Source organism: Ensifer sp. ENS09 (genome assembly GCF_014852425.1).
Lineage (GTDB): Bacteria > Pseudomonadota > Alphaproteobacteria > Rhizobiales > Rhizobiaceae > Ensifer.
On sequence record NZ_JACVBP010000002.1, the window covers coordinates 678,310 to 734,064 of the forward strand.

The window sequence follows — 55,755 nt, forward strand, 5'->3', positions numbered from 1 at the left end:
GGCGGCGATATCGAACAGCGAGCCGACGACCACGGAGGTGACGACCAGCGTCGCATCCCAGCGGATGCTGCCCGGCACGTCGAGCGCCGCCATGCCGAGGAAATGCATGCAGGCGACGCCGCCGCCGAGAACGAAGCCGCCGGCAATCCAGCCGAGCCGGTCCTGAACATGGGTGACGATCAACAGCGCCGTCGTGGTCAGGATAATCGCGACGGCCAGCGACAGGCCGGTGAGATCCATCTGGTAGCCGAGGACGACGCCAGGATCGTAAGCCAGCATGGCGATGAAGTGGGTCGCCCAGATACCGAAGCCGCTGGCGATGCCAGCCGCCGTCGCCCAGATCGCTTTTGCCTTGCCCGAGGAGCCGCGAGCACGCTGCAACAGCGTGACTGCTCCGTAGCTCGCGAGGAAGCAGACAAGTGCGGCCAAAACGACCAGTCTGGGATTATGCTCTACCACCAGGCATGTAAGAACCTTGAACATCGCCAATCGCCTAAATCAACAACCACGGGGAAACGAGACCTCTCGCCTCCAGTTAATCGACCTGTGTTGCCGGTAGGTGATTTAAGGAAATGATAAATCGTCGCTTTGCCGCCCGGTTGCGCGGCAAAACAATAGCGGCGTCGTTAATGAAAATTGAAACCAAGCCGCCTTGAAGTTGCACTTTGCAAAAGGCGCTGCCTGGCGTGGTTTCGCCGCCTATGCTTGCGACAGCAGCGCCTTGAGGTCGGATTGCGGATCGGCGATGACGGCCCGGTCGGGGTTGACGCCGGTCTCCAGCATCTTCTTGCCCGTCACATAGGCCTTGGCGTCGTTGATCGCGTCGACGGCCACCAGGCGCCCCTGCCGGAAATACCAGACCGACACGCTGCCTTCGCGCTGGCCGGGCCTGACGATCGTTTCGTCGTGGCCGAGCCCGAAGCCGGCGATCTGCAGCTTGACGTCATACTGGTCGGACCAGAACCAGGGCTTGGGCTCGTAAGGGGCGTCGCTGCCGGCAAGGATCGCGGCGACCGCTTCGGCCTGATCCACGGCATTCTGTACCGACTCCAGCCGGATGCGCAGGTCCTCGAAGGGCAGAACGGCGCAATCGCCCATCGCGAAGATCGCCGGATCTAAGGTGCGGCCGTGTGCGTCGACGACGATGCCGTTTGCGGTTTCGAGCCCGGCATCATGCGCCAGGCGATCATTGGCGGTCACGCCGATGCCGACGATGACGACGTCGACCGGCAACGCGGAGCCGTCGGAGAGTTCCGCTGCGGTGACACGGCCATTGTCGCCGACGAGGCGGTTGAGACCGGTACCCTCGCGGATATCGACGCCGCGACCCCGATGAATGTCGCGCACGAGCCCCGACGTCGCCGAGGAGGCAACACGCTGCAGGATGCGGTCGGCCATTTCGATGACCGTGACGTCGAGGCCGCAGGTGCGCGCGACGGCCGCCGCCTCGAGACCGATGTAACCGCCGCCGATGACGAGCGCGCGGCGGCCGGGCTTCATCTCCTCGGCGAGGCGATCGGCGTCCGTGAAGTCACGAACGACGAAGACACCCTCGAGATCGCCACCGACAGAGGCGGGCAGCCGGCGCGGCGTGGCGCCGGTGGCAAAGGCCAGCACCTCATAGTCGAGCGACGTGCCGTCGCTGAGCGACACGCGCTTGCCGGCCCGGTCGAGCCCGGTCACGGTCGTTTCGAGGCGCACGTCGACAGCGTGCTCGCCGTACCAGGCTTCCGGCCGGTAGAGCAGCCGGTCGAGGCTCATCTCGCGCAGGAGATACTTTTTGGAGAGCGGCGGGCGCTGGTAAGGCAGGCTTGCTTCGGAGGCGACGATGGTAATCGGCCGCTCGTCCTTCAGTGCACGGAGCTTCGCAACCAGAGCAAAGGCGGCCTGACCGCCACCGACAACAACAAGCCTTCCGGACACGCTTCCCACCTGTCTTTATTCAACTGTACAACAAGGCCTAGCCTTCCGCCCGAGCTTCGTCAACTCTGGCACAGGCCACGCCGTTTGCTATTCCTTGCGCGGCACATCCATGCCCTTTTGAGCCGCCGGGCGCGACAGGCCGCGCTCGACCCAGGCCATCACCTTCGGGAAGCTCTTGTAATCCAGAACCTCGGCGCCGCCATAGAATCTGCGCGCGCCTTCGACCCAGGGGTAGGTGGCAATATCGGCGATCGTGTAGTCGTCGCCCATCAGCCATTGCCGTCCTTCAAGGTGGGTTTCGAGCACGCCGAGCAGCCGCTTGGCTTCGTCACGGTAGCGCTCGACGGGGTAGGAATTGTTGGCGACCTTGTCGGCGGCGAACTTGAAGAAGTGACCGAACTGACCGAACATCGGGCCGACGCCGCCCATCTGGAACATCACCCAGGCGATCGTTTCGTAACGGCCGGCCGCGTCGGCAGGCAGCAGCTTGCCGGTCTTTTCCGCGAGATAGATGAGGATCGCGCCGGACTCGAACAGCCCGATCGGCTTTCCATCCGGGCCGTTGGGATCGATGATCGCCGGGATGCGGCCGTTGGGGTTGAGCGAGACGAACTCGGGCGACTTCTGGTCGTTGGTATCGAAGGTGATGCGGTGCGGCTCGTAGGGCAGGCCCAACTCTTCGAGCGCGATCGAAACCTTCACGCCGTTCGGCGTCGGCAGCGAATAGAGCTGGATGATGTCAGGGTTTTTCGCCGGCCAGCGCTTGGTGATCGGAAAGGCGGACAGATCGGCCATGAAGGTCTCCTGGAACGGAACAGCGGGAAACGGCAGGAACGCCGCGCGCAGGACTTACATAGGAGTGGAGGGCGCGCCTTTTGAGGGCCCTACTTTATTTTTGTAACCGGCGGGTTCGTGAGATCCCGCCCTGCCCCGTTTGCAGCGTCAAAGCACGCTACGAACGGCCGCGATAATTCGTGCCACGACCGGATCACCGTCGTGGGCGGCCTTGCGCGCCCGAACGAGGCAAGCCTCTGAACGCAGGATCACGCCGTCCGTCAGGATCTTCAGGTGGTTTGCCTTCAGCGTCGAACCGGTCGAGGTGATGTCGACGATGATGTCGGCCGAACCGGAGGCCGGCGCGCCTTCGGTGGCGCCAAGGCTTTCGACGATGCGGTAGAGCTGGATGCCGTGGCTGCCGGAGAAATGGTTTTGCGTCAGCCGCCAGTACTTGGTGGCGATCGCCAGACGCCGGCCGTGGCGGGCGCGGAAATCGGCGGCCACGTCACCGAGATCGGCCATGGTGTCGACGTCGTACCAGATCTCCGGAACAGCGACGACGACATCGGCATGGCCGAAGCCGAGGCGGGCGCAGAATTCGACGCGGGCGTCGGCATTGGCAAGGCCCTCGCGCACTAGGTCTTCGCCGGTGACGCCGAAATCGATCGAGCCGTTGCCGAGTTCGCGCGAGATTTCCGACGCCGAAAGGAACGCGATCTCAACGTCGTCTGCGCCTTCGACGCGGCCGCGATAGGAGCGGTCGTTACCGACGGCAACGATCTTCAGGCCGGCGCGTTCGAAGATCGCCGAGGCGTCATCCTTCATCCGCCCCTTGGACGGCAGCGCGATGGTGATGGTCATTGAGCGCCTCCTTCAGAGGCAATCGCCTTTTCGATGCGGTCGAGCCAGAGCGAGAAGCCAACGGCCGGGATATGCTCGCGGGCGCCAAGCAGGGTCAGCAGCCGGTCGAAGCGGCCACCGCCGGCAAGAACGGCATGCGTGCCGGCAAGCTCGACCTCGAAAACAAGGCCAGTGTAATAGTCGAGCGGGCGACCGAAGGCCGCGCGATAGCGAATGGCGCCGATGTCGGCACCGGTCTTGGAAAGTGCGGACACACGGGCATCGAAGCGGGTGAGCGCATCATCGATCTTGAGGCCGGATTTCTGCGCGAAAGCGAAGAGTGCGGCCGGCGCATCGGCAAGCGGCACGTCGAGCGCCAGGAACGCAGCGACATGGTCCAGCGTCTTTCGGTCGAGCCGCGTGTTCGCCAGCTCCATCTTTTCCTTCAGCCGGCGCGCGATGTCCTCAGGCGAGCGGCTGGCATTGGTCGAATAGCCGGTCGCTTCCATCGTTGCGGCAACATGCGCGACGAGACGCTCCTCGTCCTCGAGCAGGCCGTCCATCGACAGCCGCACCACTTCGGGGCCGAAGACGCCGACGGTCCGCGGATGGGCAAGCTCGGTCAGAAGCTTCTGCAGGTGCTTCTGGTCGCCGAAGGCGTGGATCAACCGCTTCTGCCATCCGGCCGGCAGGCCACAGGCGCCGACGACGGCTTCAAACACGGCCTGGTCGCCGAGCGTCACGCTGAGGGACCGGCCCGGCACCCGGTTGGAGACGATGCGCATTGCGTCAGAGACGGCGCGCGCATCGGCTGCCGCGGTGTCGGTATCGCCCAGATCCTCGATGCCGGCCTGGTAGAATTCGTTGCCGCCTTCGCGGCGCTGGCGGAAGACCTCGCCGAGATAGGCATAGCGCTTCGGCGTTCCGGTGACCGCCTCGATATGGCGGAGACAGACGGGGATGGTGAATTCCGGCCGCAGGCACAGGCTCTCGCCGGTCTCGCTCTCGGTCATGAAGATACGACGGCGCAGATCCTCCCCGGCCATGGCGAGGAAAGGCTCGGCCGGCTGGATCACTGGGGTGTCGACGCGCAGCGCGCCGAGGCTTTCGAAGTCGGCAAGGAGCGCATCGGCAAAAGCAGGCAGATTGATGAGGGCCATGACCGTCAGCCCCTTGCCCGATCCTCGGCCTGCGCCGCCAGCATCTCGCGCACCTTCTCGACCAGTTCGGCCGTCGGTACGGAAACCTGAGCCACGCGCGCCTCGCGCCAGGCCGCATTGTCCTCGATCTCACCGGACAGGCGCTTGCCCTCGATCAGATCCTTGATCTGCACGACACCGGCGGCGCGCTCGTCGCCGCCCTGGATGATGGCAAGCGGCGAGCCACGGCGGTCGGCATATTTCAGCTGGTCGCCAAAGTTCTTCTTGTTGCCCTGGTACATTTCGGCGCGGATGCCGGCATGGCGCAGCTGCTGCACGAAGCGCTGATAGTGGCCCATCGCCTCGATGTCGCGGTCCATCACACAGACGACAACAGGCGCGAGCACGTCCGAGGCACCGAGCTTGCCGAGGTTCTTCAGCGCGGTCATCAGGCGGGAAACACCGATCGAGAAGCCGGTTGCCGGTACGGGCTGACCCATGAAGCGCGACACGAGGCCGTCGTAACGACCGCCACCGCCGACCGAGCCAAAGACGACCTTCTCACCCTTCTCATTGGTGACGGCAAACTGCAGCTCGGCCTCGAAGACCGGGCCGGTGTAATATTCGAGACCACGCACGACCGAGGGGTCGATCTTGATACGGTCGGCCTCATAGCCGGCACTAACGACTAGGCTGCGGATCGTGTTGAGTTCCTGGACGCCCTCGCCACCCCTGGCAGTGCCTGAAACGAGCGCTGCCAATTCGTCTGCGCTTTCGGCATAATTCTGGATACCGACGAAGAACAGGACCTTGTCGATCTGCTCGCCGTTAAGCCCGGCACCCTTGGTGAAGTCGCCGCTTTCGTCCCTGCGGCCTTCGCCGAGCAACAAACGCACGCCTTCGGGGCCGAACTTGTCGAGCTTGTCGATGGCGCGCAGCACCGTCAGGCGGGCATTGACCTTGTCGTCGCCGCCAAGACCGATCGCCTCCATGACGCCGTCGAGCACCTTGCGGTTGTTGACGCGGATCACGTAGTCGCCGCGCGCAATGCCAAGGGCTTCCATGGTGTCGGCCATCATCATGCACATTTCGGCGTCCGCCTGGACGCCGGCGGCACCGACGGTGTCGGCATCGAACTGCATGAACTGGCGGAAGCGGCCCGGGCCAGGCTTCTCGTTGCGGAAGACGTAGCCGGCGCGATAGGTGCGGAACGGCAGCTGGATCTCGTTGAAGTTCTCGGCGACGTGACGGGCGAGCGGCGCCGTCAGGTCGTAGCGCAGCGACAGCCACTGGTCGTCGTCGTCCGTCAGCGAGAAGACGCCCTCGTTCGGCCGGTCGCTGTCAGGCAGGAACTTGCCGAGCGCATCGGTGTATTCGAACAGCGGCGTTTCGACCGGATCGAAACCATAATGCTCGTAGACCGACCTGATCTTGCCGATCATTTCGTCGGTCGCGCGGATATCGGCAGCGGAGCGATCGACGAAGCCGCGCGGAAGACGCGCCTTGAGCTTCTGCGGTTTCTTCTGTTTCTCGGTCATGGGAGCATTCCGGACTGTCACGTGTTGGCTGCTTTCCCTATCGGATCAGTCGAGGTGCGGCAAGGGTTTGGACCGCGCAAAGCGTTCGCCCGGACCATACGCCGGCGCTTTGCGCCCGAGCCAGGCAACGGTCGGCTTCGCATCATCGGGATCGACAAGCACCATCGCGACGCGCCGGGGAGGACTTGACCTCAACCACAAGGCGCATTAGACAGCATGCAATCACTAAAAGTTTATCGCCCGACCGATCGACGACGTTCCGACCGCACCGGTGATCGGCTATCTTCGCGGCCAAGGGCCGAGTACCCACAAACGACTTCTCGCTGCAATGACTGCATCGGGGAAACACTTCAATGGCAAACAACGCATCGAAGCGCCTTGCGGCATGGCGGTCTCTGGCACGAGCCATCACGTCCACGCGGCGAGAGGAAGGGCATCATGTTGAGGTTCATGACACCTGGCTCGGGAGCCATCCAACCCGGGCATCTCGGGCCGCACTTGGCCTGGATCGACCACCTCGATGAAAGCGACTATTTCGTCGAGACATGGCGCTGCGATCTGGCCAGCGGCGTCTTTCACCTCGGCCAGCGAACCGCCGCCCTGCTCGGCGCTTCCACCCGCTCCTGCGGCATCGTCGACCTGGTGCGCGCCTATGGCGACCGGGATCGCGCGACCGTGCTCAATATTCTCGAACAGGCAACCGCATCGCCGTCTTCATTCTGCTTCACGGCACTCGTGCGCTTGCCAAACTTGAAGGCGGCACAGCTCTTCTGCGTCGGTCGGTCGTCGCTCGACGCGTCCACCGGTGAAAACACACTGCAGGGCATTTTCGCCTTTCCACGCGAGCGCCCGGCGCTTGACGCCTGAACGGACGGGTTGAAACCGCAGACACCCCTTCCCTAGATTGATGGAGTGCCAGGATGCCGGCCACGGCCGGTCTCTTGGCGCGGGACATCAGATAAGGAAGGAAACACCATGTCGCTGAAACCGCTGATCGCCGCCTTCGCGCTTTCCGCCTGCCTCGGCTTTCCCGCGCTGGCCGAGGAGTCCGGACACGGCAACATGCACCATGGCGCGACCGAAGCCGCGGTGCCGAAGGGCGACAGTTCGCCTTCGAGCAAGGCCTTCGCCGAAGCCAATGCCCGCATGCACAAGGACATGGACATCACCTATACCGGCAAGGCGGATGTCGACTTCGTGCGCGGCATGATCGCCCATCACCAAGGCGCGATCGACATGGCGAAGGTCGAACTCGAATACGGCAAGGACGAAACGCTGCGCAAGCTCGCCGAAGAGGTCATCAAGGCGCAGGAAGGCGAGATCAAGACGATGAAGGCGTGGCTCGCCAAAAACGACGGCTGATCCCGCAATCCCACTGCCATCGGCAAAAACCAGTCGCCAAACGGACGACGGGCGCACGCGTCAGGCGACGCGAGCCCGGGGCCTTGCAAGCTTGCCGCGCAGCTCCTCGACGACCGTGCGGCAATGACAGCCTTCGATGTGGTCGTTGACGAGGCCCATGGCCTGCATGAAAGCGTAGATCGTCGTCGGGCCGACGAAGGTCCAGCCGCGCTTTTTCAGATCCTTGGAGATGCGGGTCGAGGTCGGGGTCGTCGGATTGGCGACGATCGCCTCATAGGTCACCACCTGCGGACGCTCGGCCGCCTGCGGCTCAAACGACCAGAAATAGGCGGCCAACGACCCGAACTCGTGCCTCAGCTCCTGAGCGCGGCGCGCATTGTTGATGGTCGAGACAATCTTGCCGCGATGACGCACGATGCCGGTATCGGCAAGGCAACGCTCGATTTCCGCATCGCCGAAATTCGCGACCGCGTCGAAATCGAAACCGGCAAAGGCGGCGCGGAACGCCTCGCGCTTGCGCAGGATCGTCAGCCACGACAGGCCGGACTGGAAACCTTCCAGACAGATTTTCTCGAACAGGCGGCGGTCATCGGTGACCGGGCGCCCCCATTCCTCGTCATGGTAGCGACGATAATCGTCGAGATTACCCTGCCAGGCACAGCGCAGAAATCCGTCCTCACCGATCACAATGCCCTTGGCCGTCATCGCCCTCTTTGCTCCATCCTGCTCATTTTTATGCCTTTACCATTTGCAAACCAGATTCCTAAAGCCGCGGATAACCCTACCCAAAGCTTTATCGGCGCCTTCGCCTTTTAACGAGGTACCGTTTACCATTCGGTCGCCCTCCAAATGACACGATCGCCCCCATTGCCAAGGCGCAACCCGTCCGTTCGAGCATTCCGCTCTCGGGCAGACTGCGCCCCCTTCAGTGATTTTCGGCGAAAGGTAGCGAGTCCGTCCGATGTTGAAAAAGTCTCTTCTTATAGCCGCCTCTCTTCTGACACTGGTCGCCGGCCCGGCCGCGGCACAGGACCGGTATCAGAACAGGCCGCCTGTCGTCGTCAGCCCTGATCTTACCGCCCCCTGGGTGATGCAGCTCGGCGGGCAGCAGCCCCGGGCGCGGCAGGTGATCTACCGGCAGCAGATTCCGCAGGCCACCCGAAAACAATACTATCAGCAGGGACAGGCCGCGCAGCCTCAGGTCAAGCGCCGCGTCGTCAATCCGCTGCTTCAGCCGGCCAACGCCACTCGCGCCCAGCGGCCGGTGAAATCGAAGTTCGACCCGCAATACCTGCCGCAGACGGTTGCCTTTGAGAGCAAGGAAAAGCCGGGCACAATCGTCATCGATACCAACAACCGCTTCCTCTATCTGGTGACCGGCAACGGCGAGGCACGGCGCTATGGCGTCGGTGTCGGCAAGCCCGGCTTCGAATGGGCGGGCGCCCACAAGGTCACCCGCAAGGCGGAATGGCCGAGCTGGACGCCGCCGCAGGAGATGATTTCCCGCGAGGCGGCCAAGGGTCACTACCTGCCGGCGCGCATGGATGGCGGTCCGGAAAACCCGCTCGGCGCCCGCGCCATGTATCTCGGCTCGACGCTCTACCGCATTCACGGCACCAACGCGCCCTGGACGATCGGCTATGCTGTTTCCTCCGGCTGCATCCGCATGCGTAACGAAGACGTCGTCGACCTTTACGAGCGCGTCAAAGTCGGCACGAAGGTTATCGTCATTTAATTGCAGCACAGCATAGAATATTCCCCTCTCCTCACCCGTGTTGCTGTTGCCGATGCGTGATATTCAGGCAACAGCGGCATGAGGACAGGCAAGTTTTGTGATCACGTTTGACCTACCGGATGTATCGCGCGCTTGAACTTCGATGCATTTTGCATAGCCTGCCTGCAACGAGGGTTTAGAGGGAATCGTAAATGAAGCGTCATGCCAGCAAAGTGGTCGCAATCGCGATTGCGACCAGCACTATTCTTGTGGCCGCCAGCGCCTCGGCTTTCACGCCGGCGCCCGTAGCAGGCCCCAAGGTCAAGTCGTCAGACGTTGTACTCGTGGCCACTCCGAAGAAGCCGGCAAAACAATACTGGCGCACCAAGGTTCGCTTCCGCACCGATGAAGCCCCCGGCACCATCATCGTCGATACCAACAACAAGTTTCTCTATTACATCGACGGCCCGAACCGCGCGACGCGCTATGGCATCGGCGTCGGCCGTGACGGCTTCGGCTGGTCGGGTGTGGTGAAGGTTGGCCGCAAGGCCGAATGGCCGACCTGGACGCCGCCGGCGGAAATGCGCCGCCGCGAAGCCGCCAAGGGCCGCATTCTGCCGATCACCCAGGAGGGCGGCATCGACAACCCGCTCGGCGCCCGCGCCATGTATCTCTACAAGGGCGGCCGCGACACGATCTTCCGTATCCACGGCACCAACCAGCCCTGGACCATCGGCCAGAACATGTCGTCCGGCTGCATCCGCATGATGAACGAGGACGTGGAACATCTCTACGACCGCGCCGACGTCGGCACCAAGGTCATCGTCATCGGCCCCGGCAGCAAGGCCGGCGACACCTATTTCGACGATCGCGGCGTCGATATCTTCCGCCAGATCTTTGGCGGCTGAGAACGCCGAGACATCCACCAAAAAAAGGCCGGCTCCCGAAAGGTGCCGGCCTTTTTCTTTGTCTCAGAGCCCTTGAGGCTTCGCCCCGCCATAGGCCCAGTCGAGCAATTCGACCGTATGCAGGATGGGGATTTTCGTGCCGCTGGCAATCTGGGTGATGCAACCGATGTTGCCGGTCGCAATCGCGTCCGGCTTCGTCGCCTCGATATTCTTGACCTTGCGCGCCTTCAGCTTCGCCGAGATTTCCGGCTGCAGGATGTTGTAGGTGCCGGCCGAACCGCAACAGAGATGGCCCTCGGCCGGATCGCGCACGGCGAACCCAGCGCGCTTCAGAAGCTGCTTCGGCGCAAGCGTGATCTTCTGCCCGTGCTGCATCGAGCAGGCGGAATGATAGGCGAGCGTCATGCCGCGCGCCTCCTGCTCCGGCAGGTCGAGGGTCGCCAGGTATTCAGTGATGTCTTTCGCCAGTGCCGAGACCCGGGCGGCCTTCTCAGCATAGACAGAATCGAGCCGCAGCATGTGGCCGTAGTCCTTGATCGTCGTTCCGCAGCCCGAAGCGGTTATGACGATGGCATCGAGCCCGCCCTCGTCGGCGACCTTGAGCCAGGTATCGACGTTGCGGCGCGCGGCGTCGAGCGCCTGGTTTTCCCGGCCCATGTGATGCACCAGCGCGCCGCAGCAACCTTCGCCGGCCGAAACGACCACCTCGACGCCGAACCGCGTCAGCAGCCGGATCGTCGCCTCGTTGATCTCCGGTTTCAGCACCGGCTGGGCGCAGCCGGACAGAAGCGCCACGCGGCCGACACGCTTGTCCTTGGGCGCATGAACGCCGGGCGTCGCCGATGCCGAGGGCTCCGGCACCGCCGCCGGCGCCAGGTCGAGCATCACCCCGAAGGTCTTCAAGAAGGCGACGCGCTTCATCAGGCCGGCGAGCGGCCGGGCGAGGCAGGCTGCCTTCAGCGACAGCCGGAAGCGCTGGGGATAGGGCAGGACGGCCGCAAGCACGGTACGCGCCAGCCGATCCTTGAACGGGCGCCGATAGGTGTTTTCGATATGCACGCGCGCATGGTCGACGAGGTGCATGTAGTCGACGCCCGAGGGACAGGTGGTGGTGCAGGCGAGGCAAGACAGACAGCGGTCGATATGGGTGACCGTTTCCTTGTCGGCCGCCCGGCCGTTTTCCAGCATGTCCTTAATGAGATAGATGCGCCCACGCGGGCTATCGAGCTCGTCGCCGAGCGTCACATAGGTCGGACAGGTCGCGGTGCAGAAACCGCAATGCACGCACTTGCGCAGAATGGCCTCGGATTCGGCCACGTGCGGATCGGCGAGCTGCGCGGCGGTAAAATTGGTCTGCAAGTGCGAACTCCACTCTTCGTCCTGCGGAACCGGGCGCTTGGCGCCGCGGTCGATTGCAACATTCTGATTTCAGCTTCCGTCGACTTGGCCGGTCCCCGGTTGCATGCCGGCCTAAACCATCCAGCCCTCGGGATTGGTAATCGGCTCTTCGCGCGCGGCCCTTTGCAAGCCGACGACGCAGCGCACGACGATCCAGACGGCGGTGGCGATGAAGCCGAGGATGCCGACAAGCACCACTGTCAGCAACAACGAGATCAACAGGAACAGCAGCGATATCCAGAAGGTCCGGATTGCCCAGACATAGTGCGTCTGGACCCAGGGCGCGCCCTTGCCGCGGTTGAGATAGGCCATGACGACGCCGATGATCGGCGTGATGCCCACCGCAAACCCGACGAGATAGAGGACATAGATCACCTGGACATTGATCTTGCCCGGCTCCAGCCAGCGATCGGTCTCCCGGGAGAACGGTGTCTGCGGACCATTATCGCTCATTCTTGTCTCTCCTGTTCCCTTGCGAAAGCGCTCAGGAAATCGCGGCCATGCGGCCGGGATTGAAGATCCGGTGCGGGTCGAACTTCGCGCGCACGCGCTCGCTCAACTGTGCCACGGGCAAGGGTTGCGGTTCAAACGATGAAACGGCCTGACGGTAGCTGTCATCGGCCCTGACGAGGGTCGCGTGGCCGCCACCGAGAACCTTGATGTAACGGCGCACCAGTTCCGCCTCGGGATCGGCCTCCATGCGCAACCATACGAGACCGCCCTGCCAGTCGTAGAAAGCGTCGACGCCGGTCTGCAGCCGCAGTGCTGCTACCAGTTGATGGCCGAGCGACGGGGCGACGGACACGCGCCAGAGCGGCCTCCTGGTACCGTCGGCATAGGGTTTGACGTCGCGGATCTCGACCCAGAGCTTTGCTGTCTGCGATGAATCGAGCCGCGTCACTGCGCCGAAGCGAGCAACCGCCTTCGTCAACTTTTCGGCCCTGATCGCGACAGATGCCTCCAGCCCTTCGAGCCTGAGCACGGTGGCCGCACCATCCGGAAGGCTGCCATCCAGGAACCGTCCGCGCACGCTCTCCGGCAGATGCGCCGCGCCGGAAACCTCTGTCGTCTGCGCCATCGCCTCGGCCATGACCGCCGCGGCCTCCGCATCGTTCAGCCCGGAGACGACGATGGTCTGCGACGCCGGCGGCAGCGGCAGGACGCGGAAGGTGACTTCGGTGAGGATGCCGAGCGTGCCGTGCGAGCCGGCCAGAAGCTTGACCAGATCGAGGCCGGTGACGTTCTTCATCACCCGTCCGCCGGCCTTGATCGCCTCACCCTCGCCGTTAACGAAGCGAATGCCGAGCAGGCTGTCGCGGGCCGCACCGGCGACATAGCGCCTGGGACCGGACGCATTGGCGGCAAAGACCCCACCGATCGTCGGCTCCCCCGAGGAGGCAAAGATCGGCCGGTGATCCATCGGTTCGAAAGCGAGCATCTGCCGGTTTTCGGCGAGCGCCTCGTTGATCTCGCGCGACGGCGTTCCGGCAAGCGCGGTGATCGTCATTTCGGCCGGGTTGTAGCTGACGATGCCGGACAAACGGCGGGTCGACAGCACCCGGTCGGCGCGCACCGGATTGCCGAGGCCGGAGCGCGTGTTGCCGCCGATTACCGCGAGCGACGCCTTGTCCGCCGCCATGGCGCGAACGACCGTCGCAATTCCCTCTTCGCTGGCCGGTTCGAAATGCACGATCATGCGGCGGGACGTCCTTTAAGCGGGAAGACCTTAGACGGGTTCAGGATCCATTGCGGATCGAAGGCGGCGCGCGCCGCCATCTGCTGATCGAGGTCAATCTGGTTATACTGGTGCAGCATGAGATCCCGCTTTTCGATACCGACGCCGTGCTCGCCCGTCAGGCAGCCGCCCGCATCGACGCAAAGCTTCAGGATATCGTTACCGGCGGCTTCGGCGCGCGCCGCATCCTCCGGATCGTTGATGTTGTAGAGGATCAGCGGATGCATGTTGCCGTCGCCGGCGTGGAAGACATTGGCGACGCGCAGGCCATAGCTTGCAACGATCTCGCCGGTGCGGGCGAGCACATGCGACAGCTGGCTGAGCGGCACGGTGCCATCCATGCAGATATAGTCGGCGATGCGGCCGGTGGCGCCGAAGGCGGATTTCCGGCCCTTCCAGATCGCGGCCGCTTCCATGGCCGACTGGCATTCCTTGATGGTCGCAACCCCGTGGCGGCGCGCAACGGCGACGATGCTTGCGAGCACGGCATCCATCTCCGGCTCGGAGCCTTCCACCTCGACGATTAAAAGCGCCTCGACATCGAGCGGGTAGCCGGCATGGGCGAAGGCTTCGCAGATCTCGATCGCCGGCTTGTCCATGAACTCGATGGCGACCGGGATGATGCCGGAACCGATGACGTCGGCGACGCAGGCACCGGCCGCTTCCGAAGACGAGAAGCCGAAGAGCACCGGGCGGGCTCCCTCCGGCTTGGCGATCAGCCGCACCGTCGCCTCGGTGACGATGCCGAGCTGGCCTTCCGAGCCGCAGACGAGGCCGAGCAGATCGTAGCCCGCCGCATCCAGCGCCTTGCCGCCGAGTTCGACGACGGTGCCATCGAACAGCACCATCTTCACGCCGAGCAGATTGTTGGTGGTGACGCCATATTTCAGGCAATGGGCGCCGCCGGAGTTCATGCCGATATTGCCGCCGATCGTGCAGGCGAGCTGCGAGCTCGGATCGGGCGCATAGAAGAAGCCGTCAGCGGAAACCGCCTCGGAAATGTTGAGGTTGGTGACGCCCGCCTGAACGGTCGCCGTGCGGTTGAAGAGATCGACATCGAGGATGCGCGACATCTTCGAGAGGCCGATGACGACCGCATCCTCCTGCGGGATGGCGCCGCCCGAAAGCGAGGTGCCGGCACCGCGCGGCACGACCGGAACGCCGTAGCGGCTGCAATATTTCAGAAGAGCCGCCACCTGTTCGGTGGTTTCCGGCAAGGCGACCGCCAGCGGCATGCGGCGATAGGCGATGAAGGCATCGGTCTCGAACGGCTTCAGTCCGCGCTCGTCGCTGATCAGACAGCCCTCGGGCAAGAGGTCCGAGAGGTCGGCGACAATCTCGCGACGCCGGGCGATAACCTCTGGTTTCGGCTGCAGAAAACCGATTGTCTCCGCCATCAGCTCCTCCCGCCGCGTATCGATTGGTTCATTTTCTTTACCACTAGGACAGAGGCCTCGCAAATGCTATTGAGCTTTTCCGTTTTGGAAACAATGGCAACGATTGATGACGAATTTAGGCGATCTTGAGATTTTTGCACGGGTCGTTTCCACCGGCAGTATGTCGGCAGCGGGGCGGGCGCTGGGGTTTTCCCCAGCTGTGATCTCCAAGCGCATCAAGAGACTCGAAGACCGGCTCGGAACGCGCCTGCTGCAGCGCACGACACGCCAGATTTCGCTGACGGAAGCCGGCCAGGGGTTTTACGACCGGGTGCTCGGCATCCTGACCGGCATCGAGGAGGCTGAAGCCTACGCCTCGGGCCGCTCGTCGCATGCGCTCGGGGTGCTGCGGATATCGGCGCCCACTTCCTTCGGCCGCATGCACATCGCGCCGCATCTGACGACGTTCATGAAGGACCACCCGGATCTGAAGCTGCATATCGTGCTGACGGACGAATTCACCGACATCGTCGCGGAAGGCTTCGACATGGCGGTTCGGATCGGCGAACTGGTGGATTCGTCGCTGGTCGCCCGCAAGCTTGCCCCCGTGCGCCGCCTGCTCTGCGCCTCGCCGGACTACATCGCCCGCAATGGCGCACCGAAAGAGATCGGCGACCTCGCCAGCCATCTCTGCCTGCCGGCGCACAACAACGACAACTGGAAACTCGAAGGGCCCGAGGGCGCGCTGGTCTGGCACCCGGAAGGGCCGCTCGTCACCAACTCCTCGGAGATCGTGCGCGCCGCCGTCATCGCCGGCGCCGGCATTGCACTGCGCTCGACCTGGGATATCGGCCCGGAATTGCGCAGCGGCCAGCTGGTGCAGGTATTGCCGCAATGGGAAGGCTCGAAGCAGCTGACGCTCTCGGCAGTCTACCCGAGCCGGCAGTTCCTGCCGGCCAAGGTGCGCCTGTTCATCGACTATCTCGCCGAACTCTACGGACCGATCCCCTACTGGGAACAGTAGCCGGACCGGGCTGGCTTTTTTTGTTTTCCGCAATTCCGGACGCAAAACCGCTGCGCACTTTTGCTGGAATTGCCTGCCTCTCGCAATTCCGGACGCAAAACCGCTGCGCACTTTTGCTGGAATTGCTTACTTGTGCTCGCTGTCCTCGTGGTGCCGCCGGATGCGGCGCACGATCAACCAGACGCCGGCGACAGCGAAGGGCACGGCAAGCCCGGTCAGCAGACCGGGATCGATCGGCAGTTCGTGGCTGACCGCCTTGGCGAGATAGCCGAACAGCCCGACGACGTAATAGGAAATGGCGGCAACCGACAGACCTTCGACCGTCTGCTGCAGGCGCAACTGCAGTCTGGCGCGCCGGTCCATCGAGTTCAAAAGCGCGCTGTTCTGCCGCTCCAGCTCGACATCGACCCAGCTTCGAAGCAGCGCTGTCGCGCGGGCGAGCTTGCGCGACAGGTTGGCCTGACGCTCCTCGACCGACTGGCAGGTGCGCATCGCCGGCGCGAGCCGGCGCTCGAGGAAGGTGCCGACGGTCTCGTAGCCCGGCACGGGTGTTTCGGCGAGCGTGCGGATGCGCTCCTGAACGATGCCGTAATAGGCGCGGCTGGCGCCGAAGCGATAGAGGCTGAGCGCGGCACCGGCCTCGAGATCGGCCGCGAGCCGGGTGATCTCGGCCAGCATGTCGTCGGCCTCTTCGCGCACGTTTTCCTTCATGCGCTGCGTTATCGCCGTCAATCCGTCCTCGGTCCGGCGGATTTCCGGCGAGAGCGCCTGCGCAAGCGGCAGGCCCATCATCGCCAGCGTGCGGTAGGTCTCGATATCGAGCAGGCGTTGGACGAGCGCGCCGGTGCCGGCTTCGGTCATGCCGCAATCGATCACCAGGATCTGCGTCAGGCCGTCGCCGTTCTGGCGGAAGTCGGTCACGATCACCGCCTGGCCGTTCTTGGTCTCGCTAAAACAGAGGCTCGTCGGATCGAAGAGCTTGATCGCCTCGCGGGTTTCGGGCGTATCCGGCCGGATCTCCAGGCGGATTCCGGAGATCAGCGAGCCTGGCGGCGAAAAGCCGTCGCCGAAGGGATGGATCGGCACCTCGCCGCCGAACTGCTCCGGCGCCGGCGCATCCCAGAAATAGGTCGAAAACTCCGTATGCCGCTCCCAGCGCAACGTGCCCTGCCCCCACGGCATGGCATGGTGGTTGGCGTCACGTCCCGGCGGCGCGATACCGCGCGCTCGCGTCAGCTCCGACAGAACGGCATGATCGACGATCGAGCCGCCATCCGTCAGGAAGGCGAGCTGAAAGATCACCCGTGGCGTGGTCACCAGCGCGTAGGGGCGCGAATGAACCTCGCCCAAGGCGACGGCGCGCATCGGCGCCACTGGAAATGCAAAACTACCCTTTGCCATGAAGCGCCTTGTCCCCCTCACGCATTCATCACGACTTCCTTATCAACGGAAAGAGCAAAAGAACAAAGGACGCATTGCCGCAGTTTGACTTTTGTCAGTCGCATCCCATCGGACACAGCCAAGTGGACAATCAAATTGACCACTTTGCGCGACCTGCCTAGATTGCGGCGCTGATGGGAGGAGCGCCGAGCATCGACGCTCGTTCCACGGCCCTTGCCGCATTGCAAACCGACCATCCGCGATTTCGGACGATACCCGGCCGAAATCGTCGTGGTCTGGAGACCAGACGTGACCGAAGACCAGAGCGACCTTTTCGCCCGTATCAGCCACAGCCGCACGGCGGACGAGGTCGTGCAGCAAATCGAACTTCTGATCCTCGAGGGTGTATTGCGCGACGGCGACCGCTTGCCCGGCGAGCGGGAGCTCTCCAAGCGCTTCGACGTCTCGCGGCCGATCTTGCGCGAGGCGCTGAAGGAACTGGAGGGGCGCGGCCTCGTTGAAAGCCGCCACGGCGGCGGCACCTTCGTCGCCGACGTCGTCGGGCAGATCTTTTCCAGGCCGCTGATCGATCTCATCGCGCGCCATCACAAGGCGACCCAGGACTACCTCGAATACCGGCGCGAGCTCGAGGGCCTGACCGCGGAACTGGCGGCGACCCGCGCGACCGATTACGACCGGGACATCCTGACACGGATCATCGAGCGCATGCGCAAGGCGCACGCCGCCGGCGATTTCGATGCCGAACTCGAAGCCGACATCGAACTGCATCAGGCGATCGGCGAAAGCGCCCACAATATCATCCTCCTGCACACGCTGCGCGCCTGCTACCGCCTGCTGCAGCAGGGCATATTCTTCCATCGCAATTCGGTGTTCAATGCGCCGGGCGCACGCGACCGGCTTCTCGTCCAGCACGAAGCGATCTACGAGGCGATCATGGCAAGGGATCCGGTGAAGGCGAAAGCCGCTTCGCAGAACCATATCGACTTCGTCGCCGCCGCCACCCGCGAGGCGGAACGCACCGGAGAATGGAACCGCATCGCCCGGCTGCGCATGCAGCAGCGCGACCGCGCGAACTGATGGATCGGCCCTACGCCACCCTCGGCTCCGCCTCCGCAGCTGCCTCCCCGGGGCGGAACCGATCGCCCTTGTGATCTCGGACCGTTCCAGCCCGCAACCAATCGTGATCGGAAGACAACGTATGGCTGTCGGTCGGTTTGTAAACTTGCCGCGAAAACACCATATCCTGTCGTATCCGGACCACAGTTCTGCGGAAAGCAAGCGGCATATCCGGCTGCCGAATGACCGCGACATTTACACGCTACAGGACGCTGCCATACTGGCCGGCAAAGCAACTGAGATCACTGATTCGCCGAGAGGAGCACAGACGACCTTGAACTTCTTGAACAGGCTCGCATCCGATGTCCAATTGATGCTGCGTCGACCGGCGCGCATGCAGTACGCCGCGCTCTGCTATCGGATCCGCAAGAAGACCAAGGCCCTCGAAATCCTCCTGATCACCAGCCGCGATACGGGCCGCTGGGTCATCCCCAAGGGATGGCCGATGCAGGGCAAGCGCGCCCACGAAGTGGCCGAGCGCGAAGCCTACGAGGAGGCCGGCGTCAAGGGGCATGTGCAGAAGGCGACCGCGGGGTACTATCTCTATCAGAAACGCATGGACCACGGCCTGAAGATTTCGGTCAAGGTGCAGGTCCACGCGCTGGAAGTCGACGACCTCTGCAAGCACTTCCCCGAGGAAGGGCGCCGGCAGCTCGAATGGGTCGACTACAAGGAAGCAGCCTCACGGGTTGCCGAACCGTCGTTGAAAGATCTCATCCTCGCCTTCGGCGAGCGCATGGAGAGCGCGTCAACGCCGATGCCGAAGGCCGTGAACGGCTAATCTCTCCGTCCGTCCCCCGAGGACATTCAAAGCCTCCCGACGCGGGTTCCCGGCCTGCGCCACACGGATGTCCATCAAATCCACTTGAATGCGTGTCGCAGTGGCCTTAGTGGCCGTTGTGACAATGGAGTTTCCGGCAGTGGCCAAGCCGCGCACGCACCTCGCAAAACAGACGATCGATAAAGACCTCGACAAGTTCAGCCTTGCCGAAGAAGCCTCGCAGCATGTCAAGCGCAGCCTGGCGGCGCCCGCGCTCGCCGGGCTATTCCTGCTGTTGAGCATGGCCTTTGCCGCGAGCTTCGTGACGAGTTCAGCAACCGCGCCGATCATCATCGCGGCTGCCGCCATCGCCGGCTATATGGCCATGAACATCGGCGCCAACGACGTGACCAACAACGTCGGTGCGGCCGTCGGCGCCAAGGCGATGTCGATGGCAACGGCACTCACCATCGCCGCCATCTTCGAAATCGCCGGGGCTCTGCTTGCCGGGCGGCAGGTCTCGCTGACGATCGAGGCCGGCATCGTCTACGGCGAAGACGTGCTCGGCGCGCAGACGATCGTCTGGATCATGATGGCGGCCCTCGCCTCCTCGGCGGCGTGGATCAACATCGCCACCTATTCCGGAGCGCCGGTTTCGACCACGCATTCGGTCATCGGCGGCATCGTCGGCGCCGGCATCGCGGCCGCCGGCTTCTCCAGCGTGCAATGGTGGTCGCTTGCCGGCATTACGCTCAGCTGGTCGGTCTCACCGCTACTCGGCGGCGCAATCGCCGCCGCCTTCCTCGCCTTCCTCAAGGAATTCATCATCTACCGCGAGGACAAGATCGCCGCGGCCAGGCAATGGATGCCGGTCATCCTCGGCGTGACCGCCGGCTGCTTCACGGCCTATCTCGCGGTGATCGCCCTGGTTCAGGTGGCAGCGATCAGCATGCCCGTGGGCCTTGCCGCCGGCGTCGTTGCGGGTTTCGCGGTCTATCTGCAGGCAAAGCCGTGGATCGTCAGGCAATCGGAAGGGCTCGACAACCGCAACCAGTCGCTGCGCCGGCTCTTCCGCCTGCCATTGATCGTGGCCGCTGCGCTGCTCTCCTTCGCCCACGGCGCCAACGACGTCTCCAACGCCATCGGGCCGTTGTCAGCGATCGTCTCGGCGCTCGACGGCGTCGTCACCACGGACAAGTCGCCTGCCCCCTTATGGGAACTGGCGATCGGCGCGCTCGGCATTTCGATCGGTCTTTTGCTCTACGGCCCGAAGCTCATCCGCGTCGTCGGCCAGGAGATCACCAAGCTCAACCCGATGCGCGCCTTCTGCGTCGCGCTTGCCACCGCCGTCACCGTGCTTCTGGCATCGGCGCTCGGCCTGCCGATCAGCTCGACCCACACGGCCGTCGGCGCTGTTTTCGGCGTCGGCTTCTTCCGCGAATGGTACATCCGCAATTCCAAGCGGCGCCTGGAATATGTCCGGCAGAAAACGGGACAGGCCGACTTCATGGAATCGGCCGAAACGAACTTCGCCGAAGTTCGGCGCCGGCGGCTCGTGCGCCGCTCGCATTTCCTCACCATTATCGGCGCCTGGGTCATCACCGTCCCGGCATCGGCGGCCCTGTCGGCCGTGCTTTATTTCATCCTCTCCGGCATTTTCACCTGAAGGTCCTCTCGATGCGCGCCAATTTTCGCATGCAGCGACTGTTCGTCGAACACTCCTTGAGCGCCGGCTCGGCGCACGAGGCGACCAAGGAGCAGTTCAACTACCTGGTGAACGTGCTGCGCTACGAAGAGGGCACCTCGATCCTGGTCTTCAACGGGCGCGATGGCGAATGGCGGGCCGAGCTTTCCTTCGCAGCCAAGAAGCGGCTGGTGCTCACCCCCGTCGAGCAGACGCGCCCGCAGCCTAAGCCTTGCGACCTCGTCTACCTCTTTGCCCCGCTCAAGGTCGGGCGGCTCGACTATCTCGTGCAGAAGGCTGTCGAAATGGGCAGCGGCACCTTGCAGCCGGTCATGACGCAGCACGTGCAGGGCAAGCTCGGCAACATCGAGCGCGTTCGCGCCAATGTCATCGAAGCCGCCGAGCAATGCGGCGTGCTCGGCATTCCCGATGTCGCGGAGCCGCGCCGGCTCGAAGACCTGCTCGCCACCTGGCCGGGCGACCGGCGCATCATCTTCTGCGACGAAGGCAGCGACAGCCAGAATCCGCTGCCGATCCTCTCCAGCATCAAGGAAGAGAAGCTCGCACTTCTGATTGGCCCGGAAGGCGGTTTCTCGGAAACAGAGCGCACACTGTTGCACAGCCTCGATTTCGTGACCGCCATTCCGCTTGGGCCCCGCATCCTCAGGGCCGACACGGCAGCGGTCGCCGCCATGGCGGTCATCCAGGCCACTGTCGGCGACTGGCGATAGCCGGTCGCTGCCAAACAAATCGGACGCCGCTCGCTCCCCTAGAAGAAGGCGATCACTGCGACAAGGCAGAGTTGGGTCAACAAACCCCATTTCCGCGGTGCTTGCTCCAGAGCAAGCAAATGTCCTAGTTTTTTTGATGAGATCTTGAAAGAAATTGACTTGCACCGCACCTGATAACGGTTCAAGCAGCCTCCATCATCTCCCGCTAACCTGCGGGAGCCGCCCAAACAAAAGAAGACGCTCATGGCCCGAGATACCACCGACCAGACGCCGGTAACCTCTGTCGCTGACCTGACCGCCTACCTGGCCGAAGGTTCGAAACCGGAGGAGCGGTTCCGGATCGGCACGGAGCACGAAAAGTTCGCCTTCTTTAAGGCGGACAACAGCCCTGTCCCCTATTTCGGCGAGGCCAGCATCCAGGCGCTTCTGAACGGCATGGCGGCGAAGAGCGGCTGGGAACCGATCATCGACGAAGGCAACATCATCGGCCTTGCCGAGCAATCGGGCAACGGCGCGATCTCGCTGGAACCGGGTGGACAGTTCGAGCTTTCCGGCGCGCCGCTCGAAAACCTGCACCAAACCTGCAAGGAATCGAACCAGCATCTGGCGGTCCTGCGCGAAGTCGCCGAGCCGCTCGGCATCCGTTTCCTCGGCATCGGCGGCAGCCCCAAGTGGACCTTCGAAGAAACGCCGCGCATGCCGAAATCGCGCTACGGCATCATGAGCCGCTACATGCCCAAGGTCGGCACCAAGGGCCTCGACATGATGTACCGCACCTGCACCATCCAGGTGAACCTCGACTTCTCCTCGGAAGAGGACATGCGCCGCAAGATGCAGGTGTCCCTGAAGCTGCAGCCGCTCTCGACGGCGCTGTTTGCCAGCTCGCCCTTTACCGATGGCAAGCCGAACGGGCTGCTCTCCTGGCGCGGCGACATCTGGCGCGACACCGACAACCAGCGCGCCGGCCTGCTTCCGTCTGCCTTCCGCCCGGATTTCGGCTTTGCCGACTACGTTGAGTGGGCGCTGGACGTGCCGATGTACTTCGTCGTGCGCGACGGCCACTACCACGATTGCACCCATATCACCTTCCGCCAGTTCATGGGCGGCGCGCTCAAGGGCGAGGTCGCCGACTGGCAGCCGAACATGGGCGACTGGACCAACCATCTGTCGACGCTGTTCCCCGACGTGCGCCTGAAGCGCTTCCTCGAAATGCGCGGCGCCGATGGCGGCCCGTGGCGGCGGATCTGCGCGCTGCCGGCCTTCTGGGTCGGCCTGCTCTACGACGGCGAAGCACTCGACGCCGCCGAGGCACTGACGCGTGACTGGACGCTCGAAGAGGTGAGCGCCATGCGCAACGCCGTGCCGGCGCAGGCGCTTGCCGCCAAATTCCGTACCGGCACGCTCTACGACGTCGCGCGCGAGGTCATCGCCATTTCGCGTGGCGGCCTGAAGCGCCGCAACCGGCTGAACGGCGACGGTATCGACGAAAGCCAGTTCCTGGCGCCGCTCGACGAGGTGCTGGCCAAGAAGGCGACGCTCGCGGAAGACCTTTTGGCGCTCTACAATGGTCGCTGGAACGGCTCCGTCGATCCGGTCTTCGCCGAGTACCAGTACTAAGGCCCACACGGGCGCGCGACGCCTGTCGCGCCCCTTCAAAAAGCGGTTCCCAGGCCCCGATTTCCCGTTATAGTGCAAGGATATGCGTCGCTTAAAGCGCCGCGCGTCCATAAAGGGGAACTGGGATGGCACCGCTTTTCGACATGTTCGCGCAGGCACAGAACGGCAAGGCCATCGAGCTGATGGCGCAACAGTTCGGCATCGCCCAGGAGCAGATGACGAAGGCGACGGCGGCACTGCTGCCGGCCTTCTCCGCCGCCTTCAAGCGCAACACCGCCAACCCCTATGACTTCGGCGCCCTGCTGACCGCGCTTGGCAGCGGCAACTACGCCAAATACTTCGAAGACATGAGCCAGGCCTTTACGCCGCAGGGCATGGCCGACGGCAACGGCGTTCTCGGACAACTGTTCGGCTCGAAGGAAATGTCGCGCGCGATCGCCGCGCAGGCGGCCCAGGTCACCGGCATCAGCCAGGAAATCTACAAGCAGATGCTGCCTGTCATGGCCGATACGCTGATGGGCGGGCTGTTCAAGCAGACGACCGGCCAGTTTGCTGCCGCAAGCGATGCCTTTGCCAACAATCCGATGGCAACCGCGATGCGGCAATGGATGGAAGCGGCCGGTTTCGCCAAGAAGCCGGAACCGCAGCCGAACCCGTTCGACAATCCCTTCACCCAGGCAATGCAGGGTTTCTTCGGCATGGCTCCGAAAAAGGAAGAGAAGCCGAAGACAGCTGACGTCTTTGCCGACAACCCCTTCGTCAAGGCATTTCAGGACATGATGCAGGCGGGTGCCGCCGGCGCGCAGAAGCCGGCACTCGACAATCCGGCGCTGGCCCAATTCTCCCAGGTGATGAACAGCATGTTCGACACCGGGCTGGAGATGCAGAAGGAATACCAGAAGAACGTCGAGGCGCTGTTCGACCTCTACAAGGCCGGCCCCGGCACAAAGGGCTGAGGCCACCCCTCCCCGACGAACGACATCCCGCGCCTCCATCGGAGGCGATCGCCTGCGCGGCGTCAGCGCGCTGCTTCGAATAGCTTCGGAAAGAAAAAGGCCCGGTACATGTCTTGGTCATGCACCGGGCCAAGCGGCAGGGTCTATTGGCTCTACCCTGCGGGGAACGTTTGGGCACGCGACCCTTGAGGTCAGCAGCGCCGAAACTCTGAAATTCGCAGCATGACCCGCGGCGGCGGCAGGCTTTCGCGGATCATGCTCGACTGGCACATCTCAAGCGGCGGGATGCGCCATTGGGGTACGTTCAGTCGTGGCGGGCCCCTTTGTAGAAGAGGCTCGCCCGGTTTCGCGACGCGCGGGTCAGGTAGCTGGCCGGATTGTCGAAGAAGGGCGAGGTGGTCGCCTCGCGCACATCTTCGCGTTTCAGCCCCATGTCGAGGAGCTGACGGTCATCCAGGTCATTCAGACGGCCGATCGCATAGCGGTTTCGGAGTTGCTGCCATACGGACGTGAGCATGCCTGTCACGCCGACGGCGCGGGAGGCATAGGAATGCTTTCCGGCAACGAGGTCGAGATCGAGGGCGTGCTGTGTCGTGCGCATGACAATTTCTCCTTTCAGGCACGAAGAAGCCCATCCCCTGCGCGGAGGTCGAACGCAGGGGCGGGCCAAAGAGTTTGGGATTCGCCGGCGAAATTGCCGGCCGGGGATCGATGAATTTGCTTCCGATAGATCGCAAATCCTTATTGATCAGTCCAACGAATGTTTTTAATGATATTCATCAAACAATCTTATGGATGCATCACGGCCATGTCCGCACCCCTTGATATCGATCAGCTCCAGACCTTTGTCGCGATCGCCGATACGGGCAGCTTCACCAAGGCGGCCGACCGGGTCTTCAAGACTCAATCCGCCGTTTCCATGCAGATGCGCCGCCTGGAAGAGCGCATCGGCAAGGCACTGTTCATGAAGGACGGCCGCGGCAACAGGCTGACGGTCGAAGGCGACCGGCTGCTCAATTTCGCACGCCGGATGATCCGCCTCAACAACGAGGCGATCGCCTCCTTCGACGACAACCGCCTCGAAGGCACGCTCCGGATCGGCACGCCCGACGACTATGCCGACCGCTACATGCCCGAGATCATCATGCGGTTTGCCAAGACGCATCCGAATGTCGAGCTGTACATCGTCTGCGAGCCCTCCGTGGACCTCGCCGAAAAGATGGCCAAGGGCGACCTCGACATCGCGCTCGTCACCCACAATCCGCGCGCCCGCGCGTCGGACGTGGTGCGAACCGAGCCGCTCTGCTGGGTGAGCTCGATCAACCATCCGCTGCCCGAGAACGCGCCGATCCCGCTAGCTGTCGGCCGGCGCGACTGTCTGTGGCGCCAGGCGGCCTGCGCCGCACTCGACGCAACGGGGCGGGAGTACCAGATCCTGTTCACCAGCTGGTCGTCGACGGTCGTCGCCGCCGCGGTGCTTGCGGGCATGGCCGTCTCCGTCCTGCCGGAATCGGCGCTGCGGCCGGGCATGAAGGTCCTGACGCTTGCCGACGGGTTCCCGGCGCTCGCGCCGGTCCAGATCGGCATCATGAAGCGGCCGGGCCTGTCGCCCTCGCTTTCGAACGCGATCAGCAACCACATCACTGCCTGCCTCGACAACATCACGCCGATCAGCGCCAACGACGACCTCGAGGCCGATATCAAGGGCTTCCCGCGTTATCCGCGTCTCCGGCAGAGCCATATGCTGCCGGGCTGGTAAGAGCGGAACGCAGAGACAGGAAAAGCCACGCACCAAGCCGGTGCGTGGCTTTTTTCTTATCCGGAGATCGGCACGCGGCCGACCCCGCCACCGGTCTATTCGGCTGCCGTGCCGACAGCCTCCGCTTCGTAGCCATAAGCCGCGTGAAGCGCCGCGCGCACGCCGGCTTCATAGTCCGGATGGACGCGCTTGAAATGCGCAAGCTGGCGCTCGACGATCAGCCCCGGCACGCCGCGCATCGCCCCGGCGATGTTGGAGAACAGGCGTGCTTTCTGGCCGGCATCGAACAGGTTGAACAGCGCGCGCGGCTGGCTGTAGTCGTCGTTGCCTTCGCGGTGGTCAAAGCGAGCCATGTCGCCGCTGATGCGCAGCGGCGGCTCCATCGCAGAGGGCTGCTCCACTGGGCCGTTGAACGAGTTCGGCTCGTAGTAGGCATTGGAATTTCCGGTCTGGATGCCGCCGAACGTGTTCATCTGGCCATCGCGGTGATAATGATGCACCGGGCATTTCGGCCGGTTGACCGGAATGTGCTCGTAGTGCGTGCCGAGCCGGTAACGGTGGGCGTCGGCATAGGAGAACAGCCGCGCCTGCAGCATCTTGTCCGGCGAGAAGCCGATGCCGGGCACGATGTTGGACGGCGAGAAGGCGGCGTTCTCGACCTCGGCAAAATAGTTCTCCGGATTGCGGTTAAGCTCCAGCACGCCGACCTCGATCGGCGGATAGTCCGCATGCGGCCAGACCTTGGTGACGTCGAAGGGATTGTAAGGGGTCTTTTCCGCCTCGAGCTCGGGCATGACCTGCACCTGAAGCGTCCAGCGCGGATAATTGCCCTCCTCGATCGCGCCATAGAGCGCTTCCTGGTAGCTTTCGCGCGTCCGACCGATCACATCAGCCGCCTCGGCATTGGTGTAGTGCTTGTGGCCGTGCTGGGTCTTGAAGTGGAACTTGACCCAGTAGCGCTCGCCGGCATCGTTCCAGAGCGAGAAGGTGTGCGAGCCGTAGCCGTTCATGTGCAGCGGCGAGACCGGACATCCGCGGTCGGACATCAGGATCGTGACCTGGTGCAGGCTTTCCGGCGACAACGACCAGAAGTCCCACATGGCGGTGGCCGAGCGCAGGTTGGTCTTCGGATGACGCTTCTGGGTGTGGATGAAATCCGGGAATTTGTAGGCATCGCGGACGAAGAAGATCGGCGTGTTGTTGCCGACGAGGTCCCAATTGCCCTCGGGCGTATAGAATTTCAGCGCAAAGCCGCGCACGTCGCGTTCGGCATCGGCGGCGCCAAGCTCACCGGCAACGGTGGAGAAGCGCGCCAGCATCGGCGTCTCGGCGCCCGGCTGCAGAACCTTGGCCTTGGTGTATTTCGAGATGTCGCCAGTGATCTTCAGCGTGCCATAGGCGCCCCAGCCCTTGGCATGCACGGCGCGCTCGGGGATGCGCTCGCGGTTTTGATGCGACAGCTTCTCGACAAGCTGATAGTCCTGCATCATGACGCCGCCGCGCGGGCCGGCCGTCAGCGAATTCTGGTTGTCCGGCACCGGGGCTCCGGCACTCGTCGTCAATATGGGTCGATCAGACATCGCGTCCTCCTGTCAAAGGGTTTCGCGTCCGGGCGGTCACACAGGACCGACGGCAGTCACGGCGGCTGCCAGCCGCAGGTTGCGGCGACGATCAAAGCCCGAACGCTCTGGCAAGAGGGTTTTCCCACAGCGCTTCGATAATCTCCAATTGCATAAAAATTAAAAATCGATAAGATTTTCCTATCATGCTTACACTCAGACAGATGCGCTATTTCGAGGCGCTTGCCTCTGCTCGCCACTTCGGCAAGGCCGCCGAACTCGTCCATGTCAGCCAGCCGGCGCTCTCCGCCCAGATCATGGAAATGGAAAACCACCTGGGGGTGAAGCTGGTGGAACGCAGCCGCAGCGGCGTCTTCCTCACGCGCAAGGGCGAAGAGGTGCTGGCCCGCACCCGCGCCATCCTCGCCGAAGTGGATCAGCTGGAACTGAGCGCGCGCACCAGTTCCGGCACACTCGAAGGGCGGATCCGCATCGGCGTCATCCCGACGCTTGCGCCCTATCTCGTGCCGCGGCTGGTGCCGCACCTGCGCCAGGTCTACCCGGCCATCGAGATCGAACTGAAGGAATCGGTGACATCAAAACTGGTGGCCGATCTCGGAGAGGGTCTGCTCGATGCCGTCGTCGCCGCCTTGCCGATCGAGACCGACGGGCTTTCGACGAAGCCGCTCTTTTCCGACCGCTTCTTCATGGCGATGGCGGACGACGAGCGAAACATCCTGATGTCACCGCTGACCGAAGACCAGGTGGATGTCGAACAGCTGCTGCTGCTCGAAGAGGGCCATTGCCTGCGAGACCAGGCGCTCGCCGTCTGCAGCACGGCGGGCAAGCGACGCCTCGTCTCGTTCGGTGCGACCTCGATGACGACGCTCCTGCAGATGGTCGCCAACGGCATGGGCATGACGCTCATCCCCGAGATCGCGATCGCGACCGAGGCAGCCCGCAATTCCATCCGCATCGTGCCCTTCGCCGCCCCTGAACCGGCGCGCGAGATCGGGCTTATCTGGCGGCGCAGCAGCCCGCGCGAGCGCGACATGGAAGCGCTCGCAGCGGCGATCAGCGGCTGCGCCGACCACATTCTCCAGGCGGCAGCCGCCTGACCTAACGACGCTCAGGCCAGCTTGGTCTTCAGGAACTCGACCGTCCGGCTCCAGGCGAGATCGGCTGCGGCCTTGTCATACCTCGCGGCAGAAGTGTCGTTGTTGAAGGCGTGGTTGACGCCGTCATAGACATAGATCGTCGCGTCCTTGCCGTTGTCTTTGAGCGCTTTCTGGTAGGCCTCGATGCCGGCGTTGATGCGCTCGTCGAGGCCTGCATAGTGCAACAACAGTGCCGCCTTGATCTTCGGCACGTCCTCGGCCTTGGGCTGCGCGCCGTAATAAGCAACGCCTGCCTTCAGATCCGGGGAGCCGACCGCAAGCCGGTTGACCAGACCGCCGCCCCAGCAGAAGCCGATGGCGCCGACCTTGCCGGTCGATTGCGCATGTCCTTCCAGAAACGCCACGGTCGCCGCCGCATTCGCGGTCGTTGCCGCCGCATCGAGTGCGCCGATCATCTCGCGCGCCTTGTCCTCGTCCGTCGGCGTGCCGCCCGCAGGCGACAGGAAGTCGGGCGCCAGCGCCAGGAAGCCTTCGAGCGCCATCCGCCGCGCGACATCGCGGATATGCGGGTTCAGGCCGCGGTTCTCATGGATGACGATGACCGCCGGCAGCTTGCCGCTCACCTCTGCCGGGCGAACGAGGTAACCCTTCATGTCGCCGCCAGCGCCGGGATAGGTGATGTCCTCGCCGGTCACCCGGGTATCGTTTGCAGCCACGATCTCCGCCTTGGCGCCATTGGCCGCCAGCAGCGGCGCGATCGCCGCCGCCGCGGCCGCGGAACCGGCAAGGCCGGTGAGTTTTTCCATGAAACGACGGCGATCGAGGGTCAGGTGCGTGTACTCGTCATAGGCGTCGATCATCGCCTGCGTGATCTTCGGTTCCTGCATGCCAGCCTCCTCCGGTTCATATCTCCCGCGGCGGCAGACAGAACCGCCCGCGACAGAATAGGTCGGCGGGCGGTCTGGAACATACAAACTTGCGTTACTGCCGCGTGTTTCCTCGCCCTTAAAGGCCGAAGGCCCCACGCAGGTCGATCAGCCGTTGAGGTCGAGTACGATGCGGCCGTCGATCTTGCCTTCCTCCATGCGCTTGAAGATGTCGTTGATGTTCTCAATCTTGTCCCAGGTGAAGTGCGACGCGACCTTGCCTTCGCCGGCAAACTCGAGCGATTCCTCCAGGTCCTGCCGCGTGCCGACGATCGAGCCGCGGATGGTGATGCGCTTCAGCACCGTGTCGAAGATCGGCAGGCACATCTGCCCGGGCGGCAGGCCGACCAGCGCCATCGTTCCCTTGGAGCGCAGCATGTTGAAAGCCTGCTCCATCGCTTTCGGCGCCACGGCCGTCACCAGGGCGCCATGCACGCCGCCGGTCGCATCTCGCACCTGCTCGACCGCATCCTTGTCGCGCGCGTCGACGACGAGGTCGGCACCGAGCTTTCGCGCAAGTTCCAGCTTATCCGGGAAGATATCGACGGCGGCGACATGCATGCCCATGGCCTTGGCATATTGCACCGCCATGTGCCCGAGCCCGCCGATGCCGGAGATCAGCGCCCATTCGCCCGGACGGACCTCGGTTTCCTTCAGGCCCTTGTAGACGGTAACGCCCGCGCAAAGGATGGGGGCCGCCGGTCCGAATTCGAGCTTTGCCGGCAGGCGGCCGACGAAGTCAGGATCGGCGAGGCCGTATTGCGCAAACGTGCCGTTGACGGAATAGCCGGTGTTCTGCTGGCTGCCGCAGAGCGTTTCCCAACCGGTGCGGCACGGCGTGCAGCCGCCGCAGGCGGTATGCAGCCATGGCACGCCGACGCGGTCGCCTTCCTTCAGGCGCTTGACGCCGCTGCCGAGCTTGGCGACGTAGCCGACGCCTTCGTGTCCGGGAATGAAGGGCGGCTTCGGCTTGACCGGCCAATCGCCGTTGGCGGCGTGCAGGTCCGTGTGGCAGACGCCGGTCGCCTCGTATTTGATCAGCACCTGGCCGGGACCCGGCTCCGGGATCGGCACATTCTCGATTACCAGCGGCTTGCCGAATTCGCGCACCACGGCGGCTTTCATCGTTGCGGTCATCTCGTCCTCCGATGCGTTGTTGCCCAACGGCAGAGAGATTACGCGCGAAAGCGGTGCCGGGTAATTGATACGCATCAAGGCGGGAAGATGAAGGCGCAGACTGATCTGCGCCAGAATGCCGGTTGGTCTATCCGGATCAGCTCATCGCCATCCAGACGGCGAGCCACACCCACATCGCAAACAGCGTTGCGCAGCCGCCCATGAACAGCGGGCGGCGATAGCGCAGGCGGTTGCTGGTGACATGCACGAAGGCGTGCACATAACGCAGGGCGACGAAGAGCCAGGCAAGCGCGAGCGAGACGATGTTGTCGGCCTCGGTGATGTAGAGCAGTACGCAGCAGACGTAGAAGAGAACCGGCAGCTCGAACTGGTTGGCGATGCTGTTCTTGACCACCAGGCTTTCGCCCGGCTCGTCGCGGTTCTCGCGAAACTGACCGGCATTCGCCTTGCCGGCACGCACCAGACCCATGCGGCGGACGGAGAGAAGAGCGTAGAGGCAGAAGACGAGGAAGACATGCGCCACGATCGGCCAGAAAATCTCGAAACCCGTCATTACGTTACTCCCTCAAACACGCTTACTCTGGAAAAGCGAAGGGCGCCGCACGATGCCGCGGCTCCCTTCGAATGCAATCGCAATCAGTGCGCGCCCGGATAGTTCGGGCTTTCGCGGGTGATCGTCACGTCATGGGCGTGGCTTTCGCGAAGGCCAGCACCGGAGATGCGCACGAACTGGGCGCGCTCCTGGTATTCCTTGATCGTCGGGCCGCCGACATAACCCATGGAGGCCTTGAGGCCGCCGGCGAGCTGGTGCAGGACGCCTGCGACCGGACCCTTGTAGGGGACCTGGCCCTCGATGCCTTCCGGAACCAGCTTCAGCGTGTCGCGTACTTCCGCCTGGAAGTAGCGGTCTGCCGAGCCGCGCGCCATGGCGCCGACGGAGCCCATGCCGCGGTAGGCCTTGAAGGAACGGCCCTGGTAGAGGAACACTTCGCCCGGGCTTTCATCGGTGCCGGCAAGCAGCGAGCCGATCATGACGGCCGAAGCACCGGCAGCGATCGCCTTGGCGAGGTCGCCGGAGAACTTGATGCCGCCATCGGCGATAACGGGAATGCCGGCCGCCTGAGCGGCTTCGACGGCGCCCATGATCGCGGCGAGCTGCGGCACGCCGACACCGGCGACGATGCGCGTGGTGCAGATCGAGCCCGGGCCGATACCGACCTTGACAGCATCCGCACCGGCATCGATCAGCGCCTTGGTGCCGGAGGCCGTCGCGACGTTGCCAGCCATGATGCGAACCGAGTTCGAGAGCTTCTTGACGCGGGCGACCGCGTCGAGAACGCGCTGCGAGTGACCATGGGCGGTGTCGACGACGATGAGATCAACGCCGGCATCGATCAGTCGCTCGGCACGCTCGAAGCCGTCATCGCCGACGGAGATGGCAGCGGCGGCGCGAAGGCGGCCCTGCGCATCCTTGGAGGCGTTCGGGTTCAGCTGCGCCTTCTCGATGTCCTTGACGGTGATGAGACCGACGCAACGGCCGTCGCCATCGACGACAAGCAGCTTTTCGATGCGATGGGCGTGCAGCAGGCGCTTGGCTTCCTGCTGGTCGACGCTTTCCTTGACCGTGACCAGGTTCTCATGGGTCATGAGTTCGTGGATCTTCTGGTTCGGATCAGAAGCGAAGCGGACGTCGCGGTTGGTGAGGATACCGACGAGGCGACCCTGCTTCTGGCCACCGGCACCGCCATTTTCGACGACCGGAATGCCGGAAATGCCATGCTGCTTCATCAGGCCGAGCGCATCGGCGAGCTTGGCATCGGGGCCGATGGTCACCGGGTTGACGACCATGCCGCTTTCGAACTTCTTGACCTGGCGGACCTCTTCGGCCTGCTCGACCGGTGTCAGGTTGCGATGGATGACACCGATGCCGCCGGCCTGCGCCATGGCGATGGCGAGACGACCTTCGGTCACCGTGTCCATGGCCGACGACAGGATCGGCAGGTTCAGGTCGATGTCCTGGGCAATGGTGGTCGCGATGTTGGTCTGACCGGGCATGACTTCGGAATGTCCCGGCAGGAGCAGGACGTCGTCGAAGGTCAAAGCCTCCAGACCAGTTGCCGTTTCGATGATGCGCGCCATGGCCAATTCCCTTCAAATAGCGAAAATCCCCGGGGACGGGCTGCGATTTGTCCACCGGGCGACTTCAAAGCGTGTCTTGGAAGTTGGCGAGGGCTCGTAACACGGATATCTCAGGATGAAAATAGCCAAAGCCGGGAAATGTCCCGCCTTCGGCCGATATTTGTTGCAGAGCAGCAATTTCGCGCGAAGAGACGTGAAATCGATCAGATATCGAGCTGATAGCTTGCGGGCACGAAACGGTAGCCTTCGCCCTGTTTCTCGACGAAACCGACCGCCGGAAACGGCATGTGGTAACCGATGAAGGGCAGCCGTTCGCTGGCGATCATGTCGAACACCCGGCGGCGCGTTTCTGCCGCCTTCGGCTTGTCCATGTCGAAGCGCACTTCCCAATCCGGCCGCTGCAGCGACAGCACATAATGGTTGGCGGAATCGGCCGTCAGCATCATCGCCTTGCCGTCGGAATCGACCCGGAACACCATGTGACCCGGCGAATGGCCAAAGGCGGCCATCGCCGAGATACCCGGAACGACTTCGGCGCCGTCTCCGATGAACGTCGTCTTCTCGGCAAGCGGCACGACCTTTTCCAGCACCGCCTTGTGGCCGTTTTCTGCCGGTGTTCCGGCGCGCGCCGGATCCTTCCAGAAGGCGTATTCGACCTCGCCCATCACATAGCGGGCATTGGCGAAGGCCGGTTTTCCGGTCTCCAGCAGGCCGCCGATGTGGTCGCCATGCATATGGGTGACCACGACGACCGAGACCTGTTCGGGCGCATAGCCGGCAGCGCGGATCCCGTCGAGCAGACGGCCCGCCCCGGCGTCCCGACCGCCCTCGCCCATGCCGGTATCGAAGAGCACGAGGTCAGACCCGGTATCGACCAGGACCGGCGAATAGCTGTTGAGCAGTGCATCCGTCGGCAGGAAGTTCTGTTGCAGCAGTTCGGCCACGGCCTCTTGCGGCTGGTTGGTGCCGTAGGTCTCGTGCGGCTTGTCGCTGATGCGCGTGCCGTCGTTGACGACAACGATCTTGAACGCGCCAAGCTTGAGCATTCTTGTTGGAGGGCTGGCTTTCATTCCGGTGTTTTCCGATTTTTCCTGAGCGACTGCAATGCCCGTCATCAGCGAGGGCGCTGCGATCACGCCAAACGTTCCCGCTCTCATCAAAGTCCTGCGCTTCATCGACATTTCCCTCATGGTCCGTTTTCGCTTTCTGTTGGATCCGCTGCCATCGGCAGCAACCCGGCCAGAACTAGCGTCTTGACAGCAAAGGCCAGTCGGGATCACAGGCTTTTGATCCGCAATCACCGGTTTTGCCCCGACAAAAGCCATGACCGGTATTATTAGCTTCTGCTTATCGCTGACCGTCCGAAGCATCGTTTCATGAACCGTATCGTCCCGATGATCCTCGCCGTCGCTCTTTTCATGGAGCAGATGGACTCGACCGTGATTTCCACGTCGTTGCCGGCAATCGCCCGCGACATCGGCGTCGGGCCGATTACGCTGAAGCTGGCGCTGACCGCCTATATGGTGGCGCTGGCGATCTTCATCCCCTTGAGCGGCTGGATGGCCGACCGCTTCGGCGCCAAGAAGATCTTTCGCGCGGCGATCCTGGTCTTCATTGCCGGATCGATCTTCTGCGCCATTTCGAACAGCCTGCTCGCCTTCGTCTTCTCCCGCTTCCTGCAGGGCATGGGCGGCGCGATGATGACGCCGGTCGCCCGCCTGGTGCTGGTGCGCGGCACGCCGCGCAGCGAACTGGTGTCTGCGATGGCGCTGCTGACGATCCCGGCGCTTGTGGGTCCGCTTGCGGGGCCGCCGCTCGGCGGCTTCATCACCACGTATTTCTCCTGGCATTGGATCTTCCTGATCAACGTGCCGGTCGGCATCGCCGGCTACATCCTGTCGGGCATCTACCTGCCGAAGATGGAGCCGTTCGGTCCGCCGCCGGTCGACGTGCTCGGCTTCCTGCTCGGCGGCGTCGCTGCCTCCGGCATCGTCTTCGGCCTGTCGGTGATCAGCCTGCCGGCCCTGCCCCCGGTCATCGGCATCGCCTCGGTATTGATCGGCCTCGTTTCGGCGCTGCTCTACATCCGCCACGCGCGACGCCATCCGGCCCCGGTCCTCGATCTCAAGCTCTTCAAGGACAGCGCCTTTCGCGCCGCCTCGATCGGCGGCACGATTTTTCGCATCTCGGTCGGCGCCGTTCCCTTCCTGATGCCGCTGATGCTGCAGGTCGGCTTCGGCCTCAACCCGTTCCAGTCCGGCCTCATCACCTTCATCGGCGCGGTCGGCGCGATCACCACGAAGTTCTATGCGCGCCGGGTCCTGGCCTTTGCCGGCTTCCGTACGACGCTGATCATTGCGGCGATCATTGCGGCGATCACCACCTTCGCCAACGGCTTCTTCACGCCGGAGACGCCCTATCTGGTGCTGATCACGATCCTCCTGATCGCCGGCTTCGCGCGTTCGTTCTTCTTCACCAGCGTCAACGCGCTGTCCTTTGCCGATATCGACGATTCGGACGCCAGCAAGGCGACCTCGATGAGCGCCGTGCTGCAGCAGATCAGCCTGGCACTCGGCGTCGCCGTCGCCGGTGCGATCCTCGAAGTCGAGACGAAGCTCAGCGGCGGCCCGCTGCAACTCGACGATTTCCATACCGCCTTCATGATCATCGCCGCCGCCAATCTGATCGCGGCGATCCCGTTCCTCACCATGGCGAAGAACGCCGGTTCCTCCGTATCGGGCCACCGGCTACCGGCGCGCGAGATCGAAACGGCTGCGGGGAAATAAGCCGCCCGACAACTGTGCCGGCGGCGAACAAGGCGGCGGCTTCTCGAACGGCTGCTGCATGTCGCCTTAAACCGTCCTCGTTAAGGACGGCGGCATGCAGAAAATCAAAGGGTTACAGGGTCCGTTGCGTATCTGATCACGGCACGGGGGAGCCCAGCTGCCTCAAGCGGTTCTCGCGTCGCCTAATAGTCGGCCAGCACCTGCTCGGCACCCACGTCGCCAAAGCGGGGCTTCACGCCCAGAAGCGGTGCCGCGCGGCCGATGATGGCCTTGACCATGGGGGCGGCATTGGCCGCAGCCGTTCGCCCGCCGTTTTCGCCAGTTCGTGGCGCATCGATGATCGAAAGAACGATGTATTTGGGCTTGTCCATCGGGAACGCCGCCAGGAACCCGTTGAAATTCAGGTCCTTGGCATATCGCCCGTTGATGACCTTGTCGGCTGTGCCGGTCTTGCCGCCGACATGGAAGCCTTCCACCTGCGCCCGCCGGCCGGACCCCTTCACGCCGTTCCAGTTGTAGAGGAAGCGCATGTCGGCGCTGGTCGTTTCCTTGATCACCCTCTGGGCAACGAGCTTCGTTTCCTCCTGCGAGCGCGGCAGGAACGTCGGCGGGATAAGATGTCCGCCGTTCATCAGGGCAGCAGCCGCTACCGCCGTCTGCAACGGGGTGGTCGCCACGCCATGACCGAAGGAAATCGTCACCGAGTTGATCTTCTTCCAGGTGCGCGGCTGGGTGGGCGTTGCCACGCCCGGCATTTCGGTTTCCATCTTCGACAGCAGGCCGAGCTTCGTCAGGAACTGCTGGTGTGCTTCGATCCCGACCATGTCGGCGACAGCGGCCGTGCCGATGTTAGACGAGTACTGGAACACTTCCGGGATCGAGAGCGGGCGGTTCTTGCCCTTGAAATCCTTGATGGTGAAGCCGCCCATGCGGATCGGCCGCGACGCGTCGACGACCGAATTCAGATTGACCTTGCCCGCATCCAGACCCATCGCCAGCGTGAAGCTCTTGAAGGTCGAGCCCATCTCGAAGGTGGCGTTGCTCATCCGGTTGAACCAGCCCTTTTCGTACTCCTTGTCGACGCCGCCGCCGGGCAAGGTTCGCGAGGGTTCGTTCGGATCGTAATCGGGCACCGACGCCATGGCGAGCACTTCGCCGGTGTCGGCGTCGAGCACCACCGCGCCCGCGGCTTCGGCCTCATAGGCCGTCATGGCGTCTGCCACCACCTCGCGCACGATATTCTGCACGCGCAGATCGATCGACAGCCGTACGGGCTCCAGCGACGCATTGCTGGTGAGGCCAGCCGCCCGCAGATCGGCAAAGCCCTGCTGATCGAGGTAACGCTCTATGCCCGCCAGTCCCTGGTTGTCGACATTGACGTGGCCGAGGATGTGCGAAGCGGTGACGCCGCCGGGATAGAAGCGGCGCTTTTCCGGGCGGAAACCGATGCCGGGAATGCCGAGCGCCAGAATGTCAGACTGCTGCTTCGGAGTGAGTTGGCGCCGCAGCCACTGGAAGGCCGAACCGGACTGGAGCTTGCGGTGCGTATCGCGCCAATCGAGATTGGGGATGACCGTCGCGAGCTTCTCGACGACCTCGTCGGCATCGACGATCTTGCGCGGCTCCGCATAGAGCGACATCGTATTAAGATCGGTCGCCAGCAGATGTCCGTTGCGGTCGACGATATCCGGGCGAGAGGCAATGACATGGCCACTGCCACCGATCGATGCGGTGTCAGCCGGCGCCGACAGGCCATACTGAACCAGCCTTCCGCCGACCACGAGGAAGACCACGGCAAAGCCGGCGATCAGGATCCCCACGCGCTGCCGCGCCTGGTTCCTGCGGCCGGCGCTGGTGCCGATGATGACCCCCGGCTTGCCGGCACCATTCCTCTTTACAGAAAAATGCGCGCGGCTTCTGAGCCGAACGGCAAGCGAAATCATCGACATACAGGTACTTCCAACATGCAGGCCAACCGAGCACGTGCTCGACCCGTCGCCAATCGTCGATCGGCAGCCAGCGCTCGGTGGAACTAAAACCTTAGGAGGTCCTAATGGACCAGAGAGTAACACCAGAGTTGCACTCAACTGGTTAATGGCCGATTAACCACGATGCACCGTCTTTAGGGGGAACCGGGTTTTACAGGGCGATCAGGGGTGCGGCCGATCGGCACAAGCCAGCCCGGGCCATCGCACGGCCCTGCCTTCATGATCAGGAGATTTCTGGAAAGTCGGCGTCCCGCGAGGCGGTTACTCCGGCCGCTCGCAGACCGCGGCAATCTTGTTGCCGTCGTGATCGCGCACCCAGGCGCCGTAAAAATTTGCGTGAAACGGGCGCAGGCCCGGTGCGCCCTCGTCCGTACCGCCATTGGCAAGGGCTGCCGCATGAAAAGCATCGACGGCGGCGCGCGTCCCGGCTTCAAGCGCGATGCTCACGCCATTGCCATAGGTGGCGGGCGCGCGGTCGAAGGGCGTCACCACCCAGAAGCGGATGCGGTCACCCTCAGCACCATAGCCGATCTCGGTCTCGTCCTGGCGTTGCCTGTGAAACCCAAGCGCCGGCAACACCGCATCGTAGAACGTGCCGGCGCGTGTCAGATCGTTGCTGCCGACGGTGACGTAGAGCAGCATGCTATTCGGCCGCTTCGTCTTCGGCTTCGGTTTCGCTGGCGGTCTGCTGACGTCCCTTGAAGTCCTTGGCCAACAGGAACATCTCGACCGATTCGGCGCGCGAGGAGGCCGGCTTTACATGGATGACCTGCCGGAAATTCTGCTTGAGCATGTTGAGCAGCTCGCGCTCGGTGCCGCCCTGGAAGGTCTTCGCCAGGAAATGTCCACCCTTGCCCAGCACGTCGACGGCGAAATAGGCGGCGACCTCGCACAGATACATGGTGCGCAAGTGGTCGGTCTGGCGGTGGCCGGTCGTCGGCGCCGCCATGTCGGAGATCACCAGGTCCGGCGTTCCGCCGATCGCTTCCTTCAGTTTCGCCGGCGCCTCAGGATCGAGGAAATCCATCTGCAGGATGCGCACGCCCGGGATCGGGTCCACCTCTAGGAAGTCGATCGCGGCGACGCGCGGATCGGCATCGGTCGAATTGGTGACCTTGGCGGCGATCTGCGACCAGCTACCGGGCGCAGCGCCCAAGTCGATGATGCGGCGCGCGCCGTTCAGGATCTTGTGCTTCTCATCGATTTCCAGCAGCTTGAAGGCCGCACGGGCGCGATAGCCCTCGAGCTGCGCCCGCTGCACATAGGGGTCGTTGATGTGGCGCTCGATCCAGCGGCGGGAGGATGCCTTGAGCTTGCCCTTCTTGACCTTCTGGCCAAGCTTGCGGCCGCTGCGGTTGCCGCCGACAGGAGGTTTCGTCATTGTTTGTTTCCTTCGTGGCTGCCGGAGGCATTGGAGCCGCGCTGGTGGCGGCGCGGCCGAGAGCGGCGCCAGGCGCCGTCGTCCGCCATCATATCGGTGAGCAGGCCTTCGCGCAGGCCACGATCGGCGACGCGCATGCGGGTCGACGGCCAGCGCCGGCGGATCGCTTCGAGGATGGCGCAGCCGGCAAGCACCAGATCGGCGCGATCCGGGCCGATGCAGGGATTGGCGGCGCGTGCGTCGAAATCCCAGGACAGAAGCCGCGCCTGCATGGCCGAGACTTCATCGTCCGTCAGCCACAGGCCATCGACGCGACGGCGATCATAGCGCGGCAGATCGAGATGCACGCCGGCAAGCGTCGTCACCGTGCCCGACGTGCCGATCAGGTGGAAACCGCTGCCTGACGTGCCGTTCGCCAGAGCTTCGACGGGCGGGCTGTCGAAGCGGGAAAGCATGCCTTCCACTTCTTGCACCATCGCCTCGAAGCTTGCCGGCGTCACATGCTGGCCGCCATGGCGCTCCGAAAGCGTGACGACGCCGACCGGCAGCGAGGTCCAGTGGGTGATGTGGTTGGCGAGCCGGTTCGAGCGCGAATCACCGATGCGGATGACGGCGATCTCGGACGAGCCGCCGCCGATATCGAAGAGCACGACCGAGCGCGTCTCGCGGTCAACCAACGACGAGCAGCCGGAAACGGCAAGCCGTGCCTCTGTTTCACGGTTGATGATTTCGAGATCGAGACCGGTTTCGCTCGCAACCCGCTGAAGGAAGCTTTCACCGTTTTCAGCGGCGCGGGCAGCTTCCGTCGCAATCAGGCGGCTGCGGCGGATGGTACGGGCGCCGAGCTTCGACGCGCAGATCTTCAGGGCCTCGACGGCGCGCTCCATCGCCTCGTCCGACAGCCGGCCGCTGGCACCGAGCCCTTCGCCCAAGCGAACGATGCGCGAGAAGGCATCGACCACCCGGAACTGGCCGGGACGGGTCGGCTGCGCGATCAGCAGGCGGCAATTGTTTGTGCCGAGATCAAGCGCGGCATAGAGCGGCGCGGGAGGTTCGCCGGCGACAACATAGGGTGCACGCGGTTGTTCACCGCGATTGCCCGGCCGCGACTGCGCGCCCGCATGACTGCCGCCGGAAGGAGAAGCCTGCCGCGCATTGCCGCCACCATCGGCGCCACGCTGCGGCGCTGGCTGGCGCTCGCCGCTCGTCAGCGGGCGACCCTGCAGCCCACGGCGATGCTTGGCCTTCTTGCTGCGCTTGTGGCCCTTGCGTTCGCCAAGCGACGCATCGACGACCTGGACGCCGCTGTTTTGCGAGGCGGATCCGGCCTGAGCCTGCTGTTTCGCTGATTTCGAACGACGCCGCCGCTTGCGCTTGCGCGCCGGCTCCGTTTCGTTCTCTCCTGCGGGACGCCCTGACAAGCCGGCTGGGCCGGACTGGCTGGCAATTGCAGACGGCGAAGCAGACGACTTACGTCGTTTGCGCTTGCCCTTGCCGTTGCGCGGACCGAGCTTCGATCCATCACCCCGGCCTGCTGCCGACGCCCCGGATTCGGACGGCTTATCGCCGTGATCGGGGTCTTTCACTTGTTTCAACCATGGCGCCGCGCAAGGCCTTACGGCCGCTCAAGGCGCTCTCTCGATTTTTCGTTGGCGCGACTGTACCAGCGCAACCCCCATTCGCCAAACTTTTTTTGAGAACCGGCTTGTGCACAACAAAGGCGCCGGGCGCCCGAACCCAGCAAACACAACGGGTTGAGCATAAGGCCGCTTGTTCCGGTCACCCCTGATGGCTGCGATCTTCACTTCATGCGCGATTTTTTTTGCAAAAGGTATTTGCATCAGCCGCCGATTTGTTTATAAGCCCGCCAACCACACCGACGGGCTTCGCTCCGACGGCGGCTTTGGGGAATAGGTTAACGGTAGACCCACGGACTCTGACTCCGTTAGTCCTGGTTCGAATCCAGGTTCCCCAGCCAACTTTCACCGAGAATTCAATAAGACATCAATGACATGCGAAACGCTCACGCGTGACGGACGCTCGCTAATGCAATGTTTCGCCCGACGAACCAGACGGCCGAACTCGGCGAGCGACTCGTCTGGGCATGGCTGCCGTTACCCAACGGCAACGGCGCGCTTCCCGCGGCGAAATCAGCTGTAATACGCCCCCAAAACACTGCAGTTTCCGAGTTTGCGGATATTCAGACCTCTTAGAGAGGCGCATAATCTTCGCCGCCCACAATCGATCAGGCGGAGACAGGCCGATGCTCGAGACAAAAGCGGATGCGGCATATGCGATCGAGTACTTCCAGGAACACCCGGAAGCCGGGCTGTGCCGGGAAGGACGGCGCTGGTGGATAACACCGAACGCAAACGAGACCGATCGGCGGGTCCTCCGTATCGACAGCGCCGAAGCAGAGCGACTGAAGGAAGACGCCCGCCTTCAGGCCGTCGCTGACATCGCGCATGCGGGCCGGTCGCTCTGGATCATGCGCAACATGACATAGCTATCCGGCCGAGCGGGCGCGCTCGATCGTGGGCTTTCTGCTTACAGCAGCCCCCGTCCCGCAAGATTGCGCATCAGCGCCGCGGATCCAAAGCTCCAGGGCGCGCACTCCGTCGATAGCTTGACCGTATTGCTCAGCGATCCGAGTTCGGCGTTGGCGATCGTCACCACGTCGCCGCGCTTGTGGGTGAAGCCCTGGCCGGGATCGTCGCGATCCTCGACAGGGGCGAAGAGCGTGCCCATGAACAGCGCCAGGCCATCGGGATACTGGTGATGCGAACCGATCGTCTGGGCGACGAGGTCGCACGGATCGCGGCTGATCTCGGCCATCGAACTGCGGCCGGTCAGGCGGTAGCCGTCCTCGCCTTCGACCAGGAGGCTGAGTTCCGCCCGGCGGACATCGTCGATGGCGTAGCTTTCGTCGAAGAGCCGGATGAAGGGGCCGATGGCGCAGGAGGCGTTGTTGTCCTTGGCTTTGCCGAGAAGCAGCGCCGAGCGCCCCTCTATGTCGCGCAGGTTGACGTCATTGCCAAGGGTGGCACCCCTCACCTGGCCGCTTGAGGAAACCGCAAGCACGATCTCCGGCTCTGGGTTGTTCCAGCGCGAGGCCGGGTGCAGGCCGACATCGGCGCCCGGGCCGACCGCCGAGAGGACCTGCGCCTTGGTGAAGACCTCCGCGTCCGGGCCGATGCCGACCTCCAGATATTGCGACCAGACGCCCTCTTCGATGAGGGCTGCCTTGACGCGGGCCGCCTCGGGCGAACCAGGCTTCAGGTTTCGCAGACTGTCGCCGATGACGGCGGTGACGCGGGCTCGGATCGCTTCGGCGCGCGACGCATCGCCCGCCGCCCGCTCCTCGATGACGCGCTCGATCATCGAGCGCGCGAAGGTGACACCGCAGGCCTTTACCGCCTGGAGGTCCGAGGGCGCGATCAGGTGGGCATGCGCCGGGTCCGGTTTTCGCGCGAGGAATTCCTCGAGCGCGCCCAGGCGCTCACCCGGTGCGGTGCGGGCATGGTGAACCGGATCCGAAAGCTCGAGCAGGTCGCGCATGGTCGGCGTCGCCTTACTGGTGATGTCGCAGAGCGCTCCGTCGCGCAGAACGACAAGCGACGGCCCGGCCAAATCCGGCCGCCAGACCCGGCCGACAAAGGTGCCAGTGCGAAATGCCGGATCCATCATGTCTTCCATCCTCCCGTGAACACCTATTTCTTGCAGCGGAAGACGGGGCTGTAAAGCCGGCAGCGGCGCTCAGGCCTCCCTCCGGTTGCAGCATCCGGAACATTGCAAATCCTCATACGTTTATGCCTATGCCACGCGCCCTCCGGGCGCCCTTGTCGCGCAATCGCGACGGCGCGAAATCCGATGCCACGACTGCCGGGAAGGTTCAGGAGCAGTCGCATCAAGGCCAGGAGGACGCCAAGAAAAGGATGCACACAATGAACCAGCACGAGGAATTCAAGGACAAGCCCGTGATCGATCCGGTGACCGGACAGCCGCTGCCGCAGACTCAGATGAATGACGCGCCCCCGCCCCGCTCCGGCCGCAGCAACTGGCCGATTGTCATCATCCTTCTCGCCGGCCTGGTATTGGCGCTGATCGCCTGGCTGCCGGCCGAACTCAGCCGCGACACTGCCAACACGGCAGCGCCGCCGGCGACCACCGACCAGCCGGCAACCGGGACGACTGGCCAGGCCACACCGCCGGCCGATACGGCCACGCCCCCCGCCGGTGGAACAACGACCCAGCCGGCACCGGAAACGACGCCGCAACAGGGAACGCAGGCCCCTGAAACACAGGGCGCCACCCCGAACTCGACCCCTGGCACGACACCCGACATGACGCAGCCGGCGCCGTAAGCGAACGAGCTAGCGGAAAGTGGTGGGCCGGAGGTTTTGATCTCCGGCCTTCGCGTTGTCGTTCACTGAAACGAAAGCGCTGAGGCCGAATGACGGATCGGGTGTGTCCGTCCAACGTTGTCGGTCAGTGCGGCCGGGTGTTTGCGGAAATCATCGCGTCCCAGCCTGCTGCGGCGCAGTCGGCGATCGCAAGCAGGGTTTCCCGCGTAGCGCCATCGCGTGCCTGGATCGACATGCCGTGCTGCAGCGAGGCGACGTAGGCGGCAATCGCGGCGCAATCGACACCGGCAGGTAGGTCGCCCTCTTCGACTGCGCGCTCGAAACGCTGCTCCAGAGCCACCTGCTTCTCCAGTCGACGCAGCTTCAGAGCGTCGCAAACCTCCGCATCTCCACCTGCCATCTGCGGCGCGGAAAGAACCACCATGCAGCCTCTCGGCTCGCCCCGCTGGGTAAAGTTCGCAGCCGTGCGTCTCAGCAGGTCGTGCACCGCCGCCTTTGCGGTCGGAACCGCCTCCAGTTCATCCCAGATGCCGGCACCGTCGGTGCGGCCGTAAAGATCCACAGCCTCGATGAAGAGCTGCGCCTTGCTGCCGAAGGCCGCGTATAGGCTCGGTGGGTTCAATCCCATGACCCGGGTCAGGTCCGAAAGCGAGGTATTGTCATAACCCTTGTCCCAGAAGAGCTGCATGGCGCTTGCAAGCGCCTCGTCCCTCGAAAAACTGCGTGGCCGCCCGCGCCTCATCCTGGCTGATCCTTTTTGTATCGATCAATACATAAATCGCTTGACAGCGGATGGCAAGTCGCTTCCCTTTATATGTATCGATCACTACAGATTTGGAGAAGCCAGTGACGAGTTTGAAAGACAAGGTGGCCCTGGTAACGGGCGGCAGCCGCGGCATCGGTGCTGCGATCGCAAATCGCTTGGCGAGCGACGGCGCAACGGTGGCGGTGACCTACAGCCAGTCGAAAGAAAAGGCCGACGCGCTCGTGGCGGAGATCAAGCGGAATGGCGGCAGCGCGCTGGCAATCCGGGCGGACAACCGCGATCCGGGCGCGGTCGAGGCTGCCGTCAAGTCGGTTGCGGAGAAGCACGGTCGCATCGACATTCTCGTCAACAATGCCGGCATCTTCGATGCCGGGACAGTAGACGAGGTAACCGCGGCGGATTTCGACCGGACGATCGACGTCAATGTGAAGGCGGTGTTCCTTGCCACGCGCGCCGCGGCAGCGCACATGCCGGATGGCGGGCGCGTCATCACGATCGGCAGCAACCTTGCCGCCCGCGTCCCTTGGCCGGGCATGAGCCTGTATGTGCTGAGCAAAAGCGCGCTGATCGGCTTCACCAAGGCGGTGGCACGCGATCTCGGGCCGAACGGCATCACCGTCAACATCGTCCATCCGGGCTCGACCGACACGGACATGAACCCGGCCAATGGCGACCATGCCGGCCCGCAGCGCGGACTGATGGCGATCCCCCGCTTCAACGAGGCAAGCGACGTGGCAGGCGTCGTCGCCTGGCTGGCGGGGCCTGACGGCCGCAGCGTCACGGGCGCCGAATTCACCATCGACGGCGGCACCAACGCCTGATCAGCCAAAGAAAAGGCCGGAAACGCAGCTTCCGGCCCCCACTGCGTGATGCTGTGGCTTCGGACCTCGTCAGGCCAGGAAGCGCTCCGGCCGGTAGGGCGCGATGTCGATGACCGTCTTTTCACCGGTCATGGCTTCCGCCAGCGCCCGGCCGGTGACCGGCCCGAGCGTCATGCCGTGATGGGCGTGACCGAAGGCAAACCACAGACCCTCGTGACGCGGCGCCTTGCCGATCAGCGGCATCATGTCCGGCGTGCAGGGACGCGCGCCCATCCACGGTTCTTCGTCACGGCGTTCGGCTAGCGGGAAGAACTCGCGCGCCACCCGCTCGGCTCGCGTCAGTTGCACCGGCGTCTTCGGCGCGTCGCGCCAGGCAAATTCCGCGCCGGTCGTCAAACGGATGCCGCGCAGCATCGGCGCCAGGAAATAGCCCTTCTCGGCATCGAGCACCCAGTTGTTGAGTTGCGCGCCCTCCTGCGTGCCATAGTGCATGTGGTAGCCGCGCTTCACGGCCAGCGGGAAATGGTAACCGAGCTTGCGGGTAACCGTATCGGCCCAGGGGCCGAGCGCCACGACGACTTCGCGCGTCTCCAGCGGCCCTTCCGGGGTGGCGACACGCCAGCCGGGACCTTCGAGCACATGTTCGGTCGTCGCCGCATCGCCGGAAATGAGCCGGCCGCCGAGCGACTGGAAGTAAGCGAGATAGGCCTTGTTGAGGCTGTGCGGATCGCGGATCGACCAGGGATCGCTCCAGCGCAGGCCACCAACGAGATCCGCCTTGATCGACGGTTCCAGCGTCTTCAACTCGCTGGTCGAAAGCTTCTGGTGGTTGACGCCGAAGCCGGCCGAGAGCTTTTCCGCTTCCTTGTACGCGGCGTCGCGCTCCTTCTCGGTGCGAAACACCTTCATCCAGCCATCCTTGCGGATGAGCTCGCCGGCACCGGACGCCTCGATCAGATCCTGGTGTTCGCTGATCGAATGCTCGATCAGCGGTGCATAGAGCTGGGCGATGCGCCGGTGCTGGGTGAAACCGGAGTGCCACCAGTAGCGCGCCAGGAACGGCACCAGGCCCGGCAGGGCGCGGAAATGGTAATGGGCGTCGATGGTGTTGTTGAGCGCGTAGCGAAAGAGCGCCCCGAAATCATGCGGGAAACCGTAGGGAAAGACGCCCTCGCGCTGGATCAGGCCGGCATTGCCATAGGAGGTTTCCTCGCCGGGGCCGCGACGGTCGAGCAGCACCACCGACTTGCCGCGGCGGGCGAGATGGATGGCGGTGGAGATGCCGACGATGCCGGCGCCCAGGACCACTACGTCAGTCTTCATCTAAAGGCTGCCCCGTTGCACGATCAAGACAAGCCGCGGCTTTGCGTCGGGCCGCGGCACCAATATCACTTCTTCTTCAGCGCAGTCATGATCTGCTCGAGATAGCCGAGCAACACGGCCGATACGACGAAGGCAAGATGTATGATCGTCGCCCACATCAGCTGTTCGCTCGAATATTGCTGCGCGTTCAAGAAGATCTGCAGCAGGTGGATCGAGGAAATGGCCACGATCGACGACGCGACCTTGATCTTCAGGCTGCCGGAATCGAGTTTACCGAGGAAGGAGACCTCCGCGTCGCCTTCGTCGAAGCGGCTGACGAAGTTCTCGTACCCTGAAATCATCACCATCACGATCAGGCTGGCAACCAGCGCGGCATCGATCAGGGCGAGCATCGCCAGGATCATCTCCGCATCGTCATAGACGAAGACCATGCTGGCGATCTTGAACAGCTTGAAGGCGAACGAGATGCCGTAAAGGGCGAGCGCGGCTACCAGGCCAAGATAGAAGATGACGAGGAGCCAGCGGCTGGAGAGGATGATCCGCTCGACGAGCAGTTCCAGCGATTTCATGGTGTTCGGTTCCTCAAGGCTATTGCGACGGTTTCGGCATCAATAGCCAAGCAGGCAGGCAAGGGCAAGCAAGACGATCCAGCCCCAAACGCACCAAGGGCGGCCGTAACGCCGCCCATTTTCATCCATTCGTATCCGCTCAAATTCGGGCTCCGGTCAGCCGCGGCGGACGAGGCCAGCAACGAGCGAAATCACCAGGAAGACCAGGAAAAGGAAGAAGAGGATCTGCGCGATGCCCGCGGACGTGCCGGCAATACCCCCAAACCCAAGTACACCCGCTATGATTGCCACAACGAGGAAGACAAGCGCATAGTATAACATAGCAATTCTCCTTGCCTAAATCACTGCAAAGCAAACGCCATAGCTTTCAATTTGTTCCAGTCATCGATCAAAATCGGCGCGCAGAATTCCGCGGCTTCACTCGACATTAATATTCTGTTTACGATGAAAGACGAAAGAGTCCCAAATCGGCACGGTTTGCACCGGAAATGCCCGGAACCTTCGCAATACTCTGACGTTCTTCATCCATGGAACACGCAGGGTCGAAATGAAGATGCCGACAGCACACATCTGGAAAACGGCGATCGAAGCCGGACGGGAGCGGACGCATCTCTCCGATAGAAATCTTCACATCGGAAAAACGATGCGCGACCTATACACCGACGGCGGCGAAAAGAGCGCCAAGCTTCAGTCTCTGCTGGAAGAACTCCGCAAGCGAGAGGCCAAGGCAAAGAAGAAATAAGCGCGATGCGCACCAAAAACAAAAGCCGCGCGACAGATGCCGCGCGGCTTTTGCTTTGGCGGTTGTTCTTCCAGGAAAGAAGAGTAACTGCGTTCCTCGAACCATCTAACGGCGGGACATCCAGTCGTCGATCTGGCGCTCCGCCTCGTCACGCGCGACGCCGTACCGCGACTGGATCCGTCCGGCGAGTTCTTCCCTGCGGCCATCGATGACATCGAGGTCGTCATTGGTGAGCTTACCCCACTGCGTCTGAACCTTGCCCTTCAGCTCGTGCCATTTGCCTTCAACAATATCCCAGTTCATTTTCCGTCCTTCCGGTTGATGCGGCCGCCCGGTGCAGTTGCGCTTGGGCAATTGCGCTGGGCGGCCGGTGAAATCAGTTGCGAGTCCTGGCGCCGACGTCGTGGCGCGCGGCTAAGGCGTAGCTGCCGTCATCGATCTTGACCTTGACCTGAAGCCGGCCAGGCGCCTTCACTTTCCATTCGATGGTCGCGTCTTCCACGAACAGCGCCGGATCGACTTCCGCGCAGGCGCCATAGGCATGTTTGAAGGTCGTTCCTGTCGCCTCGATCGCGGGCGAAAGCAGTTCGCGGCATTCGTCCACGGTTTCGAAAGCCACGGTGGGCGCCGGCACTTCGCGGCAGGCCTCTGTCGTCTGCATGCAGCCGACCAGGATCATGATAGCGGCAATATGTTCCATTCGCATGCTCCCTTCCGTCAAACTCCAACAGCAAACGGCAACGCACGATCTGCGGTTCCGAAAAGAGGCGCGAAATATTTCCCGGAACTTTGGCGCGAGCTGCGCGTTTGGGCGCCCGTCAAAAGCCCCCATCGGCGGTTAGGAGACGGTCGAAAACCTGCATCCATTCGCAGCGTTCAACAGGGCGCGAGGGCGCGCAACGGCGACTGCCACCGACCATCGGCCATACCAATAATGGAACAAAAACGCCGCGCTCTCGTTTTCGCAACGATAACAAGCGCTGCGACCGCGGCCGAGCGACGGAGGAGATACTGGCGAGGCAAGGACACACCACAAGGAGCTCGCCCCATTGCGAGCGCCGAACGGTTACATCAAAGGTCGATCGGGACGGCGCGGTAGCGGGTACGGGCTATGCCTCATTGTCGTCATTCTGTTCGTCACCAGTCGCGGGCAAATCGATTTCACCGAAAATTGATTCTCAGTTCAACAAAGCAACCCTCGGATAGGAACGCGTCATGAAGAAGATACTTATCGTAGCAAGCCTGATCCTGCCCCTCGCGGCATGCACGCAGACAGAAAAGGGCGCGGCGATCGGTGCAACCGGCGGCGCGATCGTCGGCGGCGCCGCGACGGGCAACGTCAGGGGCGCGGCCGTGGGCGCTGCCATCGGCGGTGTTGCCGGTGCGCTGATCGGCAATGCCAACGAGCCGGGCCGCTGCATCTATCGCGACCGCTACGGCCGCCGCTACGAAGCCGCCTGCTGATCGGCGCATCTCACGAAGAAACGGGCAATTGCCCGTTTCTTCCCCCTCAGAGCGAAACCCCACCCTTCGACGGGCCTTTGGCCGCAGCTTCCGCTTCATCCAGTTTTTCAAGAAGATTGAGAAATAGTTCCGGAACGGGCTCCTGCTCGAGCGACCGATAGAACGCCTTCAAGCTGGCGCCGATCGAGCCGCCGATATCACGCGTTTCGGCCGTGCCGCCGCGCCGTTGGCTCGCGCCTTCATGCTTTCCGGTTTCATCGTCCATGCTGCGTTCCACCACCGCTTCGTCCTTCACGGTTTTGCTGCCTGCGCGAAATCGCCGGCACACCGTTCGAACACGTCCCCCATTTGCTCTAAGCCGAAAAACGTGTTCAAAACATCCATCTATTCCGCCACATACCCCCTATCCTCAGAAATCAAACGAATCGCATTGCACGTAAGGAAGTCGTTGATGTCACTTTCGACCCGGATTGCGCCCCACCTGCCCTTTCTGCGCCGTTACGCGCGGGCCGTTACAGGCTCGCAGGCCGCAGGCGACGGGTATGTGGCCGCGGTTCTCGAAGCCCTGATCGAGGACATCAGCCTCTTTCCGGAAGCCTCGAACGACCGGATCAGCCTCTACAAGCTGTTCTGCTCACAGTTCGAAAAGATCTCGATTGACCGCAGCGAAAACACCTCGCCGTTCGCATGGGAGAAGCAGGCTGCCGCCAATCTGTCGCTGATCGCGCCTGTGCCGCGCCAGGCGTTTCTGCTCGTGTCGGTCGAGGGATTTTCCATCGCCGATGCGGCCGAGGTCATGAGCCTGAGCCAAGCCGAATTTTCGAAGCTGCTGACCGTCGCCTCGGAGGACATCTCGCGCCAGGTCGCAACCGACGTCCTGATCATCGAGGACGAGCCGCTGATCGCGCTCGATATCGAGGATATGGTGACCAGCCTCGGCCACCGCGTGACCGGGATCGCCCGCACCCACGGCGAGGCGCTCGATCTCTACCGCAAGACCTCCCCGAAGATGGTCCTGGCCGACATCCAGCTTGCCGATGGCAGCTCGGGCATCGACGCCGTCAACGAGATCCTCACACAGGCCACGGTGCCGGTGATCTTCATCACCGCCTTCCCGGAACGGCTGCTGACAGGCAAGCGGCCGGAGCCGGCTTTCCTCGTGACCAAACCATTCAATCCGGACATGGTGAAGGCACTGATCAGCCAGGCGCTGTTCTTCGACGAGCACGCACGCTCTGCCCGGCGCTAGGCCGGGCAACATTTCCGTTATCCAGGGAGCTGCCGTTCCGGCGGCTGGTCGGTGATTTCCTCGACAATGGCGAGAACGATGAGAGAGAGCGGCAGTGCCAGCATGGCGCCGACCGCTCCCCACATCCAGGTCCAGAACACGATCGCCAAAAAGATCAGGAACGGGTTCACCTCGAGTTCGTTGCCGAGGATCGCCGGAATGGCAAGGTTTTCCATCGCAAGGTGGACCACAAAGAAGGCTATGGCCGGCGCCAATGCCAGCCACAGCACCTCGTGCGTCATCAGCCCCGCCACCAGCAGGCTCAGCGTCATCGCGGTCACGCCGAGATAGGGAATGAAGCTGGAGACGAAAGCGAACAGACCCCACAGCGGCGCCATGCCCAGGCCGCCGACAAACGCGATCACCGTCGTCACCAAGCCGAGCGAGAGATAGATCACGCTGGCGATCGAGAAGTATCGCGCCAACGCATCCTCGATGCCGTTCATGATGCGAATGGCGCTAAGCCGCCGCTCACGGCTGGCAAAGGCAAGGATGACTGCCTTGCGCAGTTGCAGCCGCCCGAGCAGGAACAGGCCGAGTGCCGCGAGGAAAATGAGGGTCTGCACCAACGCGGGCGTCAGCCCGGCTGCGGTGGCGGCAAGCATCGGTCCGGCATTCTTCATGACGGTGTCAGCAATCGCATCGTTACCGATGCTACGCGCGACGGCCAGCCGAAGCCACTCGAACCGATCGATGAACGGCATCACCCGCGCCACCACGCTCTCGGCGAGCTTCGGCGCCTCGGAGGCGAGCGCCGTCAACGGGCCGAGAAGCGCATTGACGAGCCATGACAGGCCGGTGACGAAGATGCTCGCCAACAGCAGCCCCCCGAAGATCGGCGGCAGACCGTAACGCGCCAGCCCGTCGGCGGTCCGCCCGAGCACCACTCCGACGACGATCGCCAGCGTGATTGGCAGCAGGATCGTTTCCATGGCGTAGATGCCCGCACATGCGGCAATGGCGAAAAGGCCGATGATGCTCCAGGCGACCATCAGGTCGATGCCGTCGCGCCGCGGAGCGGTCGATGGCGCCGCCGTCGCGACTGCAGCCTCTTCCTCGACGATCCGCCGCGCGCGCTTGCGCTGCTGGGCGGCACCCGCCCCCCGCAGCGTAGTCGCGATCATTCCGCGCCGTCCCTCGGCCAGGGCGGCGCGCGGGTCGTTCGCGTTTCCGGTCAACAGATCGGGCCGCCCTGTCTTTTGCTCGGGCCCTGATTGCGGCACATCGCGTGATTGATCTTGCACGGTCAATGGTGTTCCGGCGGGAAGACATGCAGGGTCAGCGACAACAGGCCGAGCCCCAGGATGATGACGAGCAAGGTATGGGCGACACCTGCGGCGGTGTAGGGAACGAGCCCGAAACCGATCATGACACCCGCCAGGAGAAGGACACAGACACGGGGCAGCCAGTAGAGCATTGACAGTCCTCCCAATGGTGGCGGCCGGTTTTGGCCTGCTTCTTCGGATCTGACACTTAACGTGCCGGCGCGCCGTTTGGTTCCGCGCAAGGGAGCTGGAATGGGAACGAAAAACGCCGCCGGATGGCAATCCGGCGGCGCAGGAATAAGAAGACGGAAAATTCCCGTAGTGCAGCCTTAGGCGGCAGCGGCGACGACGATGACTTCGACGAGGTATTCCGGGGTCGCGAGCTTGGCTTCGCCGGTGGCGCGAGCCGGGGTGTTGCCCTGCGGTGCCCAGGCGTCCCAGACCGAGTTCATCTTCGGGAAGTCTGCCATGTCGGCGAGCCAGATGGTGGCCGAAAGGATGCGGGTCTTGTCGGTGCCGGCGAGCGCCAGAAGACGGTCGACTTCGGCAAGCGCCTGCTTCGTCTGCGTCACGACATCGTCACCGGCGTTGCCGACCTGGCCAGCGAGGTAGACGGTGTTGTTGTAGACGACGGCCTGGCTCATACGGGGGCCGGTTTCGAAACGCTTGATTTCCATGGACGTGTTCCTGAGGTTGGGCCGGACGATCTGTCCGGCCGAAAAGCGGCTGCCCGCCGCCGAAAGGCGAGAGTTGAAGGCGGCGCGACACCTCTACACCATCATGCCCTCAAGTCAAAGAAGCCGGGAACGATGTCCCGGCTTCCCGTTTCATTGACGCTAGATCGACGAGATCAAGCCGCCTGCTTCTTCTTGGCGAGACGCGCCTTGATGCTCTCGACATCCGCACGCGGCGTCGCTGCAAACAGCGTCTTGGTGTAGCTGTGCTTCGGATCGGCAAAGACCTCGTCGCGGCTGCCGTATTCGACCGCTTCGCCGAAATACATCACCATGACATCGTCAGCGATGTAGCGCACGACCGACAGGTCGTGGCTGATGAAGACGTAGGTGAGCTTCAGTTCGTCCTGAAGGTCGGCGAGCAGGTTCAGCACCTGTGCCTGAACCGACAGGTCGAGCGCCGAGACCGGCTCGTCGAGCACCAGCAGCTTCGGGTTCAGCATCAACGCACGTGCAATGGCGATACGCTGGCGCTGGCCGCCCGAAAACATGTGCGGATAGCGGTTGAAGTGCAGCTCGGTGAGGCCGACCTTTTTCAGCATCGTCATCGCCCGGTCGCGACGTTCGTCGGCCGGCGTGTCGGTGTTGATGACCAGCGGTTCCATCAGGATGTCGCCGATCTTCTGGCGCGGGTTGAGCGAGCCATAGGGGTTCTGGAAGACGATCTGCACCTTGCGGCGCATCTCCGGCGTCATGTCGCCCTTGGAGATATCGATCTTCTTGCCCTCGATCAGAAGGTCGCCCGAGGTTGCCGGATCGATCAGGGTGAGGATGCGGCCGAGCGTAGACTTGCCGCAGCCGCTTTCGCCGACGATCGCCAGCGTCTTGCCCTCTTCGACGGAAAAGCTCACGCCTTTCAGCGCGTGAACCGTCTTTGCCTTTTTGATGAGGCCGCCGGGGATATGGTAGTCGCGCACCAGATTGCGCGCTTCGAGGATCACGCTCATTGGGCCGCTCCTTCGTCGACGAAGAGTTCGGAAATCGTCGGCAGACGATCGCCGGTCGCGTTGTCAGGCAGAGCCGCCAAAAGTGCGCGCGTGTAGTTGCTCTTCGGGTTTTCGAAGAGCGTCAGCACGTCGGCCTCTTCCATCTTGCGGCCCTTGTACTGCACGACCACCCGGTCGGCGGTCTCGGCGACCACGCCCATGTTGTGCGTGATCATGATCAGGCCCATCTTGTGCTCGGCCTGAAGCTTCATCAGCAAATCGAGGATCTGCTTCTGGATCGTCACGTCGAGCGCGGTGGTCGGCTCGTCGGCAATGAGCAGCTTCGGATTGCAGGCGATCGCGATCGCGATCATCACGCGCTGGCACTGGCCGCCCGACATCTGGTGCGGATAGTGGCTGAGCCGCTCGGCCGGATCGGGAATACCGACCGCCTCGAACAGTTCGATCGCCCGCTTGCGCCGACCGGCCTTGTCGAGACCCATGTGGATGCGCAGCACTTCCTCGATCTGGAAGCCGACGGTGAAGCAAGGGTTGAGGCTGGCGATCGGCTCCTGGAAGATCATGGCAATGTCCTTGCCGACGATCTTGCGCTTTTCGCTGGCCGACATGCCCAAGAGGTCGCGACCGTTGAAGGTGAGCTTGTCTGCCGTCACCTTCGCCGTCCAGGGCAGAAGCCCCATGGCGGCCAGCATCGACACGGACTTGCCCGAGCCGCTCTCGCCGACGATCGCAAGCACTTCGCCTTCATGGACCTTCATCGATACGCCGTTGACGGCGCGGAAGGGACCGGAGGCCGTCTGGAATTCGACGACCAGGTTTTCGATTTCAAGAAGCGCCATGATCAGGACCTCTTCAGCTTGGGATCGAGCGCATCGCGCAGGCCGTCACCCATCAGGTTGATCGCAAGCACGGTGATCAGGATCGCGATACCCGGAAGGGTCACCACCCACCAGTGGCTGCTGATGAACTCGCGGGCTTCGGCGAGCATCGTGCCCCATTCCGGTGTCGGAGGCTGTGCGCCCATGCCGAGGAAGCCGAGGGCCGCAGCGTCAAGGATCGCGCTCGAGAAGGAGAGCGTCGCCTGGACGATCAGCGGCGCCATGCAGTTCGGCAGGATCGTCTTGAACATCAGACGGCCATGACCGGCGCCGGCCACCTTGGCGGCGACGACATAGTCACGGGTCTTTTCGCTCATGACGGCAGCACGCGTCAGGCGCACGAAGTGCGGCTGGAAGACGAGCGCGATGGCGATCATGGCGTTGACCAGGCCCGGGCCGAGGACGGCGACCAGCACGAGGGCGAGCAGCAGCGACGGGAAGGCGAGGATGATGTCCATCACGCGCATGATGACGGTATCGACCCAGCCACGGAAGTAGCCGGCGATGACGCCAAGTGCGATGCCGCCGACGAGCGACAGGGTCGTGACGATGACACCGACGAACAGCGAGAAGCGCGTGCCGTAGATCAGGCGGGACAGCATGTCGCGGCCGACGGCATCGGTGCCGAGCAGGAATCCGGCGCGGCCGCCTTCCTGCCAGACCGGCGGAACCAGCACCGCGTCGCGGTACTGTGCCACCGGATCATGCGGTGCGACCCACGGTGCGAAGACCGCGAGCAGAACGAGGAACACGAAGAACACGAGACCGATCACGGCGCCACGGTTCTCGGAGAAGTAATACCAGAATTCGGCCAAACGCGCCCGGCGGGACGGATCGGTCGAAACGGTGCTTGTTGCAGCAGCTTGAGACATGACGCCCTCCTTAGTGCCGGATGCGCGGATTGATGAGACCGTAGAGCAGGTCGACGATGAGGTTGACCAGCATGATCACCGCGGCGATGACGAGCAGGCCGCCCTGGATGACGGCGTAGTCGCGACGCGACACCGAATCCACCATCCACTTGCCGATGCCCGGCCAGGAGAAGATCGTTTCGGTCAGGATCGCGCCGGCGAGCATGACGCCCACCTGCAGGCCGATGGTGGTGACCACCGGGATCATCGCATTGCGTAGCGCATGGACGCCGACGACCCGGAAGGTCGAAAGGCCCTTGGCACGTGCCGTGCGCACGTAGTCTTCGGAGAGAACTTCAAGCATCGCCGAGCGCGTCTGGCGCGCGATGACCGCAAGCGGAATAGTTCCGAGCACGATCGTCGGCAGGATCAGGTGGCTGACGGCCGACTTGAAGGCGCCGGCCTGGCCGGACAGGAGCGAGTCGATCAGCATGAAGCCGGTGACCGGCGGGAAGAAGTACATCAGCGAGATGCGGCCGGAGACCGGCGTCCACTGCAACATGCCGGAAACGAGCATGATGAGCAGCAGGCCCCACCAGAAGATCGGCATCGAAAAGCCGACGAGTGCCGTGCCCATCATCGCCTGGTCGACGGCCGAGCCGCGCTTGATCGCAGCAATCACGCCGGCCGGAATGCCGAGAATGACCGCAAACAGGATCGCGCAAAGCGAAAGCTCGACGGTTGCCGGGAACAGTTCGAAGAACTGGTCGATGACCGGCTTCTTGGTGACGATCGAGGTGCCGAAGTCACCCTGGAGCACGCCCCAGAGATAATCGAGATATTGCACCACGATCGGCCGGTCGAAGCCGAGTGCGTGTGAGATTTCCGCATGTCGCTCCGGCGACATGACGCGCTCGCCCGAAAGCAGCGCGACCGGATCGCCCGGGAGCA

58 protein-coding genes and 1 tRNA gene (2 of these 59 cut by a window edge) are annotated in these 55,755 nt (G+C 63.4%); 21 read left to right on the top strand and 38 right to left on the bottom strand.

From position 1 onward, the window contains the following. The 6 genes from IB267_RS11435 to hisS all read right to left on the bottom strand — a co-directional run. Positions 1-483, bottom strand: partial view of an EAL domain-containing protein gene (locus IB267_RS11435; RefSeq protein ID WP_192447681.1) — the beginning only. The gene continues 2,319 nt to the left of window position 1, outside the view; only the first 483 of its 2,802 coding nucleotides appear in the window; it begins with the start codon at positions 481-483; its stop codon lies beyond the left edge, outside the window. Positions 484-699: 216 nt separating this feature from the next. After that, positions 700-1,923, bottom strand: a complete 1,224-nt coding sequence (locus tag IB267_RS11440; RefSeq protein ID WP_192447683.1) for an FAD-dependent oxidoreductase — start codon at positions 1,921-1,923, stop codon at positions 700-702. A gap of 87 nt (positions 1,924-2,010) precedes the next feature. Further along, positions 2,011-2,718 (bottom strand): glutathione binding-like protein, encoded by a 708-nt coding sequence (locus IB267_RS11445; RefSeq protein WP_192447685.1) that lies wholly within the window; start codon positions 2,716-2,718, stop codon positions 2,011-2,013. 147 nt (positions 2,719-2,865) lie between these two features. Then, complete coding sequence (gene hisG, locus IB267_RS11450) at positions 2,866-3,561, bottom strand: ATP phosphoribosyltransferase (RefSeq protein ID WP_192447686.1); 696 nt, start codon at positions 3,559-3,561, stop codon at positions 2,866-2,868. Further along, positions 3,558-4,700 carry an ATP phosphoribosyltransferase regulatory subunit gene (locus IB267_RS11455; RefSeq protein ID WP_192447687.1) on the bottom strand — a complete coding sequence of 381 codons (1,143 nt, stop codon included), beginning with the start codon at positions 4,698-4,700 and terminating at the stop codon, positions 3,558-3,560. Before IB267_RS11455 ends, hisG begins: the two co-directional genes overlap by 4 nt. Positions 4,701-4,705: 5 nt before the next feature. After that, positions 4,706-6,217, bottom strand: coding sequence for a histidine--tRNA ligase (gene hisS / locus IB267_RS11460; RefSeq protein WP_192447689.1), 1,512 nt, complete (start codon positions 6,215-6,217; stop codon positions 4,706-4,708). Between the two features lie 438 nt (positions 6,218-6,655). Between hisS and IB267_RS11465 the strand changes: the two genes are divergently transcribed. Continuing rightward, positions 6,656-7,084: a hypothetical protein gene (locus tag IB267_RS11465; protein WP_192447691.1), complete on the top strand. Its 429-nt coding sequence runs from the start codon at positions 6,656-6,658 to the stop codon at positions 7,082-7,084. Positions 7,085-7,192: 108 nt separating this feature from the next. Next, complete coding sequence (locus tag IB267_RS11470) at positions 7,193-7,579, top strand: DUF305 domain-containing protein (protein WP_192447693.1); 387 nt, start codon at positions 7,193-7,195, stop codon at positions 7,577-7,579. Between the two features lie 60 nt (positions 7,580-7,639). On the opposite strand, the gene IB267_RS11475 is transcribed toward IB267_RS11470, so the two are convergent. Continuing rightward, positions 7,640-8,284 carry a DNA-3-methyladenine glycosylase I gene (locus tag IB267_RS11475; protein ID WP_192447695.1) on the bottom strand — a complete coding sequence of 215 codons (645 nt, stop codon included), beginning with the start codon at positions 8,282-8,284 and terminating at the stop codon, positions 7,640-7,642. Between the two features lie 256 nt (positions 8,285-8,540). On the opposite strand from IB267_RS11475, the gene IB267_RS11480 reads away from it, so the two are divergent. Both IB267_RS11480 and IB267_RS11485 read left to right on the top strand, forming a co-directional pair. Further along, positions 8,541-9,314 carry a L,D-transpeptidase gene (locus IB267_RS11480; protein WP_192447697.1) on the top strand — a complete coding sequence of 258 codons (774 nt, stop codon included), beginning with the start codon at positions 8,541-8,543 and terminating at the stop codon, positions 9,312-9,314. A 191-nt stretch (positions 9,315-9,505) separates the two neighbouring features. Next, positions 9,506-10,201, top strand: coding sequence for a L,D-transpeptidase (locus IB267_RS11485; RefSeq protein WP_192447699.1), 696 nt, complete (start codon positions 9,506-9,508; stop codon positions 10,199-10,201). A 63-nt stretch (positions 10,202-10,264) separates the two neighbouring features. Here the strand turns inward: IB267_RS11485 and glcF are convergent, their stop codons facing one another. From glcF to IB267_RS11505, 4 genes are all read right to left on the bottom strand, one after another. After that, positions 10,265-11,560: a glycolate oxidase subunit GlcF gene (glcF, locus tag IB267_RS11490; RefSeq protein WP_192447702.1), complete on the bottom strand. Its 1,296-nt coding sequence runs from the start codon at positions 11,558-11,560 to the stop codon at positions 10,265-10,267. Positions 11,561-11,671: 111 nt separating this feature from the next. After that, entirely contained in the window at positions 11,672-12,052 is a 381-nt protein-coding gene (locus IB267_RS11495; RefSeq protein WP_043618337.1) for a membrane protein, read from the bottom strand. A gap of 31 nt (positions 12,053-12,083) precedes the next feature. Then, on the bottom strand, positions 12,084-13,295 hold the full coding sequence (gene glcE / locus IB267_RS11500) for a glycolate oxidase subunit GlcE (RefSeq protein WP_192447704.1): 1,212 nt from the start codon (positions 13,293-13,295) through the stop codon (positions 12,084-12,086). Continuing rightward, positions 13,292-14,731 carry an FAD-linked oxidase C-terminal domain-containing protein gene (locus IB267_RS11505; RefSeq protein ID WP_192447707.1) on the bottom strand — a complete coding sequence of 480 codons (1,440 nt, stop codon included), beginning with the start codon at positions 14,729-14,731 and terminating at the stop codon, positions 13,292-13,294. The genes glcE and IB267_RS11505 overlap by 4 nt, the downstream gene beginning before the upstream one ends. 106 nt (positions 14,732-14,837) lie before the next feature. On the opposite strand from IB267_RS11505, the gene IB267_RS11510 reads away from it, so the two are divergent. Next, positions 14,838-15,734 carry a LysR family transcriptional regulator gene (locus tag IB267_RS11510; protein WP_043618328.1) on the top strand — a complete coding sequence of 299 codons (897 nt, stop codon included), beginning with the start codon at positions 14,838-14,840 and terminating at the stop codon, positions 15,732-15,734. A gap of 126 nt (positions 15,735-15,860) precedes the next feature. Here the strand turns inward: IB267_RS11510 and IB267_RS11515 are convergent, their stop codons facing one another. Then, on the bottom strand, positions 15,861-17,135 hold the full coding sequence (locus IB267_RS11515) for a DUF3422 family protein (protein WP_192447709.1): 1,275 nt from the start codon (positions 17,133-17,135) through the stop codon (positions 15,861-15,863). A gap of 288 nt (positions 17,136-17,423) precedes the next feature. On the opposite strand from IB267_RS11515, the gene IB267_RS11520 reads away from it, so the two are divergent. From IB267_RS11520 to IB267_RS11545, 6 genes are all read left to right on the top strand, one after another. Further along, positions 17,424-18,212, top strand: coding sequence for a FadR/GntR family transcriptional regulator (locus IB267_RS11520; RefSeq protein ID WP_192447711.1), 789 nt, complete (start codon positions 17,424-17,426; stop codon positions 18,210-18,212). A 313-nt stretch (positions 18,213-18,525) separates the two neighbouring features. Beyond that, a complete protein-coding gene (locus IB267_RS11525; RefSeq protein WP_192447713.1) occupies positions 18,526-19,032 on the top strand; it encodes an NUDIX hydrolase in 507 nt (168 codons plus the stop codon). Between the two features lie 139 nt (positions 19,033-19,171). Continuing rightward, the gene (locus IB267_RS11530) at positions 19,172-20,677 is read left to right on the top strand and encodes an inorganic phosphate transporter (protein WP_192447715.1); all 1,506 of its coding nucleotides are present in this window, start codon (positions 19,172-19,174) and stop codon (positions 20,675-20,677) included. An 11-nt stretch (positions 20,678-20,688) separates the two neighbouring features. Next, positions 20,689-21,426, top strand: a complete 738-nt coding sequence (locus IB267_RS11535) for a 16S rRNA (uracil(1498)-N(3))-methyltransferase (RefSeq protein WP_192447717.1) — start codon at positions 20,689-20,691, stop codon at positions 21,424-21,426. Positions 21,427-21,669: 243 nt separating this feature from the next. Continuing rightward, a complete protein-coding gene (locus IB267_RS11540) occupies positions 21,670-23,043 on the top strand; it encodes a glutamate--cysteine ligase (protein ID WP_192447719.1) in 1,374 nt (457 codons plus the stop codon). Positions 23,044-23,168: 125 nt separating this feature from the next. Beyond that, complete coding sequence (locus IB267_RS11545; RefSeq protein WP_192447721.1) at positions 23,169-23,999, top strand: DUF937 domain-containing protein; 831 nt, start codon at positions 23,169-23,171, stop codon at positions 23,997-23,999. A gap of 304 nt (positions 24,000-24,303) precedes the next feature. Here IB267_RS11545 and IB267_RS11550 read toward each other — a convergent pair whose 3' ends face one another. After that, the gene (locus IB267_RS11550) at positions 24,304-24,600 is read right to left on the bottom strand and encodes a DUF1127 domain-containing protein (protein ID WP_192447723.1); all 297 of its coding nucleotides are present in this window, start codon (positions 24,598-24,600) and stop codon (positions 24,304-24,306) included. A gap of 207 nt (positions 24,601-24,807) precedes the next feature. On the opposite strand from IB267_RS11550, the gene IB267_RS11555 reads away from it, so the two are divergent. After that, positions 24,808-25,758 carry a LysR substrate-binding domain-containing protein gene (locus IB267_RS11555; protein ID WP_043618309.1) on the top strand — a complete coding sequence of 317 codons (951 nt, stop codon included), beginning with the start codon at positions 24,808-24,810 and terminating at the stop codon, positions 25,756-25,758. A gap of 95 nt (positions 25,759-25,853) precedes the next feature. Here IB267_RS11555 and katA read toward each other — a convergent pair whose 3' ends face one another. Continuing rightward, complete coding sequence (gene katA, locus IB267_RS11560) at positions 25,854-27,338, bottom strand: catalase KatA (RefSeq protein ID WP_192447725.1); 1,485 nt, start codon at positions 27,336-27,338, stop codon at positions 25,854-25,856. Between the two features lie 185 nt (positions 27,339-27,523). On the opposite strand from katA, the gene IB267_RS11565 reads away from it, so the two are divergent. Beyond that, positions 27,524-28,435, top strand: coding sequence for a hydrogen peroxide-inducible genes activator (locus IB267_RS11565; protein WP_192447727.1), 912 nt, complete (start codon positions 27,524-27,526; stop codon positions 28,433-28,435). An 11-nt stretch (positions 28,436-28,446) separates the two neighbouring features. Here the strand turns inward: IB267_RS11565 and IB267_RS11570 are convergent, their stop codons facing one another. The 5 genes from IB267_RS11570 to IB267_RS11590 all read right to left on the bottom strand — a co-directional run bounded on the left by IB267_RS11570 (position 28,447) and on the right by IB267_RS11590 (position 33,812). Then, a complete protein-coding gene (locus tag IB267_RS11570) occupies positions 28,447-29,322 on the bottom strand; it encodes a dienelactone hydrolase family protein (protein ID WP_192447729.1) in 876 nt (291 codons plus the stop codon). A 147-nt stretch (positions 29,323-29,469) separates the two neighbouring features. Continuing rightward, positions 29,470-30,498: an alcohol dehydrogenase AdhP gene (adhP, locus tag IB267_RS11575; RefSeq protein WP_192447731.1), complete on the bottom strand. Its 1,029-nt coding sequence runs from the start codon at positions 30,496-30,498 to the stop codon at positions 29,470-29,472. 136 nt (positions 30,499-30,634) lie between these two features. Further along, positions 30,635-31,051: an MAPEG family protein gene (locus IB267_RS11580; protein ID WP_043618295.1), complete on the bottom strand. Its 417-nt coding sequence runs from the start codon at positions 31,049-31,051 to the stop codon at positions 30,635-30,637. Positions 31,052-31,134: 83 nt separating this feature from the next. After that, positions 31,135-32,637 (bottom strand): IMP dehydrogenase, encoded by a 1,503-nt coding sequence (guaB, locus tag IB267_RS11585; protein ID WP_192447734.1) that lies wholly within the window; start codon positions 32,635-32,637, stop codon positions 31,135-31,137. Positions 32,638-32,840: 203 nt separating this feature from the next. Then, positions 32,841-33,812: an MBL fold metallo-hydrolase gene (locus tag IB267_RS11590; RefSeq protein WP_192447736.1), complete on the bottom strand. Its 972-nt coding sequence runs from the start codon at positions 33,810-33,812 to the stop codon at positions 32,841-32,843. Between the two features lie 201 nt (positions 33,813-34,013). On the opposite strand from IB267_RS11590, the gene IB267_RS11595 reads away from it, so the two are divergent. Further along, positions 34,014-35,423, top strand: a complete 1,410-nt coding sequence (locus tag IB267_RS11595) for a DHA2 family efflux MFS transporter permease subunit (protein WP_192447738.1) — start codon at positions 34,014-34,016, stop codon at positions 35,421-35,423. 182 nt (positions 35,424-35,605) lie between these two features. On the opposite strand, the gene IB267_RS11600 is transcribed toward IB267_RS11595, so the two are convergent. The 4 genes from IB267_RS11600 to IB267_RS11615 form a co-directional block, all read right to left on the bottom strand. Beyond that, complete coding sequence (locus IB267_RS11600) at positions 35,606-37,372, bottom strand: penicillin-binding protein 2 (RefSeq protein ID WP_192447740.1); 1,767 nt, start codon at positions 37,370-37,372, stop codon at positions 35,606-35,608. Positions 37,373-37,672: 300 nt separating this feature from the next. After that, the gene (locus tag IB267_RS11605) at positions 37,673-38,053 is read right to left on the bottom strand and encodes a VOC family protein (protein WP_192447742.1); all 381 of its coding nucleotides are present in this window, start codon (positions 38,051-38,053) and stop codon (positions 37,673-37,675) included. Position 38,054: 1 nt separating this feature from the next. After that, positions 38,055-38,792, bottom strand: a complete 738-nt coding sequence (locus tag IB267_RS11610; RefSeq protein WP_192447744.1) for an RlmE family RNA methyltransferase — start codon at positions 38,790-38,792, stop codon at positions 38,055-38,057. Continuing rightward, positions 38,789-40,378: a Ppx/GppA phosphatase family protein gene (locus IB267_RS11615; protein ID WP_192448304.1), complete on the bottom strand. Its 1,590-nt coding sequence runs from the start codon at positions 40,376-40,378 to the stop codon at positions 38,789-38,791. The genes IB267_RS11610 and IB267_RS11615 overlap by 4 nt, the downstream gene beginning before the upstream one ends. A 318-nt stretch (positions 40,379-40,696) precedes the next feature. Here IB267_RS11615 and IB267_RS11620 point away from each other — a divergent pair. Together IB267_RS11620 and IB267_RS11625 are read left to right on the top strand one after the other, a co-directional pair. Then, positions 40,697-40,770, top strand: a tRNA-Gln gene (locus tag IB267_RS11620). Between the two features lie 285 nt (positions 40,771-41,055). Further along, positions 41,056-41,298, top strand: a complete 243-nt coding sequence (locus IB267_RS11625; protein WP_192447746.1) for a hypothetical protein — start codon at positions 41,056-41,058, stop codon at positions 41,296-41,298. Positions 41,299-41,339: 41 nt separating this feature from the next. Here the strand turns inward: IB267_RS11625 and IB267_RS11630 are convergent, their stop codons facing one another. Then, entirely contained in the window at positions 41,340-42,476 is a 1,137-nt protein-coding gene (locus IB267_RS11630) for a fumarylacetoacetate hydrolase family protein (RefSeq protein ID WP_192448305.1), read from the bottom strand. Between the two features lie 251 nt (positions 42,477-42,727). Between IB267_RS11630 and IB267_RS11635 the strand changes: the two genes are divergently transcribed. Continuing rightward, positions 42,728-43,156 carry a hypothetical protein gene (locus tag IB267_RS11635; protein WP_192447748.1) on the top strand — a complete coding sequence of 143 codons (429 nt, stop codon included), beginning with the start codon at positions 42,728-42,730 and terminating at the stop codon, positions 43,154-43,156. A 124-nt stretch (positions 43,157-43,280) separates the two neighbouring features. On the opposite strand, the gene IB267_RS11640 is transcribed toward IB267_RS11635, so the two are convergent. Further along, complete coding sequence (locus tag IB267_RS11640) at positions 43,281-43,898, bottom strand: TetR/AcrR family transcriptional regulator (protein WP_192447750.1); 618 nt, start codon at positions 43,896-43,898, stop codon at positions 43,281-43,283. Between the two features lie 50 nt (positions 43,899-43,948). Between IB267_RS11640 and IB267_RS11645 the strand changes: the two genes are divergently transcribed. Continuing rightward, positions 43,949-44,743 (top strand): SDR family NAD(P)-dependent oxidoreductase, encoded by a 795-nt coding sequence (locus tag IB267_RS11645; RefSeq protein WP_192447752.1) that lies wholly within the window; start codon positions 43,949-43,951, stop codon positions 44,741-44,743. Positions 44,744-44,812: 69 nt separating this feature from the next. On the opposite strand, the gene IB267_RS11650 is transcribed toward IB267_RS11645, so the two are convergent. From IB267_RS11650 to IB267_RS11660, 3 genes are all read right to left on the bottom strand, one after another. Then, positions 44,813-46,066 (bottom strand): FAD-binding oxidoreductase, encoded by a 1,254-nt coding sequence (locus tag IB267_RS11650; protein ID WP_192447753.1) that lies wholly within the window; start codon positions 46,064-46,066, stop codon positions 44,813-44,815. Between the two features lie 65 nt (positions 46,067-46,131). After that, entirely contained in the window at positions 46,132-46,635 is a 504-nt protein-coding gene (locus tag IB267_RS11655) for a TIGR00645 family protein (RefSeq protein WP_082006056.1), read from the bottom strand. A gap of 156 nt (positions 46,636-46,791) precedes the next feature. Then, a complete protein-coding gene (locus IB267_RS11660) occupies positions 46,792-46,956 on the bottom strand; it encodes a DUF1328 domain-containing protein (protein WP_034800864.1) in 165 nt (54 codons plus the stop codon). A gap of 226 nt (positions 46,957-47,182) precedes the next feature. Between IB267_RS11660 and IB267_RS11665 the strand changes: the two genes are divergently transcribed. Next, the gene (locus IB267_RS11665; protein WP_192447755.1) at positions 47,183-47,377 is read left to right on the top strand and encodes a hypothetical protein; all 195 of its coding nucleotides are present in this window, start codon (positions 47,183-47,185) and stop codon (positions 47,375-47,377) included. A gap of 105 nt (positions 47,378-47,482) precedes the next feature. Here the strand turns inward: IB267_RS11665 and IB267_RS11670 are convergent, their stop codons facing one another. Together IB267_RS11670 and IB267_RS11675 are read right to left on the bottom strand one after the other, a co-directional pair. Continuing rightward, positions 47,483-47,680 (bottom strand): CsbD family protein, encoded by a 198-nt coding sequence (locus IB267_RS11670; protein ID WP_192447756.1) that lies wholly within the window; start codon positions 47,678-47,680, stop codon positions 47,483-47,485. Positions 47,681-47,753: 73 nt separating this feature from the next. Continuing rightward, the gene (locus tag IB267_RS11675) at positions 47,754-48,077 is read right to left on the bottom strand and encodes a hypothetical protein (protein WP_192447758.1); all 324 of its coding nucleotides are present in this window, start codon (positions 48,075-48,077) and stop codon (positions 47,754-47,756) included. Positions 48,078-48,592: 515 nt separating this feature from the next. On the opposite strand from IB267_RS11675, the gene IB267_RS11680 reads away from it, so the two are divergent. Next, the gene (locus IB267_RS11680; RefSeq protein WP_034800856.1) at positions 48,593-48,841 is read left to right on the top strand and encodes a glycine zipper domain-containing protein; all 249 of its coding nucleotides are present in this window, start codon (positions 48,593-48,595) and stop codon (positions 48,839-48,841) included. Positions 48,842-48,887: 46 nt separating this feature from the next. Here IB267_RS11680 and IB267_RS11685 read toward each other — a convergent pair whose 3' ends face one another. Continuing rightward, the gene (locus tag IB267_RS11685) at positions 48,888-49,136 is read right to left on the bottom strand and encodes a NepR family anti-sigma factor (protein ID WP_371742528.1); all 249 of its coding nucleotides are present in this window, start codon (positions 49,134-49,136) and stop codon (positions 48,888-48,890) included. A 156-nt stretch (positions 49,137-49,292) separates the two neighbouring features. On the opposite strand from IB267_RS11685, the gene IB267_RS11690 reads away from it, so the two are divergent. Further along, positions 49,293-50,090, top strand: coding sequence for a response regulator (locus tag IB267_RS11690; protein WP_192447760.1), 798 nt, complete (start codon positions 49,293-49,295; stop codon positions 50,088-50,090). A 17-nt stretch (positions 50,091-50,107) separates the two neighbouring features. Here the strand turns inward: IB267_RS11690 and IB267_RS11695 are convergent, their stop codons facing one another. The 7 genes from IB267_RS11695 to IB267_RS11725 form a co-directional block, all read right to left on the bottom strand. Continuing rightward, positions 50,108-51,238: an AI-2E family transporter gene (locus IB267_RS11695; RefSeq protein ID WP_371742538.1), complete on the bottom strand. Its 1,131-nt coding sequence runs from the start codon at positions 51,236-51,238 to the stop codon at positions 50,108-50,110. A 137-nt stretch (positions 51,239-51,375) separates the two neighbouring features. Beyond that, a complete protein-coding gene (locus IB267_RS11700) occupies positions 51,376-51,546 on the bottom strand; it encodes a hypothetical protein (RefSeq protein WP_090425577.1) in 171 nt (56 codons plus the stop codon). 177 nt (positions 51,547-51,723) lie between these two features. Continuing rightward, the gene (locus IB267_RS11705) at positions 51,724-52,071 is read right to left on the bottom strand and encodes a RidA family protein (RefSeq protein WP_025426006.1); all 348 of its coding nucleotides are present in this window, start codon (positions 52,069-52,071) and stop codon (positions 51,724-51,726) included. Between the two features lie 173 nt (positions 52,072-52,244). Continuing rightward, positions 52,245-53,075, bottom strand: coding sequence for an ABC transporter ATP-binding protein (locus IB267_RS11710; RefSeq protein WP_043618254.1), 831 nt, complete (start codon positions 53,073-53,075; stop codon positions 52,245-52,247). Further along, complete coding sequence (locus tag IB267_RS11715; protein WP_192447763.1) at positions 53,072-53,914, bottom strand: ABC transporter ATP-binding protein; 843 nt, start codon at positions 53,912-53,914, stop codon at positions 53,072-53,074. The genes IB267_RS11710 and IB267_RS11715 overlap by 4 nt, the downstream gene beginning before the upstream one ends. 2 nt (positions 53,915-53,916) lie before the next feature. Beyond that, positions 53,917-54,825, bottom strand: a complete 909-nt coding sequence (locus IB267_RS11720) for an ABC transporter permease subunit (RefSeq protein ID WP_034800846.1) — start codon at positions 54,823-54,825, stop codon at positions 53,917-53,919. Positions 54,826-54,835: 10 nt separating this feature from the next. Then, positions 54,836-55,755: the 3' portion of an ABC transporter permease subunit gene (locus IB267_RS11725; RefSeq protein WP_034800844.1), read on the bottom strand. It continues 85 nt past the right edge of the window; the window shows 920 of its 1,005 coding nt (coding positions 86-1,005); the start codon falls outside the window, past its right edge; it ends in the stop codon at positions 54,836-54,838.

Coding starts and splice junctions, on each gene's coding strand:
- IB267_RS11445 (WP_192447685.1), bottom strand. CDS start 2,718: ATGGCCGATCTGTCCGCCTTTCCGATCACCAAGCGCTGGCCGGCGAAA.
- hisG (WP_192447686.1), bottom strand. CDS start 3,561: ATGACCATCACCATCGCGCTGCCGTCCAAGGGGCGGATGAAGGATGAC.
- IB267_RS11455 (WP_192447687.1), bottom strand. CDS start 4,700: ATGGCCCTCATCAATCTGCCTGCTTTTGCCGATGCGCTCCTTGCCGAC.
- hisS (WP_192447689.1), bottom strand. CDS start 6,217: ATGACCGAGAAACAGAAGAAACCGCAGAAGCTCAAGGCGCGTCTTCCG.
- IB267_RS11465 (WP_192447691.1), top strand. CDS start 6,656: ATGTTGAGGTTCATGACACCTGGCTCGGGAGCCATCCAACCCGGGCAT.
- IB267_RS11470 (WP_192447693.1), top strand. CDS start 7,193: ATGTCGCTGAAACCGCTGATCGCCGCCTTCGCGCTTTCCGCCTGCCTC.
- IB267_RS11475 (WP_192447695.1), bottom strand. CDS start 8,284: ATGACGGCCAAGGGCATTGTGATCGGTGAGGACGGATTTCTGCGCTGT.
- IB267_RS11480 (WP_192447697.1), top strand. CDS start 8,541: ATGTTGAAAAAGTCTCTTCTTATAGCCGCCTCTCTTCTGACACTGGTC.
- IB267_RS11485 (WP_192447699.1), top strand. CDS start 9,506: ATGAAGCGTCATGCCAGCAAAGTGGTCGCAATCGCGATTGCGACCAGC.
- IB267_RS11495 (WP_043618337.1), bottom strand. CDS start 12,052: ATGAGCGATAATGGTCCGCAGACACCGTTCTCCCGGGAGACCGATCGC.
- glcE (WP_192447704.1), bottom strand. CDS start 13,295: ATGATCGTGCATTTCGAACCGGCCAGCGAAGAGGGAATTGCGACGGTC.
- IB267_RS11505 (WP_192447707.1), bottom strand. CDS start 14,731: ATGGCGGAGACAATCGGTTTTCTGCAGCCGAAACCAGAGGTTATCGCC.
- IB267_RS11510 (WP_043618328.1), top strand. CDS start 14,838: ATGACGAATTTAGGCGATCTTGAGATTTTTGCACGGGTCGTTTCCACC.
- IB267_RS11515 (WP_192447709.1), bottom strand. CDS start 17,135: ATGGCAAAGGGTAGTTTTGCATTTCCAGTGGCGCCGATGCGCGCCGTC.
- IB267_RS11535 (WP_192447717.1), top strand. CDS start 20,689: ATGCGCGCCAATTTTCGCATGCAGCGACTGTTCGTCGAACACTCCTTG.
- IB267_RS11540 (WP_192447719.1), top strand. CDS start 21,670: ATGGCCCGAGATACCACCGACCAGACGCCGGTAACCTCTGTCGCTGAC.
- IB267_RS11545 (WP_192447721.1), top strand. CDS start 23,169: ATGGCACCGCTTTTCGACATGTTCGCGCAGGCACAGAACGGCAAGGCC.
- IB267_RS11550 (WP_192447723.1), bottom strand. CDS start 24,600: ATGCGCACGACACAGCACGCCCTCGATCTCGACCTCGTTGCCGGAAAG.
- IB267_RS11555 (WP_043618309.1), top strand. CDS start 24,808: ATGTCCGCACCCCTTGATATCGATCAGCTCCAGACCTTTGTCGCGATC.
- katA (WP_192447725.1), bottom strand. CDS start 27,338: ATGTCTGATCGACCCATATTGACGACGAGTGCCGGAGCCCCGGTGCCG.
- IB267_RS11565 (WP_192447727.1), top strand. CDS start 27,524: ATGCTTACACTCAGACAGATGCGCTATTTCGAGGCGCTTGCCTCTGCT.
- IB267_RS11570 (WP_192447729.1), bottom strand. CDS start 29,322: ATGCAGGAACCGAAGATCACGCAGGCGATGATCGACGCCTATGACGAG.
- adhP (WP_192447731.1), bottom strand. CDS start 30,498: ATGACCGCAACGATGAAAGCCGCCGTGGTGCGCGAATTCGGCAAGCCG.
- IB267_RS11580 (WP_043618295.1), bottom strand. CDS start 31,051: ATGACGGGTTTCGAGATTTTCTGGCCGATCGTGGCGCATGTCTTCCTC.
- guaB (WP_192447734.1), bottom strand. CDS start 32,637: ATGGCGCGCATCATCGAAACGGCAACTGGTCTGGAGGCTTTGACCTTC.
- IB267_RS11590 (WP_192447736.1), bottom strand. CDS start 33,812: ATGAAGCGCAGGACTTTGATGAGAGCGGGAACGTTTGGCGTGATCGCA.
- IB267_RS11595 (WP_192447738.1), top strand. CDS start 34,014: ATGAACCGTATCGTCCCGATGATCCTCGCCGTCGCTCTTTTCATGGAG.
- IB267_RS11600 (WP_192447740.1), bottom strand. CDS start 37,372: ATGTCGATGATTTCGCTTGCCGTTCGGCTCAGAAGCCGCGCGCATTTT.
- IB267_RS11605 (WP_192447742.1), bottom strand. CDS start 38,053: ATGCTGCTCTACGTCACCGTCGGCAGCAACGATCTGACACGCGCCGGC.
- IB267_RS11610 (WP_192447744.1), bottom strand. CDS start 38,792: ATGACGAAACCTCCTGTCGGCGGCAACCGCAGCGGCCGCAAGCTTGGC.
- IB267_RS11625 (WP_192447746.1), top strand. CDS start 41,056: ATGCTCGAGACAAAAGCGGATGCGGCATATGCGATCGAGTACTTCCAG.
- IB267_RS11630 (WP_192448305.1), bottom strand. CDS start 42,476: ATGGATCCGGCATTTCGCACTGGCACCTTTGTCGGCCGGGTCTGGCGG.
- IB267_RS11635 (WP_192447748.1), top strand. CDS start 42,728: ATGCACACAATGAACCAGCACGAGGAATTCAAGGACAAGCCCGTGATC.
- IB267_RS11640 (WP_192447750.1), bottom strand. CDS start 43,898: ATGAGGCGCGGGCGGCCACGCAGTTTTTCGAGGGACGAGGCGCTTGCA.
- IB267_RS11645 (WP_192447752.1), top strand. CDS start 43,949: ATGGCAAGTCGCTTCCCTTTATATGTATCGATCACTACAGATTTGGAG.
- IB267_RS11650 (WP_192447753.1), bottom strand. CDS start 46,066: ATGAAGACTGACGTAGTGGTCCTGGGCGCCGGCATCGTCGGCATCTCC.
- IB267_RS11655 (WP_082006056.1), bottom strand. CDS start 46,635: ATGAAATCGCTGGAACTGCTCGTCGAGCGGATCATCCTCTCCAGCCGC.
- IB267_RS11660 (WP_034800864.1), bottom strand. CDS start 46,956: ATGTTATACTATGCGCTTGTCTTCCTCGTTGTGGCAATCATAGCGGGT.
- IB267_RS11665 (WP_192447755.1), top strand. CDS start 47,183: ATGAAGATGCCGACAGCACACATCTGGAAAACGGCGATCGAAGCCGGA.
- IB267_RS11670 (WP_192447756.1), bottom strand. CDS start 47,680: ATGAACTGGGATATTGTTGAAGGCAAATGGCACGAGCTGAAGGGCAAG.
- IB267_RS11675 (WP_192447758.1), bottom strand. CDS start 48,077: ATGGAACATATTGCCGCTATCATGATCCTGGTCGGCTGCATGCAGACG.
- IB267_RS11680 (WP_034800856.1), top strand. CDS start 48,593: ATGAAGAAGATACTTATCGTAGCAAGCCTGATCCTGCCCCTCGCGGCA.
- IB267_RS11690 (WP_192447760.1), top strand. CDS start 49,293: ATGTCACTTTCGACCCGGATTGCGCCCCACCTGCCCTTTCTGCGCCGT.
- IB267_RS11700 (WP_090425577.1), bottom strand. CDS start 51,546: ATGCTCTACTGGCTGCCCCGTGTCTGTGTCCTTCTCCTGGCGGGTGTC.
- IB267_RS11705 (WP_025426006.1), bottom strand. CDS start 52,071: ATGGAAATCAAGCGTTTCGAAACCGGCCCCCGTATGAGCCAGGCCGTC.
- IB267_RS11710 (WP_043618254.1), bottom strand. CDS start 53,075: ATGAGCGTGATCCTCGAAGCGCGCAATCTGGTGCGCGACTACCATATC.
- IB267_RS11715 (WP_192447763.1), bottom strand. CDS start 53,914: ATGGCGCTTCTTGAAATCGAAAACCTGGTCGTCGAATTCCAGACGGCC.
- IB267_RS11720 (WP_034800846.1), bottom strand. CDS start 54,825: ATGTCTCAAGCTGCTGCAACAAGCACCGTTTCGACCGATCCGTCCCGC.